The sequence below is a fragment of the Corynebacterium sp. KPL4015 genome (assembly GCF_040225725.1).
Classification (GTDB): domain Bacteria; phylum Actinomycetota; class Actinomycetes; order Mycobacteriales; family Mycobacteriaceae; genus Corynebacterium; species Corynebacterium rhinophilum.
Window position 1 is genome coordinate 1 of record NZ_JBEHGF010000001.1, and the last position, 56,156, is coordinate 56,156.

A 56,156-nucleotide genomic window follows, 5' to 3' on the forward strand; every position below is an offset into this window, starting at 1 on the left:
CAACACCGAACGCATCCAACAACGACTCAAGGGCCTGACCCCGATGCAATATCGGAATCAGACCCTTGAACCCCTCATCACCTAGAATTAAACCAGTCCAACTTTCGGGGGCCAGTTCAAAATCCAGGGGAGGGAAATTTATTGCTCTAAGGCGAGATTACTTCTGGGAGCTTTCCGCTTCGGAAGACTCATCGTCTTCCTCTGGGTCACCGATAGCACCGGTTTCTTCGATCCACTTTTCAATCTCTTCCGGCGAGCGGTCGTGCTCTACGCCCTCGCGTTCGATGTAGTAGGTGTGATCGTCCTGGTTTTGCTTCTCAAATTCTTCCTTATCAAAGTCCACATCGTCATCACCGTCGAGCTTTTCCGTCACCTCGGTCACGAGCTCTTCATAGAGGGACTCGCTATCCATATTGGAATCCTCGAGGTGCTGGCCAATCTCGTCGTCGTAGCGATCTGCGTCGTATTCTTTGTTCGGATTCAGCTTAAGGTGCATCAGCGAACGCACGCGCTCGCGGCGCAGCGCCTCGTCCTGAATCTTGGACTGGCTGCGGAACCACGCAAAGACCAAGACGGCCACCATCGCGATACCCATATAACCGATGACCGGGTAGACGTACTGCATCAAGGTCTTGAAACCGAAGAAGGAGACGCCGAAGCCTGCGAAACAGCCGGCGATGAAGATAACGCGGAACTTTGCCTCGTTGCCCGCGGAAAGGCGCTTACCCAATGCGTAGAACATACCAATGGCGGTATTGAAAATCATCAGGTAAATAACGATGGCCATGATCCCACCCAAGACTGGGTTGACGCTATCGACCAAGGACAGCATCGGAATATCGGAGCCCTCGATCTCCTCGGCGTTCATCAACAGCGCAAAACCTGCCAGGCCCATCATGACGGAGTAGACGATGCCACCGAAGATGCCGCCCCAGCCGGCCTCGCGCGGGCTAATATTATCGCCGCCGATGACCAGCGACATGGATACCGCCAGCATCAAAGCCAGACCGTTGTAGTTCAGCGCGGAGACCAGCCAGTTGCCAATCGGGGTATCGATTTGGCTGGAAGCTTCCATCGCCGCTCCAATATCGTCTGGCATATGGAACATGGTGTAGATGGCCACGCCAATGACGGCGATGATGATGGACGGGGTGAGCATACCGATGACCTTGGACACCTTATTGACGTCCATCATGCCGACGGCAATCACGAGCCCCAGCATCAGCGTCGAGCCGATCCAAGCCGACCAACCAAATTGCTGCTCCATATTGGAACCTGCACCGGCCAGCATCACGAAGCCGATGGCAAAGAGCGTGATGATAACGGCCACGTCCAATAGCTTGGACACGATGGGATGGGTGACTTTGCGGAAGACCGTGTTGTGCTCAGTGGCGTGGAAATAGCTGCCCAATTGCAAGAACACGGTGCCCGCCAGCGTCATAATGGCCGCTGCGACAATAATGCCGGCAATACCCCAGGAGCCGAAGGCGGTGAAATATTGCACGACCTCTTGGCCCGTAGCAAAGCCTGCGCCTACCAGCAGGCCCACGAAGGACATGGCCATGGCGAGAATATTTTTATAAGACACAGTTGCCTAACTTTTGTAGCGGATAATTTTCACACACCAGTGCGCGCGTTCCAGGCCCCCTCCTTATCCCCCGACGCATGCAGGGAGGCGCGGCGCAGGAGTGTGCTCCTGTGCACATGGTACGTAAGCTAATAACGAAATCCTACTTGCACGTGCGTGAAATACAATACAACATCTTTTGTCGATGAAGTAGCTTACATACTTAATCCGCGAAAGTTTCTGTATCAATGACGAAGCGGAACTTTACATCACCGGCGACAACCCGCTCATAGGCTGCGTCAACGTCATCAACGCCCACCTTTTCGATGACCGCGCCAATACCGTGTTCTGCACAGAAGTCCAGCATCTCTTGGGTTTCGGCAATGCCGCCAATATTGTTTCCGGTCAATACCTTGCCGCCACCGACGAGGTTGCCCATGGTGATTCCCAATTCCTCTGGGGGCAGGCCGACCACAGACATGATCCCCCGGGGCTTCAACAGCTGCAGGTAGTCATTGAGGGAATAGGAGGCGGAAATGGTGGACAAAATCAGATCGAACTCGCCCTTGTGGTTAGCAAAGAAATCGGGGTCCTCACCCGATGCCAGTACCCGCGTCGCGCCGAGCCCATAGGCTTCTTGTTCCTTGCGCAGGGACCGGGAAATGACGGTGACCTCAGCCCCCTTGGCGGCGGCGATCTGCACACCCATGTGGCCCAGTCCGCCAAGGCCAACGATGGCTACCTTATCGCCTTCCTTGACCTGCCACCGGGCCAAGGGCGAGTAGGTGGTAATACCGGCGCACAAGAGCGGGGCGGCAACATCAAAGTCGAGGCCTTCTGGAATCGTCAACACGAAATTCTCATTGACCACGACCTTTTGCGCATAGCCGCCCTGGGTAATGGTTCCATCAACGTCTTCAGAATTATAGGTTCCCACCGAGCCGTTCAGGCAGTTTTGCTCTTGCCCATTGCGGCACTGCTCGCAGACCCCGCAGGAATTGACCAAGCAGCCCACACCCACGCGGTCGCCCGCCTTAAACTTGGTGACCTTGTCCCCCACTGCTTCCACCACGCCGGCGATCTCGTGACCCACCGTCAGCGGGAAGTGGGCCTCGCCCCACTCATTGCGAATGGTGTGAATATCCGAGTGGCAAATTCCGGCCGCCTTGATATCGATGACGACGTCATCCTCGCGCGGATCGCGCCGTTCGATTTCTACGGTGCGAAATGGTGCATCTGGGCTCGTTTTTGCAGAACTTTAGATTTAATTGGCATGTCACATAGTCTACGCTTTACCGCCCTGACCTGCCCAAATGAAAACTATGGTCAATTTAAAACCACGAAAGCCAGCCTCCGACCCCCTGTGGAAGCAGGGACGAAGACTGGCTCGGTCAGTGGCGTATTAGCTCAGCTTCTCCGCGATCAGCTTATTAACCTGGCCCGGATCCGCCTTGCCCTGCGTCGCCTTCATCACGGCACCGACAATCGCGCCGGTCACCTTCTTATTGCCGGCGCGGTACTTCTCCACGATGTCCGGGTTGGCGGCCAAGGCATCATCCACAGCCTTTTCGATGGCACCGTCATCGCGCACGACCTCGAGGCCGCGCTTGGCGACGACCTCGTCAACGTCGCCCTCGCCCGCCAGCACGCCATCGACGGCTTGGCGCGCTAGCTTGGTGGTCAGTTTGCCTTCCGTGACCAAGGCGATGACGCGGGCAATGTGGGCTGGGGTGATATCCAGTTCGGCCAGGGTCTTGTCCTGCTCATTGGCCTTACCTGCAAGATAAGACACCCACCAGGAACGAGCCTCATCCGGCTTCGCGCCGGCTTCAACCGTTTCCACGATGAGATCCAGCGCGCCCGCGTTGACCAGGTCGCGCATCTCCTCGTCCTTAATGCCCCACTCCTCCTGGATGCGCGCGCGGCGGATCCACGGCAGCTCCGGAAGGGTTGCGCGCAGCTCTTCAACCCACTCGCGCGGGGCGATAACCGGCGGCAAATCCGGGTCATTGAAGTAGCGGTAGTCCTCCGCGGTCTCCTTCGGCCGGCCCTTAGAGGTAGAACCATCAGTCTCTTGGTAGTGGCGGGTCTCCTGCTCGATGCTGCCGCCATCGTCCAAGACCTGCGCCTGGCGCTGCATCTCAAAGCGCACCGCCTGTTCGACCGAGCGCATGGAGTTGATGTTTTTCGTCTCGGTACGGGTACCGAATTCTTCTTGGCCGATAGGGCGCAAGGAAAGGTTGGAGTCCACGCGCATGGAACCTTGATCCATGCGGGCATCGGACACACCCAAGGCGGCGACGAGCTCGCGCAGCGCCGAGACATAGGCCTTAGCCACTTCGGGGGCGCGCTCGCCAGCACCGATGATGGGCTTGGTGACGATCTCAATGAGCGGAATGCCCGCGCGGTTGCAGTCCACCAGGGATGCGGTGGCGCCATGAATGCGACCATCGGCGCCACCCAGGTGGGTCAGCTTGCCGGTGTCTTCTTCCATGTGGGCGCGCTCAATCTCTACGCGCCATTCCGTGCCGTCTTCCAGCACAACGTCGAGGTAGCCGTCATAGGCAATCGGCTCATCGTACTGGGAAATCTGGTAGTTCTTTGGCTGGTCCGGGTAGAAGTAATTCTTGCGGGCAAAGCGCGAGGATTCCGCGATGGAGCAATTAAGCGCCAGGCCAATCTTGATTGCACCCTCCACGCCCTTGGAGTTAACCACGGGGAGTGCCCCGGGAAGGCCCAGCGATACCGGATCGGTATTGGAGTTAGGGGCTGCGCTGAAGTTCGTGGCAGAAGTGGAAAACATCTTGGTTTCCGTATCCAGCTCCACGTGGACTTCCATGCCCATTACCGGTTCATACTTATCGAGGACCTCGTCAAAGTCCATCAGGTCATACATCGCAGCAGTCATGCGTGCCATCTTAATACGTCCGTGCACTCTCGCGCGCTAGCCCCTAGGGTGACTGTCATGACGACTCCACATACCGTAGACAATTCGCTTGTCGATGCCCCACTCATCAACATCGCCGTCTTTTCCACCGCCCCCACTACCGATGAGATCAAAGACGCCGTCAGCAGCACCTTTTCGGGGCGCGTCGGCGAGATTACTCCTGGCAAGAACCCGGGTAGCCTCGTGGTGCCTATCGATGGCGCGTTTCTCCTGCACTACCAGACCATTGATTCTGCACCCACCCCAGATAGTTACGGCCTCCACCCCATTTTGAGCGCCGATGCCGGCGACCTCAACACTGCGGGATCCCAGGTGCTCGTCTCGGTCCTTCCTGATAGCAAGGAACACGACCTCTCCCATCAATTTCGCGAGCCGCGTCGCGAGCACCTCGAGCTGCTGTCCCAGGCGACGTCCACAGTGGCCGAGCATCCCAATTGCCTCATCATCCACAACCCGCGCGGAAACGTCTCCATCTCCCCTGCGATGTTTAATGACGCCGTGCGCAATAACCTCGCGCCCATGCACATTGCGCCGGTGTGGATTACCCAATCTGGCGGCGAGCTCCGCGGCTACTCCATGGGCCTGGTCCAAGCAGGCCACCCGGAAATCCAGGCGCGCACCAGCTCGATGGATCCGACGGACCTCTATTACAAGCTGGCAAATATCGCCGACCACATCCTGCAAGGCGCCACCGTCAAAGGCGGCGATACCTTAGCCTTCGAGGAAGGCCAACCTCCGCTCACCATTACGGAAGAGCCCTGGTTCGTAGACCAAGACTTCCCTGCTGTCACCATTAATTTTTAGCTGACTGTGCCCTGCGGGCATCGCTAAAGCGGCACAGCGCTGCCAAAATCGCGCCGGACAAGTTGTGCCACACGGAAAAGACGGCGCCGGGCAAGGCGGCCAGTGGGCTCATGTAGGAAGAGGCAAGGCTGGTAGCTAGCCCGGAATTTTGCATTCCCACCTCCACGGCCATGGTGCGGCGCACCGGAACCGGCTGGCGGGTAAAGCGACCCGCGAGATAGCCCAGCCCGTAGCCGCACGCATTGTGAATGACCACGGCGGCAAAGACCAGCGCACCGGCGGTGGCAATATTGTCATGCGCGCCGCCGACCACGATGCACACGATCAAGGCAATCGCGGTAACGGAGATCCACGGCAAAGCCGCCTGAATCTTTGCCACGAGTCGGGGAAGCAGCATGCCGATGACGATGCCCGCGATGACTGGGACGAGCACCACCTTAACGATGGACCACGCCATCGATGCCGCGGAGACCGGCATGTGTTCGCCGGCCAACCACAAGGTCAATAGCGGGGTGAGGATGGGCGCCAAGAGAGTGGAGATGGAGGTCATGGTCACCGAAAGCGCGACATCGCCGCGCGCTAAGTAGGACACCACGTTAGAGCTCGTGCCACCTGGGGCGCAGCCAACCAAAATCACTCCGGCCGCGACCGCCTCTGGCAGATCCATGACTGCCACCACGGCGAGCGCGATGAGCGGCATGATGACGAACTGCGCCACCACGCCGAGCACCACCGGCAGCGGCCTGCGCACCACGAGCGCAAAATCTACGGGCTTGAGGGTAAGCCCCATGCCGAACATGACGATGCCTAACAGCGGCGTTACCTGCGGGGCAAAGGATGCCGCGGTGTCAGGGGCGATATAGCCAATAATGCCGCCGATGATTACGAGTATGGGAAAACCCAGCGTCGCGATGAGCGCTTGCCGTTCTTCCTGTTTTTCTGTAGCGCTATCGGTACTCATATACAAAAGAGTACCCTCCCACCATGTGAGAGGGCGATCTTAATATTCGAGACGGCGGGGAACTGAAAAGGGTTTAGCCGAAGAGCGCCTGCGCATTGCGGTAGCGGGCATCTGGCACCGTCTTCAACGTGCCCACGGCCTCTTCCAATGGCACAAGCTCGATGTCTTCGCCGTGCAGGGCCACACACATTCCTGAATCCCCGTTGTGCGCTGCGCGGGTAGCGTGCACGCCGTAGCGGGTCGCCAGGACTCGGTCATATGCGGTGGGTGTGCCGCCGCGCTGAATGTGGCCCAACACGGTGGTGCGGACGTCATAGCCGGTGCGTTTATTGATTTCATCGCCAATGACCTGGCCAATTCCGTTGAAGGTTTGGTGGCCAAATTGGTCGACGCCGCCGGCTTCAAATTCCATGGTGCCCTCCTTCGGCAGGGCTCCTTCAGCCACGCAAATGATGCCGTACTTCTCGCCCATCTGGAAGCGGCGTTCCATCGCCTTGGTAATTTCCGCGATATCGAAGGGCTCTTCTGGGATCACGGTGTAGTGTGCGCCGCCGGCCATACCTGCGTGCAAAGCAATCCAGCCCACGTGGCGGCCCATGACCTCCACGATGAGGATGCGATTGTGGGACTCCGCCGTCGTGTGCAGGCGGTCGATCGCATCCGTTGCCACCGATACCGCGGTATCAAAGCCGAAGGTATAGTCCGTGGCGTTGACGTCATTGTCAATGGTCTTCGGCACGCCCACGACGGGGATGCCATTATCGTTAAGCCACTTAGCGCCCTTGAGCGTGCCTTCGCCGCCGATGGCAACGAGGGCATCGACTTCGGCCTCGCGCATATTAGTCTTGATCTGTTCCAAGCCGGCCTTGAATTTATCGGGGTGCAGACGGCCGGTGCCCAAGATGGTGCCGCCGCGCAGAAGAATCCGGTCGATGCTGGCATCGTCGTAGAGATCGCGCCGGCGGTCTTCTAAAAGGCCAACCCACCCGTCTTCGTAGCCCACGACGGTATCGCCAAATTCGTTGGATGCGGTTCGCACAACCGCACGGATTACAGCATTCAGGCCGGGGCAATCGCCACCGGAAGTCAGTACAGCTAGACGCATGATCCCCAATTTAGCGCAGGATTTTTATCCATGCAGCGTGTCCACGTAGCGCAGCGAGGAGATAAGCCCCACCACCAGCGCGATAACAATCACGAGAATCGAATTGATGATCGCCGTGGTCGGATTACCCGTTTGCATGACGGCGGAGACTAAAGCCACGCCTACCACAGATCCCACCTGGCGGGAGGTGTTATACGCCCCCGACGCTGCGCCCATGTGATGAGGTGAAATATCGCGCAGCGTCGTTGCCGCGTTGGAGCCCCAGATAAAGGACTGGCCAATTCCTAGGGCGGCGATGGGCAATGCCAGCCACCACGGATTGGCATCGGCATGCATGACCCACCAGGCCAAACACAGCGAGGCGATCATGAGGCTAAATCCCACCAGCCCCATCAAGCGCGGATTCACCGCGTCCGTAAGGATGCCCGCGATGGGTGACATCAGCATCGAGACCAGCGCCATGGGAGCCACGATGATGCCGGCTTCCCCGGCGGATAGCCCCTTGACCGATTGCAGCCACAACATCACCGGCAACATGACCGAAGCCGCCATAAAGCCCATGGTCAAAATACCTACGGAGCCGGCCGCATAGTTGCGGTTGTGGAAGAGCTCCACCGGAAAGAGCGGCGTGGAGCCGCGATCCTGCGCACTAGCCTGCAGGCGCACGAACGCGATGCTTGCAACTATGCCGATGGCAAGCACCACCAGCACCCGCCAATCCCAGTCCAGCTCTGGGCCTTGTTGGATGCCAAAGACAATCGAGCCAAGCGCAATGAGCGAGACTATGGCCGAAGGTTTATCGATGTCCTGGGCCGTCGTCGGCAGCTTCGGTATCCACAGCAGGGCCAGCACAATGGCGGCGATAACAAATGGAATATGCACCCAAAAGGCCGCCTGCCAGCCAAAAGAAGCCACGAGGAACCCGCCGACTAGCGGCCCGGCCAATGACGCCACCGAGCCGATAATCCCCCACACCCCGAGCGCACGCCCGCGCCGCTCGCGGGCGAATACCCGGTTAATAACGGACATCGTCTGTGGCATCTCCAAGGATGCGCCCAGGCCCTGCACGATGCGTGCCACGATGAGCACTTCTATCGACGGCGCCAGCGCACACGCTGCTGCGCCGATCCCAAATAGCGCCACCCCGATACAAAACAGGGCGCGCTGGCCGAGGACATCACCAAGCCGCCCCGTAAAAAGTAGCGGCACCACCACGGCAAGCAAAAAGGCGGCCGAGACCCACATGATTTCATTGACCGTGGCGCCCAAATCCGTCTGAATATCCGGCAGGGCGATGGCCACCATCGACTGGTCCAACAGGGATACAAAGAAACCGAGGGATAGGGCGAACATGGCGAGCCATGCCTGGCGCTCCGATGGCAGGTTAGTCTCCACAGTCATGGCAGGAATTCTAGCGGGGCACACAAATCAGGCCTAGACTGGCCACCATGTCCATGATTGATATCAAAAAGCCACAAGACGTATCCACCGCCACCACCGTTACCCTCGGCCTTATCGGTGGTTGGGTCACCGCCCGCGAGACCGGCATTCGCCCTCTCGGCGGCGTCATCCTCGGCGCAGCGGGCCTGTGGGCCGGCCGTTCCTGGGCCAAGGAAACCAATCCAGCCACGACCGCGGGCCTATCCGCCCTGTATGTCGGCGCGTTCGGTGCCTCCCACCCATTGGCCAAGAAGATTGGCTCCTGGCCAGCAGTCCTCGCCGTAACGGCCGCCTCTGCCGGAGCCGCCTACGCGCTTTCCGATGCCAAGTAGTCCACCCCGCCACATAAACAACAGCACCATGGTCCCCCACTAAGGAGGATCATGGTGCTGAGTGGTTTTGTGAGTATTTACTCAACAACGTTGAAGACAACGGCGTTGTCCTCAGTGCCCAGTGCAGCCTGGCCGTCAGGCAGAGCATAGAAGGAAGGCTCGGACTCGAGAACGTCACGCAGGGAATCAGAAAGTGCCTGGGTGTGGTCATCGCACGCCGCCAAGGTGGAGGCGAAGTCACCTACGTGGATGGTGCCATCCTTATCCACATCGTAGGAGGTGGTGTAGGTATTGCAGCCATCATTGAGGACCAAGGACTGATCCTTGTCGAACTGCACGGTGAACTTGCCGTCTTCCTTAACCGAGTGCAGCTCACCGGTGATGGTCTGGCCCTCGATGTTGGGCACCAGCTTGTCAGCGTCTGCCGGCAGGGATTCCACCAAGTCGCTCTTGGCGGTGGTGTCTGCCACCTCGGTACCGGGCTCAGCCGGTGCGGGGTTTGCTGCGGGTTCCTCAGCGTTTGCGACGCCCATGGTCATGAGCGCAGCTGCGGAGACGGACATGGTCGCGGTTGCAATCTTTTTCAAAGTCATACCCAATAATTTACCCCTGCCGGATAGACATCCAACAGGGGTGTAAACGAATCGTTATCTAATCCGCAGCCATTTCACAGTGACAACGATTTTAGAAAGCGTGGCTATTTTTGGCGCTTGGCTTCATAGGCTGCGCCCACCTTGTACAGGCGGTCATCCTGGAAAGCCGGTGCCATGATCTGCAAACCGGTAGGCAGGTTAGTATCTGCAGCCAGGCCGGAAGGCACGGACATGCCGCACAGGCCGGCGAGGTTTAGCGGCAAGGTGCACAGGTCGAAGTTGTACATGGCCATGGGGTCTTCGGCCTTCTCCCCCAGCTTAAACGCAGTGGTCGGGGTGGTTGGCGAAACCAGCACGTCAGCCTGCTCAAAGGCGCGGGCAAAGTCCTGGGCGACCAGGGTGCGCACGCGCTGCGCCTGCAGGTAGTAGGCATCGTAATAGCCCACGGACAGCGCATACGTGCCCAGCATGATGCGGCGCTTGACCTCGGGTCCGAATCCCTCTGCGCGGGACTGGGACATGACCTGCTCCGCAGAGTGAGAGCCGTCATCGCCAGCGCGCAGGCCATAGCGCATGCCATCAAAGCGGGCCAGGTTGGAAGAGACCTCACACGGCATGATCAGGTAGTAGGCGGCCAATGCCTCATCGAAGTGCGGGCAGTCCACCTCGACGATTTCCGCGCCCTGCTCGCGCAGCTGTTCCACGGCGGCGTGGTAGTTCTCCATCACGCCGTCCTGCCAACCATCGCGCTCGAATTGCTTGATAAGGCCTACCTTAACGCCACTCAGATCGCCATTTGCGCCTTCGCGGGCGGCCTCCACCACGGGGGCAACAGGCTTGTCCACAGACGTGGCGTCGAAGGCATCGTGGCCAGCAATAACCTTGTGCAGGAGTGCGGTATCCAGGACGGTACGACCACAGGGACCCGCCTGGTCCAGCGAGGAGGCGGCCGCGATCAGGCCGTAGCGAGACACCGTGCCGTAGGTAGGCTTCACGCCAACGGTATTGGTCAGTGCCGCAGGCTGGCGGATGGAACCGCCGGTATCGGTACCAATGCCCAGTGGAGCCTGCCCCGAAGCAAGTGCTGCTGCCGTGCCGCCGCCGGAGCCACCCGGGGTGCGCTCGGTGTCATACGGGTTGTGTACTGGGCCAAAGGCGGAATTCTCATTGGACGAACCCATGGCAAACTCGTCCAGGTTCGTCTTACCCAAGATCGGGATACCGGCCTCGCGCAGACGCTTGGTCACCGTGGCGTCGTAGGGAGACATGTAGCCTTCGAGCATCTTGGATGCGGCGGTGGTGGGGGCATCGGTAGTAACCAGCAGGTCTTTCAAGGCCAGCGGCACACCGGCCAATGCCGATGCAGGCTTTTCGCCGGCGTCGAGGGCCTTATCCACGGCATCGGCAGCCGCCAGTGCTTCCTCCTGCCCCACGTGCAGGAAGGAGTTAAGTTCGGGATTGGTTTCCGCGATGCGATCCAAAAAGGCCTGGGTAACCTCGCGGGAGGTCACCTCGCGCGAGTGAATCTTTTCCGCCAGCTCGGCGGCGGTCAAAGAGGTCAGTCCCTCCGCAGGTACGACAACGTTGGTCATTTACTCTCCTCCCAAAATCTGTGGCACGACGAATCGCTCATCTTCCACGGCCGGCGCCTGATCCAAGGCCTGCTCGGCGGTAAGGGTGCGCACGATGACGTCTTCGCGCATCGGTGCATCCACGGAGTGCGGGTGGCTCATCGGTTCCACGCCTTCAGTGTCCACATTCCTTACTGCGGAAACGGAATCAACAATTTCATCAATCTGGCTTGCGAATTGGGCTAGATCTTCATCGCTTAATGCCAGGCGGGAAAGCTTGGCAAGGTGGGCTACCTCATCACGCGAAATCTCAGACACGCGAACTCCATCCTTTTTCCATAATCGACGCGCAGGTAAAAATTATTTTCCCGCGCGTACTATGTAAATTGCTAAGGCTCCATAATACTGCACCAACCCGCGCAGTTGCCGAGTCACCCCGAATTATTGCCCCTTGAACGCCGCACTGTGACCCAGGTATCGTAAATGGGACTACAAGCTACTGAAAGCGTGCGACTTAATGTCTTACCTAATCCGTGTCCTGCTTCCCGATACCCCTGGTAGTTTGGGCCAGCTTTCGGAGGCCTTCGGGCTGGTTGACGGAAATATCCAATCGGTTGACATCGTAGAAACCTTCCCGGATGGCACCGTCATGGATGACATTGTCATTGAGCTTCCCGCAGACGCGATGGCTGATGCACTCATCACCGCCGCCTCCTCCGTCCATGGCGTGGAAATAGATTCGATTCGGCCCTTCAGCGGCCGCGTGGACCGGCGCGGGCAGATCGAGTTATTAGCGCGCGTGGCCGCCAATGCCTCAAACGTCACGGCAGCAATGGAGGAAGTCGTCGCGGCCATTCCAAAGGCAGCGACCTCCACGTGGGCCATCGTCATTGACAATAATGAGCCGATTCACCGCGTCGCTTCCTCAAACGCAGCCCCTGCCGATGACGATACGATTCCGGTCGACCTCAACATCGACAGCGCACGCACCTTGCACCCCGATAAGGACGAGTGGGTGCCAGAAAGCTGGGCACTGCTCGATTCCGCCCTGGCGGCCGCTCCCCTGGGAGATACCGGGATGGTCATCGCCATGGGCCGCACCGGCGGTCCAGAATACTTAGCCTCTGAGGTCGAGCACCTCGGCCACATCGGCACGATTTTGGGTGCCTTCCTCAAATAAGCCCGGCGCGGAGAGTCTACACTTCCCCGGTGTTTAAGAGCGTGTGGAACTGCTCTTCGTTCAAGATAGGCACCCCGAGATCGCGGGCCTTATCCTCCTTGGAGCCGGCATTGGCCCCGGCGACGAGGTAGGAGGTTTTCTTCGATACGGACCCCGTTGCCTTTCCGCCGCGGCTGATGATGGCTTCCTTGGCGGAATCGCGTGTGAAGTCTTCGAGGCTGCCGGTGACAACGATGGTTAGCCCCTCTAGGGTCTGTTCCTTCCTGTCCTCGGCGGCTACCTCCATGGCTAGGCCGGCTTCTGCCCATTTCTCGACGATGGTGCGGTGCCAGTCCACCTCGAACCAGGCGTGGAAGGACTCAGCGATGACTGCGCCCACGCCGTCTACCTCTGCAAGGTCCTCGGTCTTAGCGGCACGCAGCTTCTCCATGGAGCCGTAGCGCGCTGCCAAGGCGCGGGCGGCAATAGGGCCGACGTGGCGAATAGAAAGTGAGACCAGCACCCGCCAGAAGTCGCGGTCTTTAACCTCTTCTAAGTTCTGGAGCAGGTTCTTGCCCGCGGTATTGACCTTGGCGTTGCCCTCTTTTTTGCTGCGCTTATCCTTCGTATCGCGCTTGGCCGTATAGACATCGGAAGCAAGCAGCTTTTCTTCCGTTAGCTCAAAGAGCTCGGATTCATCGGTGAGGATACCGTTTTCGATGAGGTCCATGGCCCCCTTCTCTCCCAGTGCCTCGATATCGAGGCCCTTGCGGGAGGCGAGGTATTCCAGTCGCGCGGAGAGCTGGGCTGGACAAGATTGAGTATTGGGGCATCGCCAATCAGCATCGCCATCCTTTTGCGGGGCGAGCGTCGTGCCGCAGGCTGGGCACTGCGTGGGGAAGCTCCATTCATATTCGCTGCCATCGCGCTGTTCGCGCACGGGGCCTAGTACCTCTGGAATGATTTCGCCGGCCTTGCGAATAATAATGGTATCTCCGATGAGCACGCCCTTGCGCTTGACCTCGGACTGGTTGTGCAGGGTGGCCATGGATACCGTGGAGCCGGAGACAAAGACCGGTTCCATGATGGCAAAGGGGGTAACGCGCCCCGTACGCCCGACGCCGACCTCGATGTTTTTCAGCTTCGTCGTGACCTCTTCCGGCGGGTACTTATAGGCAATGGCCCAGCGCGGTGCGCGGGAGGTCGCCCCGAGCTGGCGCTGTGAGCCCAAATCGTCGACCTTGACCACGAGCCCATCCATTTCAAAAATCGCATCGTGGCGGTGTTCGGCCCAGTAAGATACTTCCTCTTGTACTTCGGCGGCGGAGTGCACCTGCTTGGTATAGGGAGATACGGGCAGCCCCCATGCGGCGATCGCCTTATAGGCATCGTGCTGGGAGGAGGGGGAAAATCCCTCGCGCGCGCCTAGGCCATGGCAAACCATGCGCAGGCGGCGCTTTTTCACCTCGGCGGGATCCTTCATGCGCAGTCCGCCGGCCGCAGCGTTGCGGGGATTGGCAAACCGAGCCTTGCCGTCCGCCGCGCGCTCCTCATTGATTTCTTCGAAATCTTCGGGGCGCATATAGACCTCACCGCGGATTTCAATGAGTTCCGGGACTGGGTACTCTTCGGTGCCCGTAAGCTCGTGCGGGATATCAGAAATGACCCGCGCATTGGCGGTAATCTCCTCGCCCACTGTGCCATCACCACGGGTGGCAGCGGTATCCAAACGCCCATTGCGGTAGACCAAGTCGATGGAGAGGCCATCGATCTTCAGCTCCGTTAGGTAGGTCTTGGCGGGCGTCCTATCCAACCAGTCCTGCATCTCACCGGCGCTAAAGACATTGTCTAGGCTCATCATGCGCTCGAGGTGCTCAATATCCTCCCCGGCGTTTGGCGCAGCACCTACTTGCTGGGTGGGCGAATCCGGAACCGCCAGCTCCGGGTGCTGCTTTTCTAGGTCCACCAGGCGCTGGAAAAGCGCATCAAAGTCGGCATCGGGAATCGCGGGTTCACCGTTGTAATACAGGTTGCGGTGGCGGCGCACTTCTTGCGCCAAGTCGTTCCATTCACGTTGCACATCAGCTGGATTAGTCACGGTATCCAAGTCTAGCGATCCCCCATGTCTGGGCTAGCTACTAAGGTATGGACCATGAACTTCGACGCCTCCCGCATGCTCGCCTTCGACCTTGAGACCACCTCCGCCAACCCCAAAGACGCTCGTATCGTTACCTCTGCCCTGGTCCGCATTGACGGCCGCGATGTCCAGAAGGTGGAGCACCTTGCAGATCCCGGCATCGAGATCCCCCAAGCCGCAACCGACGTGCATGGGATTACAACGGAAAAGGCCCAGGCTGAAGGCCGCCCGCACGAGGAGGTCCTCAAAGACACGGTTAATGCCATCAAGTCCGCGTGGGACGACGGCCTGACGCTCATCGTCTATAACGCGGCCTTCGACCTTACCGTCCTGCGCAGCCTTACCGGCGATTTCACGGTCACCGGCCCGGTCTTTGACCCGTACGTCATTGATCGCGTGAGCGATAAGTGGCGCAAGGGCAAGCGCACCCTTGGCGCGGTGTGTGAGCACTACGGCGTGGAATTGAGCAATGCGCACGAGGCCACTGCCGATGCCCTCGCTGCCGCCCGCGTGGCCTGGAAGCAGGTTCGCCAGCATTACCCCAACCTCGCGCAGATGGACGAAAACGAGCTCATGGAGTTCCAGGCGGTCAAGTGGTACGAGGACCGCGTCGCCTTCAAGAAGTACTTAGAAGGCAAGGGCCGCGATGCCTCCGATGTCTCGACGGCGTGGCCGCTAATTTCCTAATTCCCTTGCCATATTTCTAGAGTTTTGGAATTCTAGAAATATGGATTCTTTAGAATCGCGCATTGCCCACCTTGAGGCTCGCGTCACCAAACTCGAAAACCCCGCCCCTGACCCCATCGAATCATCCGCAAGCGAGTCCACCATGTGGCTTGCGGATGCGCTTGAACCTTCTGACCAGCTTCCTGAGGGGTCCGTCATTTTTGGCGGTAACATCACCACCGGCCTAGGCTCCTATGTCTACCAATGGCAACGCCCAACAGACACAGTGACCGCTGGAGACTGGTCCGATAATCTCGAGCGCCTCGCCGCATTGGCACACCCCGTGCGCGGTGAAATCCTGCGCCGCCTCCTTAGCTCACCAGCCACCGCCACAGAACTGGTGGAAGAGGAAATCGTCACCTCCACCGGCACCGCCTACCACCACCTCAGTGCGCTTACTAATGGTGGCTGGACCACCAAGACAAACGGGGAATACTCAATCCGAGCGGCCCGCGTCATCCCCCTGCTCACAATCATTACCGCAAGCGAGGATCACTAATGCGAAAGCGAAAAATGGCGCTAGCCATCACCGCCACCATCATGACAGCGGCCCTCTTACTCTTGATTGGGCCGCGGCGGATCGCTGTGGCCACCACTGAAACAGGCGACGCCACTCTATCCGCCACACTGCGCAATCACACCGAACCGGGTTTCAATAATCTCATCGCCTTCACGCTGCACGAAGGGAAAGCCACCTTCGCGGGACTTGGCGCGGATGAACACACCGAGGTAGAAATCGGTTCGGTGACCAAGATGTTCACCGCAGAATTAGCTCATCAGCTTGTGGAAGAAGGAAAGATAAGCCTTGACACCACCGTGGGCGAAGTCCTGGATGTTGGCCAAGCACCCATTTCCGAGGTCACGGTACAAGAGTTGCTCAACCACACCTCAGGATTGCCCCGGCTAGCACAAGGGAATATTTTCGCTGATGCAATCACGGCGGTCACTGGTGCTAATCCCTACGCAGGTGAGACCACCCAAGATATCCTCGACGCTGCCACCGAAGCGGATCTTAAAGATCGTGGAACAGAGACTTATTCCAATATGGGATATGGACTACTCGGCCACCTCCTGGAAACGGCTGCCGATTCAGCCTATGAAGACCTGCTTCAGGAGAGAATCTTTCAACCTGCCGGAATGACGGAGACCTACCTCATGACCCCAGGATCTGTCCCCGATGATGCCCCACGGGGCCTTACTGCCACCGGCCGGGAGGCCGATCCATGGGAGATGGAAGGCAGCAATGCCGCAGCGGGCGCAATACGATCGACTGCACATGACATGGCAGCTTTCGCTGAGTGGATTATGGATAACGGCGATATGGCCTATGGCTGGCAAAAGCGAAGACAACCAAAGCTTCTGGCACGACGGCGGAACGGGTGGCTACTCCACAATGCTCATCATAGATCCGGAAAATAAGCGCGCAGCCTTCGCCAATAATGACACTCCGATGTGGACTAGTGACCTCGCCCAAGCGCTATTCGATGAGATTTAAGGAATTCCAATGATTACCACCCTAATCCTTGCCGCCATCACCGCATCCGAAGTCTGGGACGCGTGGAAAGCGCTCAAAAAACCATCTTCCCCGGGGATGCTTATCGCGTCAGCGATTATCAGCATCGTCATAATCGCCTTCATTGGTAACGCAGTTCCGTGGTACAGGGAAGTCAACTACGGATGGTGGTACGCTCTCGTAACCGCTTGTTCCCTACACATGGGCGCCGTCGCCTGGCGTATTTACACAGATCACAGTGAAAAGTCTCCGAAGACAGATAGCCTCGTGCGCGCCGCTTAAAGGTCGCCCGCATCGCGGGTGAGGATCGCGGCAGTCTCGGTTACAGAGCGCAATGAGCTTGCCGATGCCCCAGCCGGAAACACATCAAAGTGATCCACGAGCAACTCACGCGGCATGCCAATGCGGTCCAGGTGGCGGGCAAGTGAAATCGCCTCGGCCCGCGCGTCTTTGCCGGAAAGTGCGACACCGACCCGGCGGCCTTCGGACAGGTGCTCGCCCATCCCATCGAAATGCTCCGGGGTAGAAAGGCGGTCGCGGTAGCGCGCATCAACGAGGAATGCTGTCGCGGCCCCAGCCACCGACCACAGCGGCGGACAATAAAGATAATCCGCCTCAAAGCGCAGGAGGGTCTCGAGTGCCACCTCGTCAGGGACGGCGGGTATCGAATCAAAGTCGGTGGTTCCTGGAATGCGGCCAGCGATGACATCGGCAAGCAGCGGTTCATCCAGTTGCACCACGACCTCGCCGTGGAAGCGGCGTGCGACGTCAGTAGCGTGGGCGCGGATGCCGTGCAACAGGGCATCGGAAAGCTCTGCAAAGGCACCGGAATCGGTGAGGACGCGGTGGCCATCGGCAAGCTCAATGCTGGCCGCCAGCGACCAGGGGCCGAGAGCCTGAATTTTGATGCGAGGCACGGTCTCTCCCCACACCTGCTGCACCTCATCGAGGTCGCGCTCGAGGCGGTCCCACGCGCGGCGAGTAAGCAGCTGGGGACGGGCCGTCATGCGCCACGAACGGGGGCCGCGATCGATAGTGATGGCCTCGAGCATGCTTGCGGTACGCCCCACCGAATCGGAGCCCAGCCCGCGTTCCGGTAGCTGCGGGATGGCGGGAAGCTCAGTCTCGCCCATAATGATGTCCGCTGCCTCCGCCATAGAGGTGCCGGGCATGGGCCCGAGTGCGAATCCGGTCATTTATACGGTCTCGCAGATGGTGCCGGAACCGATGACGATATCGCCCAAGTCATCTGGGGAAGGCAAGTACAGCACCGCAGCCTGTCCACGGGCAACGCCAGACAGTGGCTCCTTGAGCTCCAATCGCATCGAATCAGCGGCGCGGTCCACGTGGGCAATGCACGGCACTACGGAACCGTGCGCACGAACCTGCACCTCGCACTCAAAGTCGCCGTCCATGCCAGGGTGCAGGTACTTGAGGCGGTCGGCCCGGATGGCGGTAACCGCCAAGTCCTCGCGCGCGCCGACGGTTACCGTGCCCGTTGCGGCGTCGATATCGGTGACGTAGCGCGGGCGGCCATCGGCAGCCGGGGCCTTGATGTCCAGGCCCTTGCGCTGGCCGATGGTGTAGTTCCACGCACCATCATGTTCCTTAAGCTCCGTTCCCTCTTGGTCCACGATCATGCCGGGGCGAAGGCCGATCCGCGATCCAAGGAACTGCTGGGTATTTCCGTCTGGAATGAAGCAGATGTCATAAGAATCCGGCTTCTTCGCTGTGGAAAAACCGTGTGCCGCAGCCTCTTCGCGGATTTGCGGCTTGGGGGTATCACCGATGGGGAAAAAGCAGTGCTCCAGCTCCTCAGCGGAAATAACGCCGAGCACATAAGACTGGTCTTTATTCTCATCCTTGGAGCGGCGCATGTAGCCATCATCATCAAGGGTGGCGTAGTGGCCGGTCGCAACGGCATCAAAGCCTAGGGCCATGCCCTTTTGCAGCAGCGCGCGGAACTTAATCTTCTCATTGCAGCGCAGGCAGGGATTCGGGGTTTCACCGCGGGCATAGGAATCCACGAAGTCCGTGATGACCTCTTCCTTGAATTCCTCCGAAAAGTCCCATACATAGAACGGAATGCCCAACTTATCGCAAATGCGGCGGGCATCGGCGGAATCCTCCAACGAACAGCAGCCGCGGGCCTTTTCGCGCGTTTGCTGCGCGTCCTTATGCAGGGCCAGGTGCACGCCGACGACATCGTGGCCAGCCTCCACCGCACGGGCGGCGGCGACAGATGAGTCCACGCCGCCAGACATTGCTACCAATACTCGCATTGCATTCCCCTTTAAATACCTCGACTACAGGCCCGAAAGTGTACTCCCTTGCCCCAACGCAGCTTAAATCGATTCCATTCCCTAAGCTTGAATCCCATGGGTAGAAAGCGAGCTGCGAACAGGTCAGGCATCACCGGGACCTACGAGATATCCACCGGCACCGCCGAGGTTGTGCCGGATGAATTCCGCGACGGAGCCTATATCCTTAACGTCAATGGCGTTCCTAGCAGCCATATCGTGCTGGGCGAGCCGCAGGAACTCGACTTTGAGTACATGCGCTGGATCGCAGCGGCGGTGGAATACCTTAATACGGTCTCGCCCAATAAACTGCGTGTTACCCACCTCGGCGGGGCGGGTTGCTCACTCCCGCGCTACTTCGCCGACCTGTGGCCGAACAGCCGCCATACGGTGGTCGAGCTCGATGCCAAACTGGGAGAATTGGTCCGCGAGCTTTTCGATGTCCCCCGTTCCCCCACCGTCAAGATCCGCCCCGGCGATGCCCGAAAAGAAACCGAAGGTTTTCTTCCCGCCAGCCGCGATATCATTATTCGCGATGTCTTCGCTGGGGATAAAACCCCGAAAGACCTAACCACTGTGGAGTTTTTCCAAGCGGCTAAATCATCCCTGTCTGCCGGCGGCCTTTATGTGGCCAACTGCGGCGATCACTCGGACCTCCAGTTGGCGAAGAAAGAATTGGCCGGGCTTTCTGAGGTTTTCGATCACCTCGCCGTCATCGCCGACCCGCCCATGCTCAAAGGGCGCCGGTATGGAAACATCATCTTGCTGGCCTCAGATACAGAACTGCCAGCTGAGGGTTCGGTACAAGCCGCTCAGCTGGCAAAGGCACTCTTAGGTGGGGCCGTCCCAGCTCACTTCAAGGATGAAAGCTGGACCCGTAAATTCTTTGCGGGAGCTACTTCAGCACACGATTGAGCAGCTCGGCCACCTGATTAGCATCGAAGTCGGGGACATCGGCACCGGCCTTCTTCGCGGCATCCTTAGCTTCTTCTACCTGAGCTCCAGAGACCTCACCTTTGTCGACGCCATTGACATGGCCAGCGTTTTCTAGCAGCGTCGCCAAGTCGCCCACGGTGAAGTCACCAACCGCCATCTTGCCAAGTTGCTTCAGAGGTAGAGCGTTTTCCTCTTCCAAGGCCTTCACAAAGGCCGCCAAGCCCTCAGCAGCCTGGGCATCGAGGCCGGCGTCTTTGGCGGCATCGGCAAGCTGGGGCATTGCAATGAGGCCAGCCGCAAGGGCGAAGATTGCACCAATCACCGGCGTGCTATCGGAGCTAAGGTCCACACCATCGTCGAGGACGAGGCTATCGAGCGCGCCGCCGATATCGACGTAATTGCCGCCGCTAAAAGACTCTAGCTGCTGCTTCGAGCCATTAAAGAGGTTCAAGTCCACATCGGTAGGAATACCAGCGACCTTGCCCGATCCAGAGCGCTGCCAGAAGGACAGGTTCTTCCACCCACCCACTGGATCCGGGGCTTCATCCTGGTATGCCGCCAACCACAGTGGCATATTGGAGAACTTCTGGGAGTTATTCATCTCGCCCATCCAGAAGTACTTGTAGGTATAAATCATTGGGGTGCGGTTGGTCAGGCGCTTGAGTTCGGAGGTAAATTCCTCGATCCAGCTCTCCAACTGGGAGGCCGACTTGCCCTCGGAGACCTCGATATCAAGCACCGGCGGCAACGTCTGATTCGGCGCCAACGCAATCTGCGCCGCAAAGTTGGCCGCCTGCGTCTTCGCATCGCCAGCTGGGCGCGCATAGTGGTATGCGCCACTCTTCAGGCCGTGCGCATTGGCCGCCTGAATATCTTTAACGTAGTGCGGGTTAATCCAGTCCCCACCCTCAGTGGCCTTAACAAAGGCGAAGGACTGGCCGTCAGATTTCACCTTATTCCAGTCAATAGGCATGCCACCGGGGTGCTGGTGGGCAGCAATATCGATGCCTTTCGGTGCGCTGTTTCCCAATGCTGCCTGCGCGGCAGCGGTCCCGCTCACCGTGACTGCAACTGCAGCGATAACCGCGATGATGCTCTTGCGGAGTGCCCTCATAGTTGTCATGCGCGAGAGTCTAACAATCATTCACACTAACCACATTTGCAACACGCGTACCTCGCGTGGGAATTTTTCACTCCCCTATCCAGTTTTGCGGAAATGTACCATTTAGAACACATATTCGCTTTTCGGCTTGCGGGAGTCAAACGGATAACTTATGGTAAACCTATGAACATTAGACACTTAGTGCGAAACTCGGGGGATAATCGCCATGGAACCCTACTACCTCATCACTGATCCACACGATGAAATAGCAGTTAGTGCCACGTGTAATAGAAAATCCGACTACCTACTCTGGAAGGAAATTCGACCAGGTTTAGAAACTGATTTCGATATTGCCTGTCATACGCTGGCAGGTCGCACCGGCTTAAGCGAACGGCGCACGAGGGATATCACCATGGCGCTATACCGCTTAGAGGAATTGCCACGCACAAAACTGCTGCAGGAAACCTACTACTTCCTCGACTTCTCTCGGCTTATCACCATTGATGCGGTCTTAAGCAAACTTGGCGAGGTAGACAGCGGCGTCCTTCAACGCATAGACGCCGAATTGGAAAAATACCTGACTCCCACAAAGCCGGGTCAAAACTTTCCATCAAATGCTGCCCTTCGCCGAAAGCTCAATGGGCTTATCACCATGGAATCCCCAGACACCACAGGTGATAAGGAATCCGAGGAAGAAGACGGGCGAAATGACTCCTATTTCATCTACCCCACCGCGGGCGGACGAGCAGGGTTAAACGTAGAGTTCGATGAAGATACACTCATCCTCATTGACGAGGTTGTTCAGCGTACTTCGGAAGGGCACAGACTCAGTAAGGCCGATGCACTGGCCCAGCTGATCCTCGGAACCATCGAAGATAAATCTCAGGTACACCTTTATATGTACCGCGCCAGCGACGTAAAAGCGGCTCCAGGATTTATCCATGGCTACGGGTGGGTTCACCCAGATACCGCTGACCGTCTAACACCGACCACTACCCGGGACATGGACCAGGCGGCAACAAGGGTAAGCCCGGCCTACTCCACTCCATCGCTCATCGGTGCCTATGTGGAGGGTCGCGATGGTGTGTGCCGCTGGCCTGGGTGCAACCGCCCGGCCTACAGGTGCCAAAAAGACCACCGGATCGATTTCTCAGAGGGAGGAAAGACGACGGCTGGAAATTTAGCCTCACTATGCCAGCACCACCACAACGTAAAGACGGATAAAAGCGCCTTTTACATCATGGATCCGCACAGCGGGGATATCATCTGGCTCTTCCAAGACGGACGGTGGGAATACGATGAGCCGCAGGGTCCGCTAGCGACGAAGAATAGGAACTGGGCACTGACCGTTGCCCAGGCAATCGCCGCCCGGAGGAATGCTGCCAAAGAAAGGGCTGATACTTAAACCGTGCGGGCTCGGGCGACGACCTCTGGTAAATGCGCGAGCACGTAATCCACATCGTCTTCGGAAGTAAGGCGTCCCAGAGTGAACCGGAGGGACCCAATTCCTTCTTCCTCGCTGACACCCATTGCAGAAAGCACATGGGACATGCGGTTGACGCCTGCGCTGCAGGCACTGCCAGTCGATGCCTCAATCTGCAGCGAGTCCAGCAACATGATGAGGCTATCGCCATCGGTGCCGGGGAAAGAAACGTGTAGGTGCGACGGCAAGCATGGCTCGGTGGAATTCACTACAACGTTGTCGATGGATGAGAGGATCCCATCCCGCAGCTTACTCCGAAGTGCAGCGATGCGCTCGCCCTCGGCAGCGCTTTCTGCGATCGACTCCTCCAACGCAGCGGCGAGCGCGGAGGCGCTAGCTACGTCTACCGTGCCAGGGCGAAGTCCGCGTTCTTGCCCGCCGCCGAAGGAAATCGGCTGCGGCGCAGGGGTGCGCTTGGCCAAAAGCACGCCAATACCGCGCGGGCCGCCAAACTTGTGGGCGCTGGCGGCAAGCGTTGTGATGCCCAATTCCGCAAAATTGATGGGCAGCTTGCCCGCTACCTGCACCGCATCCACGTGCATGGGAATACCGGATTGTTGCGCGAGGGATGCGAGATGCTCGATGGGCTGAATCGCACCGGTTTCGTTATTGGCCCACATGCAGGTGGCAAGATCGGCAGGTTCCGCGAAGGCGCCCCCATCGCTGATATGCCCGCTGCGGTCCACAGGGAGCAGGTCCACGGTTGCGCCGCCTTGGGCAAGCTTGCTCACGGTATCGCGTACCGCTGGGTGCTCAATATCCGTCGAGATGACGCGGTTGGTATTTCCCGCCGCATAAAGCCCCTGGATAGCGATATTATCCGCTTCGGTGCCAGAGGAGGTAAAAATGACCTCGATGGCTTCGCACCCAAGGAGGGAGGCGACTTTCTCGCGGGCATCGTCAAGCACGGAACGGGCCCTACGGCCAGAGGCGTACTGCGCGCTGGAGTTGAGCGATCCGGAGGCGGCAACCCATGCGTCGATGGCGGATTGGCGCATCGGCTGGGTTGCTGCGTAGTCGAAATAGTGCGGCATTACTGGCGCGCCTTCAATTCCTCGGTCAAAGCTGGGGCGATTTCGTGCAGGTCTCCGACGACGCCGAGATCGGCGATTTGGAAGAACGGTTCATCTTGGTCCTGGTTAATCACCACGATGGTGCCGGAGGTCTGCATGCCCGAGGTGTGCTGAATGGCACCGGAAATGCCCAAACCAATGTAGAGATCTGGCGACACGGTCACGCCTGTCTGGCCCACCTGGTGGGTAGCGTCGTAGAAGCCTTCATCGACGGCGTCGCGGGTGGCACCGACGGCGCCACCGAGGGCATCGGCAAGCGGCTCTACGATCTCGCCGAACTTATCGCCGACGCCGCGGCCGCCAGAAACCACAACCTTGGCTGCGGTGAGCTCGGGACGGGCGGACTTCTCGGCCGAAGTAAAGGAATTAACCTTGACATCCTTCTCGGTTGCCGCAGGCAGTGGCATTGGGGCCGCCTGAGTTTCCACCTGCTGGGGCTCCGCCGCAACGGAACCCGGCTGCAGGGTATAAATCGGGCAGCTGCCAATGGCCTGCGAAGTGGTCTCGTAGGTGCCGCCGAAAATGGTCATCGTTGCAGACCCATCCGCCTCAATGGAATCCACATTGACGAGCGCACCGGAGGCCAAGCGGGCGGACAAGCGGCCCGCAATCTCGTTATTCGTCGGGCTGGCGGCCAGAACGATGGGCGCCGGATTGGCTGCGCCCAAGGCGTGCAAAGCATCAACCTCAGGGGTCACCAGGCGCTGGTCATAATCCTCCGCCGTTGCCTGCACTACCTGGGCGGCACCGAGGGCGGCTAGCTCGGCATCGAAGGAATCTGCCTGCTTTCCGATGACCACCGCAGACACCGTCCCCAATTCGCGTGCGGCGGTAATGAGCTCACCGGTAACGGGGAGAATGCTGTCTGCATCGTGTTCAACAAGTACGTAAACGTGAGACATTTCTACTCCTAAATCAAGTTCTTTGCGGCAAGGAAGTCAGCAATCTTCTTCGCAGCATCCTGCGGCTGTGGCTCCGAGATAACCTCGCCGGCCGTGCGCGGTGGGCGCTTAGAAGAAGAAGTGACCGTCGTGGTTGGTGCAATGGCATCAATGCCTAGGTCGGCCACGCTCAATGTGGTGATTTGTGCCTTCTTAGCGGCCATAAGCCCCTTGAAGTTTGGGAAGCGCGGTTTATCAGCCTTATCGGTGACGGACACAATCGCAGGAAGGGCGGCCTCGAGCTCCCAGGTTCCGCGGGCGTCTTCGCGGCTGCCTTTTACCGCGCTGCCCGAAAGTTCTACCTGGTGCAGCTCGGTCAAGGCGGGCAGTTGGCGGTATTCAGCGAGCAATCCAGCCAGCGTTCCGGTCGAGGCATCGGAAGCCTCATTGCCCAAGGTGATCAGTTGGACATCCTCTAGCGTGTTAATCGCTGCGTTCAGGGTCCACGCGGTAGACAGTGCATCGGCGCCGGCCAGTGCGTCGTCAGATACGAGGACCGCGTCATCTGCACCCATCGCAAGGGCCTTGCGGAGGGCCTCGTCTGCTTGTGCGGGGCCCATCGTTAAAGCGACAACACGGTAGTTTTCATCCGGATTATCATCGCGCAGGCGTAGCGCCTGTTCCACGGAGTATTCATTAATCTCATCAATGATGTTGTCCACGGAGGTGCGATCCAGGGTGTGGTCATCCTCCAGAGATTTGGTGGACCACGTATCCGGTACATGCTTGACCAGAGCCACAATCGTTGGCATTGGGGGCACTCACCTTTCCGATAGATTTATGTTGCGTAATTCTCTTCGGACGATAATACTCGGGGTTGGCAAAGCAACGCGATACCCTGTGAGCCAATTCGCGTAATGATGACCGCGAATGGCCGCGATCCCTTCAACTTCATCTGCTTTCTTAGCTGATCAGGGTCCACGTCTACGCCGCGCACAAGGATTTCTAGGCTGCCTGCATCATAAGATTTTAGTACCGATTTTAGGCGCTTTAGGGGGACCTTTTCTATGAATGGAAATCCCGACATTCCCTGCGGGATGCGATCCCCTGTTAGGTACGCAATCCGCGGATCGATCTGCCACAATCCTTCGCGCGCCGCATAATGCTGCACGAGGCCCGCGCGCACCACTGCCCCATCGGGGTCAATGAGATACGTACCGATCTCGCCCGCCTCTGGCAGGTTGTGCTCTTCATCCGTGAGGACGTCAACTGACTCGCCCTGAATCATCACCGCGTGCCTGCCCGTGCCGAGGCCAGGTGTGTAGAGGCACGCCTCCTTAACTGCTCCATTGACGCTGCTTACGGTGACCAATCCGTCCCAGTCACTGAAATCGAGACCGGGTGCGCACTTGATGGCCAGGTGTGCGTCCCTGTGCGCAGCGATTAGGTCCGGCAGCGGTGGCAGCAAATCCTCCGGGCGGGAAATCCGCCGCCCTGCCTTCCTGCGGGCGGGATCGGCGATAATGACATCAGCCGTAGTGGTCGTAGTGAGCGCATCTGCTTGAAAGAACGAGTCAGAATCCAAATTATGCCGGGCCATGGCAATGCGCGAGGCGTCGATATCGGAGCCGAAATAGTCAAGGCTCGATCCGTAGCCTTCAGTGCCGATGGAACACGTGACATCGTGGACGGTGCGCATCCCTTTCTGCTGCAGGAATTCTGAGCGATAGCGCGCAACAGGCAGCGGGGTGGCTTGCTGGGCAGAATCGGCATCCATAAGCCAGGTCTCAGGCAGCTTTCCGCCCCGCCGGGCAGTAAGTAGCTCCATGGCGCAGCGCGCATAATCGCCGTAGGCCGCTTTCAGCTTTTCCAGATCCTTCAGCTGCGAAGCCTTGCTCAGCTCCAAGTCCCAGCTGGAAAGTTCGGCGTTATGCTCGCTTAAGAAACGGACTTCATCAATGTTAAAGCTCATATTCGCTCTGTAGGGGTGGTCGCGAAATATTCCGCGAGTTGCGGATCGTCGCGGAGGTCGCCGATAACGGGGCGAAGGTCGGACGAAGAGGCATCATCAAGCACCTCTTGGACGGTGGAGTACTTGCATAACCGTTGCATTTGCGCCCACGTGGGAACTACGAGGCGGACGAGTCCGGCCCGCCAGCCCTCCAAGATAAGTTGCGGCGAAAACCACCCAGCATCATCGGCCTCATGCGTGTCCCCGTCCGGTTCTTGCCCGCTCGGTAGCAGACCGACGAAGAAAAAAGTATCGAACCAATGGTTTTTGCTTTGCCCCACCCACCGGGCCCATGGAAGAAGCATATCGGCATCGACGCGCATCCCGTTATTGCTAAGAAACTCGGTAAAGGAAATGGTGTGGTCTTCTAAGAGCCTACGTTCGCGGTGATAGCGGCGCGCATTAGAAATCGTGCCGTCATCCCGGATCGCAAACAGCGTACCGGATTCCTCAAAGAGCTCGCGGGCCGCGGCAAAGACCAAGGCGTGGGCCTTGTACTTGGTCACGCCCATCCGCCGCGCCATAGACACGACAGATTTTCCGGCCCACAACTCACCGGAATCCCACGAACGCGGCGGGAAATCGCGCGGGTCTACCCCACCGCCAGGAAATACGGCATGGCCCGGGTAGTTCCGCATGGTGCTTACGCGTTCTTGCACCCAGACCTCGAGCCCTCCGGGGCCATCGCGAAGCAAGAGCACAGTCGCCGCCATGCGCCCACCGTTAAACCCGGTGGTATCGCTGGCGTCGATCGCATCGAGCTGGTCATGAATCTCGTTGGTCATTAAGATGTCCGGCGGGCAAAGTATCGCTGCCCAATGCGATCCACTTGGATGGGTTGGTGGAAGGCCTGGGACAGGTTCTCCGAGGTCAGCACGGAGTTAATGAGACCCTTTGCTACCACTTTGCCTTCATCCAGAAGCATCGCGTGGGTAAAGCCATACGGGATTTCTTCCACGTGGTGGGTAATCATGACGATGGCTGGGGCATCCGGATCCATCGCGAGATCGCCCAAGTACCCCACGAGGTCCTCGCGCCCGCCGAGGTCCATGCCGGCAGAAGGCTCATCCAGGATCAGCAGCTCCGGATTGGACATCAAAGCGCGGGCGAGGATGACGCGCTTCTTCTCGCCTTCCGAAAGCGTGGCCCACGTGCGATCCTTCAAGTGGCTGGCACCGACCTGGGCCAAGATGTCATCGGCGCGGGAAAAGTCCATGTCTTGGTACTCTTCGCGCCACCGACCCAAAACCGCATAACCGGCGGAAATAACGAGGTCGTAGACCCGCTCATCCGCGGGAATGCGCGATTGCACGGCGGCAGAGGATAGACCAATCAGTGCGCGCAGGTCACGCATATCGGTCCTGCCAATTTGCTCGCCCATCAAAAAGGCCGTGCCTTTGGAAGGAAATTCCTCCGCGGCCGCCATGCGTACCAGGGAGGTCTTTCCGGCACCATTCGGCCCGATGATGACCCAGCGTTCATCGAGCTCGACCTGCCAGTCCACGGGCCCTACCAAGTTCTTGCCACCGCGGCGAAGCTCCACGCCGCGGAAGTCGATGAGCCAGTCTTGATCAGTTGGGGTTACGTCGTTCACGCCTTCCATTGTGACTGATCTATTCACCGCCCGTAGTAATTGACACAGCTCCGCCGACTTTAATACAGCGCGCTTGCCAGCTTCGTACGCGCTTCAAGAACGCGCGGATCATTGCCGGCAAAAAGTCCGAAGAGCTCGAGCAGGCGTTCCCTGAGCTGCGCCTTCTCATCGCCTGCGGTGACCTTCATGGTCTCAATGAGGCGGTCGAAGGCCTTTTCTGGGGCACCTGCCACCACTTCTGCGTCAGCGGCGCGCATTTGCTTATCGATGTCCCCCTTATCCCCATCTGCAGCAGCAATCGGGTCCTCGGTTTGGTTTGCTGGATCCAACCGCTTGAGAAGCTTGGTGGTGTCTCGGGCCTGCTTAATCTGCGTATTATCCGGTTCCGCTTCCAAGATGGACTCATAAACCTTAATCGCACCATCGAAATCGCCGGAGTTCAGGAAGGATTCTGCCTCCTGCAAGCGAGGGTCGTCCTCTTCTTCCTCTTCCGCTGCGGCCGGTGCAGACTCAAGTCCCTTGAGCTGCGGTCCGACGTTTTCTACCAAGCTATCCAGCCACTGCTTGAGAGCATCCTTTGGCTGGGCTCCCTCGAAATTGGTCAGCGGTTGACCGGCGCCAATGGCAACCACGGTAGGTAGGTTCTTCACGCCGAAAGCCTGCGCCACCTGTGGAGTAGCATCCGCATCCACATAGCCTACGAGGAAGCTAAGGTTGCCAGCCGTAGCTAGTTCCTGCAGGTCCTGCTTCAGCTGGTCGGACTGCGTAGAGCGCGAGGTGCCGATGAGGACGACGACCGGTACCTCAGTGGAGCGGCGCACCACCTCGGTCTCAAAATTCGCCTCGGTGACGGTAAAAAATGGCTGGACTCCACTAGACTGCCCAGCCGCCGGCTGCTCTTGTGCCTGCTGGCGAGCTTCCGCACGCGCCTTGACCTGGCTGAGATCGAGGGCACCGCCTACATAAGCATTATTCGCAGAAGTCATTAATCCTCCTTAGCTAAACGCCGATTCACGGCGTCTACTTTATCTGTCAGTTGATTCTTCACGCCTTCGCGGATATCAGCCTTAATAACCAATGAGGTACGCGGCGATACCGCACGCACCGCTTCGGTGGCCTTTTTAATCGTGCCGAAAACCTCGTCCCACTCGCCTTCTAAAAGGGTGAACATGGCGTTGGTTTCATTAGGCAGACCTGATTCCCGCACCACGCGGACTGCCTCCGCCACGGCATCGGCCATCTCGCCGGAATCATTATCCACCACTGCGGGTGCTACTGAAAATGCAACAATCATGCCCGCAAGTCTACCTTCGCTCCCAGCAGTGCCGGTGCCAATGACGGCGGTCATCGCCCTGCCTGCCGGTATCGCGCGGCCAGGCGACGATGTGGGCAACCCCAGGCGGAATATTTTGATTACACCCCGGGCAAATATAGAATTTTTGCGCCCGCGCGGAGCCAATATGCCGCATCATATAAGGCTCCCCGTGGGTCCAGCTCGGCCCCTCGACCGTCTGCGAACCAAAGAAGGTGGAGCCATCCTTGGGCAGTGGCCGGAATTCCTGTGGTTTTCGCCTATTTCGCCGTGGCATTAAAACAACCGCAATTCTTTCGACTCGAGTCCGCGCAGCTCCTGATAGTCCAGAACCACGCACCGGATCCCGCGGTCTTCAGCCAGCGTTCGGGCCTGCGACTTAATTTCTTGCGCCGCAAAGATACCAGATACCGGGGCGATTAACTCATCGCGGTTGAGCAGTTCCAGATAGCGGGTTAATTGCTCGACCCCGTCAATCCCACCGCGGCGCTTGACCTCCACGGCGACATTCCGGTTATCGGCATCTTTAGCCATGATGTCTACTGGGCCAATGGCCGTGGGATACTCGCGGCGCACGAGGGTGAAATTGGAGCCCAAGGTGTCGATCTTTTCGGCCAATAGCTCCTGCAGGTGCGCCTCCACACCGTCTTTTACTAGGCCTGGATCTTCGCCCATGTCATAGGAGATGTCCTCGTGGATTTCCGCAATCGTAATGCGCAATTGTTCACCCTTAGGGTTTTCCACTAGCCACAAGACCTCACCCGTGTCATTGCCATCCACGTCCTCAATGACGGATTCCTGCACCGTACACGGCGGCGTCATCCAATTCAGGGGCTTGTACGCGCGGTCATCGGCATGCACCGATACCGAGCCGTCTGCCTTGACAATGAGCAGGCGGTCCGCCAAGGGCAGGTGGGCGTCGAGCCGTCCCACGTAATCAACTGAACAACGGGCGATTACTAAGCGCATGGCTACTACCCTAGCCTGTCGCTATTGGCGCTTGGACTGCCGGGTGGCTCGCTCTCGCAACTGCTGGTAATCAAAGCGCTGTTGCCGCTTGGACGGCGCCGCCTCGACCCAAGCTTCGAAAGCCATAATCCCGCGGGCATCGGAAGCCAGCTCGTATTCCGCATCCCCAGTGCTAAAGTGCACTACCTCAGTGGCATCAGACATGAAAGAAGCTTCGTCATCATCCAAAGAACGGGAGTTCAAAATGGTGATGTCGAGGCGGTTAAACCACAGGTTATAGCGCGGAAATACAGAGCGCAGTTTGAAGTATTCAACAACTTCTCCGGTATAGCGCAGCACGCCATGGCGCCAAGAAAAGCTATCCTTCGCCGGCATTGAGCGCAGCAACACCGCGGTGCCGCGCGAGCGCAGGGTAAAAAATCGCAGGGCCGCCAGCAAGACCACCAGCAGTACCACCAACGCTAAGGCCCACAGGACCACCGAGATAACCGTTGAATTCATGGGCTCCACACGCCATCCTTGGTTAGTGAAAGAACAATTATTTGGATTGTAGCGCCTGATTCCTCCTCCGCGCCAATAAGAAAAGGCAAAGAAAACGTGAAAAAGCGCACCGGATAAATTCCAGTGCGCTTTTCTGAGAGCAGGAAGGGCGGCTATTGCTGCCCTCTCCTACCAATCCAAGGTTTATTCAGCCTTTGCTGCGCGGCGAAGTGCACGCAATGCAGCCTCACCGCGGGACTTGGTGAGCTCATGAGCCGAAGAGGAATCCTCTTCCGCCTTGGCCTCATCCACCTCATCGGACCAGATGGCCCAATCAGCGAGGACGGTAATCTTGTCCTGGGTAACGGAGAGGAAGCCACCCTGGACGGCGGCAACGCGCCGCGCGCCATCAACTGGGTGGATGGTCACTACGCCATTGTCGATCAACTGACCGATCACAGGCTCGTGACCGGGAAGCACGCCGATCTCACCCTCGGTGGTCTCAGCCGTCACTATGGAGGCCTGACCAGACCACAATGAGCGCTCGACGGAAACCAATTCGGCGGTGATGTCAGCCATGTGCCTCTCCCTACTTCTCGTTCAACTTCTTGTATGCAGCTTCGACGTCGTCCAAGCCACCCAAGCCGTTGAAGGCCTGCTCTGGGTAGTGGTCAAACTCACCGTTGCAGATGCGCTCGAAGGCATCGATGGTGTCCTGCAGCGGCACGTAAGAACCCTCCAGGCCAGTGAACTTCTGCGCAACGAAGAAGTTCTGGCCCAAGAAACGCTCGATACGGCGGGCACGCTGCACGGTCACCTTGTCTTCTTCAGACAGCTCGTCCATACCAAGGATGGCGATGATGTCCTGCAGTTCCTTGTTCTTCTGCAGAATACCGATGACGCGCTGTGCTACCTCATAGTGCTTCTCGCCCACAATGCCTGGCTCGAGGATACGAGAGGTAGAGGTCAGCGGGTTCACTGCTGGGTAAATACCCTTGGAAGCAATGGCACGGTCCAGCTCGGTCGTCGCATCCAAGTGGGCGAAGGTCGTAGCTGGGGCCGGGTCAGTGTAGTCATCGGCAGGCACGTAAACGGCCTGCAGAGAGGTAATGGAACGACCCTTGGTGGAGGTAATGCGCTCCTGCAACACACCCATCTCATCAGCCAAAGTTGGCTGGTAGCCCACGGCGGAAGGCATACGACCCAGCAGGGTGGATACCTCGGAGCCGGCCTGGGTGAAACGGAAGATGTTGTCAATGAACAGCAGCACGTCCTGGTTCTGCACATCGCGGAAGTACTCCGCCATGGTCAGGCCGGACAGAGCCACGCGCATACGGACTCCTGGTGGCTCGTCCATCTGGCCGAAGACAAGTGCAGTATCTTGCAGAACGCCCATCTCTTCCATTTCTAGGAAGAGGTCGGTGCCCTCACGGGTGCGCTCGCCGACGCCAGCGAAAACCGACGTACCGGAAAACTCGCGGGCAATACGGGTAATCATTTCCTGGATCAGGACGGTCTTACCCACACCTGCACCACCGAAGAGGCCAATCTTGCCACCCTTAACGTAAGGGGTCAGCAGGTCAATGACCTTAATACCGGTTTCGAGGATCTCGGTCTTGCCCTCGAGCTGGTCGAACGCTGGTGGCTCGCGGTGGATGCCCCACTGCTCGCCATCGCGGCCGAGGCCCGGCTCATCGAGGCAGTCACCGAGGGCGTTGAAGACGTGGCCCTTGACGACGTCGCCGACGGGAACGGAGATAGGCTCTCCGGAGTCGACTACCTCGGCGCCACGGACAAGGCCGTCGGTAGGTGCCATGGACACGGTACGAACGAGGTTGTCACCGAGGTGCTGAGCGACCTCGAGGGTGACGGTCTTTGCCACAGCTTCGAGCTTAATCTCGACGTGGAGTGCGTTGTACAGGGCCGGAAGTGCCTCGCGTGGGAATTCCACGTCCACCACCGGACCGATGACGCGCACGACACGACCGGCGACTGCCGAAGACTGTGCATTCTGCTCTTGCAGAGCTGTAGTCATAATCTAGTCACTTTCTGCGCTGTCAGATAGCGCGCCAGCGCCACCGACGATCTCTGAAATTTCCTGGGTAATCTGCGCCTGACGGGCCTGGTTGGCCACACGAGACAGGTCATTGACCATCTCGGTTGCGTTGTCAGTAGCAGATTTCATAGCTGTACGGCGTGCAGCGGACTCGGAAGCCGAGGCCTCCAAGAACATAGCAAACAGGATACGCGAGACGTACTGCGGAAGCAGCGCTTCCATCAGGGTATCCGCGTCCGGCTCGAACTCGAAGTCCGCGGAAATGTTATCCACTGGCTCCGGATCCTCCAGTGCGGAGTCACCCATCTCGTACTCCTCGCCCTGCACTACCGGCTCAACGGGCAAAAGCTGCTGTGCACGCGCGGTTTGGGTCAGCATGGACTCAAACTCGGTGTAGACCACATGCACCTGGTCAAAGCCGGTAACACCTGCGCCTTCACCTTCCGCATGCAGGCCCTCGCGGCCCTTGGTAGTGCCCTTAGAACCAGCAACGAAGCCATCGATCATGTGGCGACGCACATCGTGGGTGCCCTCCCAGGTTGGATCCTGAGAGAAACCATCCCAGCTGCCCGCTACCTCTTCCTCGCGGAAGTTGTAGTGGCCGATGCCCTTGCTGCCGGTGACGTAGCGAACTACCTCGTAGCCCTTGCTTTCGAGGAGGGCCTTGAGCTGGGCTGCCTTCTTGAAGACGTTGTTGTTGTAGCCACCGCACATGCCTCGGTCAGAGGTGATTACGAGAATCGCGGCGACATTGCCGTCTTCACGCTCACGCAGCATAGGGTGCTCTAGCGTCGACGCTGCAGCCAACCTGTTCATGACGTTGGTCAGCTCAATCGCGTACGGCTGAGAGGCTTCCACCCGAGCCTGCGCTTTGGTAATGCGCGAGGTAGCAATGAGCTCCTGGGCTTTAGTGATCTTCTTAGTCGAGTTCACGGACCGGATGCGGTCGCGTAATTCGCGAAGATTAGCCATCGTTTCTCCTCCCTTCTTTCATATAGACGGTTAATTACGAGAGCTGAACTCTACTTAGCCGTCTTCCGGGAGACGTTGAGCTCGGTGCTTTTCACGTCATTTTCGTCCAAAGGATCTACAGGCTCTTCGGTGCCCAAGTTGTTGCCCTCGGAGGTGCGGAACGTAGGAGCGAACTCCTTGGCTGCGGCCTCGAGTGCTTCCTTGGACTCATCGCTAAGCGCCTTGCCGCCGGCGATCTGCTCAAAGACCTCTGGAGTATTGGCGTTGAGGTACTCGTGCACCTCGGCCTCGAAGCGGCGAACGTCTTCGACGGGAACGACGTCGAAGATGCCTGCCTCGGCGAGGTAAATGGATACCATCTGGTATTCCACCGGCTGTGGCGAGGACTCGGACTGCTTCAGCAGCTCAACCAAGCGGGAACCGCGCTCCAGCTGCGCCTTGGACGCAGAGTCAAGGTCAGATGCGAAAGCAGCGAATGCCTGCAGGTCACGGTATGCAGCCAGGTCAAGACGGAGGTTACCGGCAACCTTCTTCATACCCTTGGTCTGTGCCGCACCACCAACACGGGAAACGGATACACCGACGTTAATAGCCGGGCGCACACCCTGGTTGAAGAGGTCGGACTCCAAGAAGACCTGACCGTCAGTAATGGAAATGACGTTGGTCGGAATGAAGGCACTAACGTCGTTAGCCTTCGTCTCGATGATGGGTAGTGCGGTCATAGAACCGGCACCCATGTCATCGGAAAGCTTGGCAGCGCGCTCCAGCAAGCGGGAGTGCAGGTAGAAGACGTCACCTGGGTAGGCCTCGCGTCCCGGCGGGCGGCGCAGCAACAGCGAAATTGCACGGTATGCCTCAGCCTGCTTAGTCAAGTCATCGTAAATGACCAAGACGTGGTTGCCCTGGTACATCCACTGCTGACCCAACGCAGCACCGGAGAATGGTGCCAGCCACTTGTAGCCGGCGGAATCAGAAGCTGGGGCCGCCACGATGGTGGTGTAATCCAGCGCGCCGTGCTCCTCAAGGGTGCGGCGCACGCTGGCGATGGTCGAGCCCTTCTGGCCGATGGCGACGTAAATACAACGAACCTGCTTGTCCTTGTCGCCGGACTCCCAGTTCGCCTTCTGGTTCAAAATGGTATCGATGGTCACCGCGGTCTTACCGGTCTTACGGTCACCAATGATCAGCTGACGCTGACCACGGCCGATCGGGGTCATCGCATCGATAGCCTTGATGCCGGTCTGCATTGGCTCTTCAACCGGCTGGCGCTGCAGCACGGAAGGTGCCTGCAACTCGAGGACGCGCTCCTCTTCGCTTTCGATTGGGCCCAAGCCGTCGATGGGCTGGCCCAGTGGGTTAATAACGCGGCCGAGGAAGTCCTCGCCCACGGGAATGGAAAGGACCTCGCCGGTCCTCTTAACCTCGTCGCCCTCCTTGAGGGACTCGTAGTTACCCAAGACCACAACACCAATGGAGTTAGTGTCAAGGTTCTGTGCGACGCCAATAACGCCGCCGGGGAACTCGAGCAGCTCATTCGCCATAACGGATGGCAGGCCAGAAACCTGCGCAATACCGTCAGCTGCCGAAATGACCACGCCGACCTCCTCACGGGAGGCCTCCGCGGAGTAGCTCGAGGTGTAGTTCGCAATCGCACTACGGATCTCGTCGGAGGAGATCGTCAGCTCCGCCATGTTCTTCCTGCTCTCGGTAGTATCTTCCAGCACTTACTTAAATCGTTTCTGTCGTTTCGGCTACACCATCTGGGCACGGAAGCGGGCAATCTTGCCTGCCGTCGAGCCGTCAATGATTTCATCGCCGACGCGGATGCGCATGCCACCGAGGAGGCTGGTGTCAACCTCAGAGTGAATGGACATCGCACGACCATAAATTTTGCCCAGCTTCTCAGCGAGTACTGCCTGCTGGCCTTCATTCAATTCACCCGCAGCGACTACGCGCGCGATGGTGCGACCCTGCAGCGCTGCTGCAGAATCGGCCAATCCGGCAACGTCATCAATGGGGTTCTGCTCTGGGCGGCTGATGGCCTGCAGCGCGAGCGCTTCAGTAAACATCGTTACCTTGCCATAGAGCACATTTGCCAGCAATCCGCGCTTGCGTGCGGATTCAGCAGTTCGATCGGAAAGCAGCTGGGTAAGCTCGCCCTCGCGGTCCAGAATCTGCGCCAAGCGGAAAAGCTCGTCTTCGACCTGGCCCAGCTGGCCCTGCGCCTCGGCGGCGCGCAGCAATGCGCGGCGTCCCAAGGATACAAGCCCGTTGACGAAGTCCTTTGGCGAAGACCACTGGTTCGCCGCAGCTTCCTGCAGGATGCTCAGGGCACCTGCAGAAACCTTGGAGCCAAAGAGATTCTCGGCCAAGGATTTGCGCGCTTCAGCCGGGGCGGCGACGTCAATGAAGGACACGCGCAATTCGCGGTCACCATCCAAAACGTCGACGACCTCGAAAATGTCTAGGCCCGCTTGGACTGCACTAGCGACGTTCTTATCGCCAGCGAGGATTTCATCCACACGGGACTGTGAGTTCGCGAGTGCTTCGCGGCTAGCTGCCTTCATAGTTGCCTACTTTCCGGCCGGTGCCACAGAGTCGGGCTCGGACAAAAAGCCATCGATGGTAGAGGACTTCTTGGAGGCGTCAGAAAGCTCGCCGCCCAGAATCTTTTCTGCCAAGTTGATGGAGTTCTGTCCCATTTCAGAACGCAGCTCAGTAACAACCTGCGCACGAGAAGCTTCCAACTGCTTTTCGCCATTGGCGACGATGCGGCGGGATTCCTCTTCCGCTTGGCTCTTCGCGTCAGCCTCGATCTGCTTGCCGCGCTCGCGCGCCTGCTCGCGGATCTCGGCTGCCTCTGCGCGGGCATCAGCCAGCTGAGCATTGTACTTTTCTAGAGCAGCTTTAGCCTCGGCCTGTTGAGCCTCAGCGCGCTTCATGCCGCCCTCAATCCGGTCTTCACGCTCTTCGAGCAACTTGGTGTAACGAGGAAGTACGAACTTCCAGAACAACCAGAGAATTACGATGAAGCACAGCAAAGACCAGAAAATGTCATAGTTCTTGGGCAGAAGAACGGAGAAGCTACCCGAACCTGGGTTCTCCTCGCCCTCTGCTGCAAGCAAATAAACGACGTTATTCATAGGTCTCCCGTCTTAAAAGTTTCGGTTTGGAAAACTCGTACTTTTAGAACAGGAAGCCGGCAACGAGGCCGATAAGGGCCAGGGCCTCGGTGAAGGCGATACCCAGGAACATGGTGGTACGCAGCTGGCCGGCCATCTCCGGCTGGCGAGCCATAGCCTCAACGGTCTTGCCGGCGACGATGCCGATACCGATACCAGGGCCGATAGCAGCCAGGCCGTAGCCGATGGTGCCGAAGCCTTCGAACGTCGTAGCAGCATCCTGTGCCAGAATGATTTCGTTCATGGTGAAAGTCGTTCCCTTTCGTAAAAAATCTTCAGTCCGTATCGGACCGAATGTCAGTGTTGTGTAATTAGGTGGATTACTCGGTCGCGCTCGTCGACCTCGTCCTTAGTGCGAATCAGCGTGCAAGGACAACTCAATGTACACCGCCGTCAACAAGGCGAAGATGTACGCCTGCAAGAAGATAACCAGAATCTCGAACAGGCTCATAGCCAAGCCCAAGACCACGGTCAGTCCAGACAGGACGGTCCAACCATTTAGCTGCCAGAAGAAGAAGTTCGTAGCAGAGAAGAGAAGAACCAGGATGATGTGTCCAGCAAGGAAGTTCGCCATGAGACGAATTGCAAGGGTAACCGGTCGCAGAATGAACGTAGAGAAGAACTCAATCGGTACCACCAAAAGGTGCAATGCCGGTGGCAAGTTCGGAATCACTACGGAGGAGCGAATGAACTTGCCCAAGCCGTAGCGCTTGGCGCCGGCGTAAATCATGACGATGTACGAAACGGCTGCCAACACAATTGGCATACCAATACGACCGTTGGGCGAGACGTTAAGTCCCGGAATAACGGTCGCGACGTTCATAAACAGAACCGCGAAGAAGATGCTAGCGATAATTGGCAGGAATCGCTTTCCCTCCTTCTTACCCAAAATGTCCTCGGCGATATGTACGCGGACGAAGTCGACCGCATTCTCGCCTACATTCTGAATGCCAGAAGGAACCAACTTAGGGTTCTTAAAGGCAGCCCAGAAAAGGATCACCACAATTAGCGTCATCAAAATGCGAATCAGCATCAGGCGATCAAGCGCGAACCATCCATCGGCGAAGTCGCCGAAAAACAGATGGTCGGCATCAATTTGCCCCGGGAAGAATTCTTCACCTAGATCGGGCGTATGGAAGTGCCCTTTCATAGCCAATGTTGTAACGCTCAGCGTTCTCTCCCGTGTTCGGGCCACACAGCCAATAGCTGGCCTCTGTGGTGCGATGGACGTCTCAAACTCTCTGCCTTGAACACGGACTCCGTCGCACATCAGCGTGAACAAGACAGGGATTTACCGTGCAGGATTCAAGCGCAACACTTAACCCCGCGGTAACCCGTTGCAAATCGTATCAGCTGGATCAACAGTTTTCGCACGTGGGGGCCCCATAAGCCACACCCGATAGCGCCATTTCCACCTTTTGCCATACAAAACCGCGCTATTCCTGCCCAATTCACAAACGTGCATTTGATCACACCCTTAGGTCAACACACCTCCTCGGGGGTGACCAGCATCCATTAATGCCAGCATGCAGGCATAAAAAGGCCGCCGCGCAAGCCTGGTGCGCGACGGCTTAACTCTTTTTGCCCTACTCAGGACACGTAGGTGATCCTGGAGGTGACCACGGCCCAGACCTCAGAGCCTAAGGTAACGATGAGTGCTACGACGACGGTGAGAAACAGCGCCCACGTGTCATAGAAATCCATGTCCCGGATAATGGCCAGAACTCCGATGAGGACGATCAACTTGATAAGCCAACCGCCCAATACCACCGCGATGGTGGTGGAGGGCGTCGAGTGGGCGGTAAAGAGCACCGACAGCGCGGTAAACAGGACAAAGCCGCCGCCGAGGGCAGCGCCGACGAGAACGCCCCAAAGCCCGGCGACACCTTGTGCCCCGCCCCAGACGGCGAGAGAAATGATGGTAAAGATGCCGAGGGCCGTAGCCCCCTTCTTTACGGCGCGCTGCAGCGGCAGGCGCGGGTCATCGAAATTAGGATTTTCCGTTGTGTCACTCACGGACATTCACCCTACCTCACGCACTCGGCGAGTCACGCAATACGCAATCATCCGACGACCTGAGCCCAATCTTTCCCTGCCGCAGTGGAATCAGCGTCGCGCCAAAGGCAATCAACAACGCCATGATGGACAGGGCGATTGCAACTGGCGCTGGCACGATGGAAAACGAGACTGCACCAAAGGCCACCGCGGACACCCAGAGGTACAACACGAGCACGGTGCGTCGGTGCGTATGCCCCAGAGACAAAAGGCGGTGGTGGATGTGTGCTTTATCCGCAGAAAACGGCGAGCGCCCCTGGGATAGGCGGCGGATTACCGCCCAGACAAGGTCTAAGACTGGAATAAACACCGCAGCGATCACCACGAGGATGGGTGACATAAGCGCCACCATGTCCACGGTGCCGTAGAGGGACATGTTGATCTTGCCGGAGGCGGAGGTGGAGGCCGCAGCGAGCAAGAGGCCGATAAGCATGGAGCCGGAATCACCCATAAAAATTCGGGAGGGCTCAAAGTTATGGGGCAAAAAGCCCGCACACATCCCCACCAAAGCGGCGCTAATAATTGCGGGTGGATACGCCGATACCGCCCCGCCCTGGTCATGCAGGACGGTCAGCGAGAAGACCAAGATGGCGCCGCCCGCGATGAGCCCAAGGCCCGCGGCTAAGCCATCGAGGCCGTCAACGAAGTTGATGGCGTTGATGAGCAGGACCGTGAAAAAAGCGGTAAGGAGGGTGCTTTGAATCTGGTCGAGTACTACCGTGGTGCCGCCGCCGAAGGGAATGAAAAGCAGCGTCCAGGTTAGGCCCAGACCACTCATCAGGGCGGCGGCAAAGAGCTGCCCAAAAAGTTTAATGAGGGCCCCGAGTTCCAGGTAGTCATCGGCAATCCCCAAAAGGACAATGGCCAGCGCCGCCCACAACACCGCACTCATCTCTGGGGTCACGGGCATAAACCCGCGAGTCAAGGCTGGGAGCTGGGCTGCGAGGAATATCGCCGCCCCAAAGCCGGTAAACATGGCGAGCCCGCCCATGCGGGGCGTCGGCTGGGAGTGGGAATCGCGCAGGCGAATTTCTGCCACCCGGCCCGTGCGGACCAAAAAGGACCGCACCACTCCGGTGGTCAGGTAGGTAAATGTCGCTGCTACGAGGATGACCAAGGCCAACTCGCGCAGCGGTACGCCAGTGCCGCTCACGCGAAATGCTCCTTCTATCCTTGGGGCCGGGTACGCAACGAGTCAGCGGAGACGCCCAAGACCTCACCGATTTCCTCCGCGGATAATGCACCCTCGCGCAGTAGGAATGGATGGTCACCGGAGAGGTCGATGATGGTCGAGGGCTTGCCGATGTCCGTTTCTCCCCCGTCCAAATACACAGTGACGGCCTTGCCCAATTGAGCCTTGGCCATTTGCGCGGTCGTCGGCGGTTGGTGGCCAGAAATATTGGCAGAAGAAACCGCCATCGGCCCCACCTCGCGCAAAAGCTCGATGGCAATCGGGTGAAGGGGCATCCGCAGCATGACGGTACCGCGGGTATCACCTAAGTTCCACGGCAGGGACGGGGCCTGAGGCACGACGATGGATAGTCCGCCTGGCCAAAAGGCTTCGACGAGGTCGCGGGTGGAATCGGGGTACGAGGCGACGAGGCCGCGAACGGTGTTCCAGGAGCCGACGAGCACGGGAACCGGCATATCCGGCCCACGCTGCTTGGTGGCAAGCAGATTGGCTACCGCGTCATTATCGAAGGCATCGCAGCCCAAACCGTAAAGCGTATCGGTGGGCATGACCACAAGCCGCCCAGACTTGGCGGCCTTGGTGGCGATACTCACGCCTTCCTCACGCTCGGTGTCATCGGCGCAATTATAAATTTTTCCTTGCATCAATAATCCCCTTCTTGCCCGACGGTGATGCCTTAGTTTACCGCGCGCTGCGCGGTAATAAAGCGCGGCGTGCCTGTTAAGTCCCTAAGCGGCGCGATATGGGAAAAGCCACCGTGGTCACGCACCGCATCGCGCACGACATCGCCAGTCGTATCGTCGTGTTCAATCGCCATGACCCCACCAGGCCGCAAAAGCCTGGCGATGGTGGGAGTCAACCCGCGGATTACTCCCATGCCGTCATCGCCACCGAAGACAGCCACGTGCGGATCGTGATACACCTCCGGTTGCAGGTTCGGATCTTCCGGTACATAAGGCGGGTTGGTCACTACGAGATCGACCGTGCCATTCCAATCCGCCAGAGTCTGGCTGTCGATCGCGTCCGCCTGCACCACCTCTACCCCGGTGCCGTTGGTATTGGCGCGGGTGAACTCGAGGGCGGCATCGGAAAGCTCGACCGCCCTCACCTCCGCCTGCGGTACGTAATGCTGCAGGTAGAGCGCCAGCGCGCCCGAACCCGAGCACAAATCCACCATGCGCGGGCCGGGTGCGTGGTGGACCGCCCAATCCGCCATCACCTCCGTTTCCGGGCGCGGAATGAACACGCCTGGCCCCACCTTTAGGTCTAGGGGCCCAAACCACGCCGTGCCCAGCACGTATTGCAGCGGCTCGCGCTGTTCCCGTCTACGCAAAAGCGCCTCAAAGGCCACGTCAAAGCCGGGCATGGGTGGTTCATGCAGCGGAATATCCAAATGCCCGCAGTGAATGAGGTGGGACATAAGAATTCGCGCATCCCATTCGGGGCTTCCTACTCCAGCAACGCGAAGGCGCTGCACCCCTTGGCGCAGCGCCTCACCGTACGAATCCATCGACCGCTATTATCCCTCGGCCTCAAGGCGCTCGGCGCGCTCCTGGTCCTGCAGAGCCTTGATGAGATCCTGCATATCGCCGTTCAATACGGAATCCAGGTTATTGGCCTTGTAGCCAATGCGGTGATCCGTAATGCGGTTTTCCGGCCAGTTATAGGTGCGCACGCGCTCGGAGCGGTCCATGGTGCGCACCTGGGAGGCGCGCTGCTCGCCAGCCTCGGCCTCGCGAGCATCGCGTTCCATCTGGTCCAGGCGAGCCTGCAGCACCTGCAGGGCACGGGCCTTGTTCTGGATCTGCGAGCGTTCCTTCTGGCAGGTAACAATCAATCCCGTGGGCAGGTGGGTAATGCGCACCGCCGAGTCGGTGGTGTTCACGCCCTGACCGCCCTTACCGGAGGAACGGTACACGTCGACGCGGATATCCTTGTCATCGATATTGACCGATTCGACCTCTTCGGGCTCCGGGTACACCAGCACACCGGCGGCAGAAGTCTGAATGCGCCCCTGCGATTCCGTGACCGGCACGCGCTGCACGCGGTGCACGCCGCCTTCGAATTTGAAGACGGACCATGCGCCATCGCGCGTCGGAGACTTAGCGCGGAAGGAGATAGTCATGTCCTTCACGCCGCCCAAGTCGGATTCGTTAAGGCCCAAGACCTCCCACTTAAAGTCGATCTTATCGGCAAAACGCTCGTACATGCGGGCTAAGTCGCCGGCAAAGAGCGCGGCCTCTTCGCCGCCGGCACCGGCCTTGATCTCCATGATGATGTCTTCCGAGTCCTGCTCATCGCGCGGGGCGAGCAGGTCAGCCAGCTTTTCTTCCAGCTCTTCCACAGACTCGGCTAGGCGGTCCGCTTCTTCCTGGAAGTCGTGGTCTTCATAAGCCATCTCCTTGGCGTCCGCGAGATCCTCGCGCGCCTGGGTCAGCTCGTCGTTGACCATGATGATGGGGCGTAACTCCGCGTACCGCTTGGACAGCTTGCGAAAAGCCTGCTGATCGCCGGCGATTTCTGGGTCGCCCATCTGCATTTCGATGCCCTGGTATTCCGACACAATGTCATCAACCATGGAAACTTGATTAGACATAGTCTTCCTCGTCCTTATCCGCAGCCATCGGTGCAGAAGAAGCTACCTGCATGAGAAACTCGCCATTCGAGCGGGTCTTCTTAAGCTGCTTGATCAACAGGTCAATTGCCTGGTGGGAATCCAGAGCCGACAGGATGCGGCGCAGTTTGGTCATGATGCGCGCCTCTTCAGGCACTAGCAGGAGCTCGTCCTTGCGGGTACCGGAGGGATTGACGTCCACAGCCGGGAATACGCGGCGCTCCGAGATCCCGCGGTCCAGCTTCAGCTCTGCGTTACCCGTCCCCTTGAATTCTTCGAAGATGACGGTATCGCCGGTAGAACCGGTCTCCACCATCGCGGTGGCGATAATGGTGAGCGAACCGCCCTCTTCAATATTGCGGGCAGCGCCCAAGAAGCGCTTTGGTGGGTAGAGCGCATTGGAATCCACACCACCAGACAGGATGCGGCCCGATGCCGGGGAGGAGTTGTTGTACGCGCGGCCCAAGCGGGTGATGGAATCCAGCAGCACCACGACATCCTTGCCCTGCTCCACCAGGCGCTTTGCGCGCTCGATGGCCAGCTCGGAAACGGAGGTGTGCTCTGATGGCGGGCGATCAAAGGTAGAAGAAATGACCTCACCCTTCACGGAGCGCTGCATGTCCGTGACCTCTTCAGGGCGCTCATCCACTAGCACCACCATGAGGTAGCACTCGGGGTTATTGGTAGCAATCGCATTCGCGATGTTTTGCAAGATTGTGGTCTTACCGGCCTTCGGCGGCGAGACGATGAGCGCGCGTTGACCCTTACCAATCGGCATAATCAGGTCGATGACGCGGGTGGTCAGGATCTTCGGGTCCGTTTCCAAGCGCAGGCGCTGATTGGGATACAGCGGCGTGAGCTTATTAAAGTGCGGGCGCTGCTTTGCCTCTTCGGGATCGATCCCATTGACGGTATCGACCTGCACCAACTGGTTGTACTTGCGGCGGTTGCGGCCATTGCCGTGCGTGTGGGTAGGCCCAGCCACCTTGACCTGACCGGTAATGGCATCGCCAGAGCGCAGGCCCAAACGGCGCACGATGTTCTTATTAACAAAGACATCCGCATCGCCCGCGCGGTACCCAGTAGTGCGCAGGAACGAGACGTTATTGTCTACGACATCTAAGATGCCGCCGACAGCCTGCAGCTCATCGCCCTCGCGTACCTGCAGGTCATTGCCGCCGCCGTGGTTATCATTATTGCCCCGGCCGCCCCGGCGATTCCGGCGGTTGCGACGGCCACGGCGGTTACCGCGGTCAAAATTATTATCGTCATTGCGATTATTGCGGTGATTATTATCGCCGTTCTTCTCGCCCTGCTTGTCCCCCTGGTTATCGGAGCCATCCTGGGAGTCCTCGCGGCGGTCCTGGTGGCGATTCTGGTTCTGCTCCTGCGCATCACCCCGGTTATTCTCGCCCCGGTTATTGTCGCCCTGCTCTTGGCGCTCTTGACGGCGGGCGCGATTGCGGCGCGCGCGGCGGGCCTGCGACCGCGACTCATAGCGCTGGTCGTCGCCGTTGTCCTTGCGGTCTTTGCCGCGATTGTCCTGCTGTTCGCCGGACTTGCCGTTATCGCTCTCGCTGCGATCATCCTTCTTGGAGGGCTTTTCTTTCTGCTTGGCAGGCGCCGCATCCTTCGCGGGTTTCTCGGCCTTTTCTGCCTTTTCTGCCTGCTCTATTTTTGCCTTCGCCTTTGCGGGAACCTGACCGGTCTTAATGGCGGTAATGAGATCCCCTTTGCGCAGGGCTGAAACGCCGCGAAGACCGCGCTCGGCGGCCATTTTGCGCAATTCCGGCAGCTTCAGGGATGCGAGATCCTGTGCCGCGGTGTTGTCCGTATCGCTCACGGATATCCTTTCGTTGCTTGACCAGGTCCATAGTTGGGATCCGCCCTCCCCCACTTCAGGGAAGCTTGGGCGGGTGCACTGGAAGCCGATGTGTATTTTTCTTATCTTTTCGCCCTCGTGCCAAGGCGCTAGCGCGCCTTGCCGGGGCAATAAGCATGAGGCCTCTTCCGGTTACCTTAAGGGAAATCCCCCTTGTAGCCAGTACGCGGGGGCGGAAGAATTCAAGAAACGACTGTGGGCAATGTATAACGATGGGACCTGTCACTGGGCCCGATTGCATAGGATTGGGAAGATTTTCCCGCTTTCCTATCAGTCGAAGGCAATTATAGCGCATTCGCTTCGCGGTGAGTACTTGGACACCGCTACAGTGGAAGCATGCTTTCCACGATGATGGATATTCCCCTGTCTTTAACCCGTATTTTGGAATACGGCGCGTCAGTGCACGGCAATACCACTGTTACCACTTGGCACGGCGAGGGAACCGGGTCCGAGTTTGGCCCCGCAGAAAAGGTTACCTTCCGCGATATCGCTGCACGCGCAGCAGCCTTTGCCCATGTTTTACACGATGACCTTGGCATCACCGGCGATCAGCGCGTGGGTAGCTTCATGTGGAATTGCGCTGAGCACCTCGAGGTCATGTTTGGCTCTGCCTGCAAGGGCGCGGTTTTCACCCCGCTGAATAAGCAGCTAATGAATGACCAGATTCGCCACATCATCAGCCACGCCGAGGTCTCCGTCATCGTGTGCGATCCCCGGCTCGCCCCGCAGTTGGGCACGGTTTTAAACGGCGCGCCATCTGTGCATTCGGTGATTTTTACCGGTTCCCAATCGCCGCAGCGCTTTGCCCACCATTTCCCGCGCGGCATCGAGTTTTATTCCTACGAGGCGCTGCTGGATGGCCGCTCTACCATCTACGATTGGCCCGAGCTCGATGAGCGCACCGCCGCCGCATTGTGTTATTCCACCGGCACCACCGGCTCACCGAAGGGCGTTTTATACTCCCATCGCTCTCTCTATCTCGAGGCCATGCAGCTGCGTTCCTCGGATTCGCTGTGCATTACCCACGGCGAGACCTTCCTGTGCTGCATTCCCATCTACCACGTGCTGAGCTGGGGCGTTCCCTTTACGTGTTTCATGACGGGCACCCCGCTCGTGCTTCCCGATGCCGATGTCTCCGCCCCCACCCTCGCCAAGGTCATCGCGGCCACGTCGCCGCGCGTGGCCCACGGCGTGCCCACCATCTGGATCCAGCTCTTCGTGCACTACATGCACAATCCGCCAGAGCGCATGACGCTGACGGAAATTTTCGCCGGCGGCTCCCCTGTGCCGCCGCAGCTTATCAAGATGTGGGAGGAGCATTACGGCGTCGACGTCGTGCACGTCTGGGGCATGGTGGAAACTTCGACGGTCGGCAGCGTCGCCCGCCCGCCGCAGGGAGCGTCCGGCGATACCCGCTGGGCTTATCGCATCTCCCAGGGAAAGATCGCCGCCTCGCTGCAATACCGCGTGGTCAATGACGGCCAAGTGGTATCGAAGACCGACCGCAATGCCGGTGAGCTCCAGGTGCGTGGCAACCTCGTGACCGGTTCTTATTATCATTCCCCCACCGCTGAGCCGGGTGAAGTGGCTTCCGAGTTCCGCGGCAAGCCGGTCGAGGCCGCGGAGTCCAAGTTCACCGCAGATGGCTGGTTGCGCACAGGCGATGTTGGCTCCGTAACGAAGGACGGCTTCCTCACCGTGGAGGACCGCGCCCGCGATGTCATCCGCTCGGGTGGCGAGTGGATCTATTCGGTGCAGTTAGAAAACCTCATCATGGCCAATTCCGATGTGGTGGAAGCCGCGGTAATTGGCTACCCAGATAAGCAGTGGGTGGAACGCCCCCTCGCCGTGACCGTCTTGGATGAACAAGCCTCTCCCACCATCGAAACGGCCGAAAAATTGCGCCAGAGCCTGCGCAAGGAATTGCCTAGCTGGATGCTGCCGGAGTACTGGGCCTTCGTAAAGTCGATCGATAAGACCTCAGTGGGCAAGTTTGATAAGAAGGATCTGCGCACCCACTTGGCGGAAGGCGATTACAATATCATCCGCCTCAAGGGCCCAGGTGAAGCCCAGCGCCTTGACGAAATCAACGAAAGCGATTTTAACCGGGAAAACGAGGAATAATCATCGGCCAGGTTGCGTTGTGGCTTGGTGTACCTTGTTTCCCACTCTTAGACTGGCAGCAATGACTTCACCAACGCCTTCTTCTTCAGCGGTGTCCCTGCCCCTGCCCACCGTGGGCCGGACGCAGCCGCCGGAGGATTTACCTGCCGCGGCAAGCGACGGCACCCGCGCCTTGGTTGATCGCTACGGCCGCAGGGCACGCGACCTGCGTGTGTCCCTCACGGACCGCTGCAACCTGCGCTGCACGTACTGCATGCCAGCCGAAGGCTTAGAGTGGATGCCCACGCAGCAAACGCTGTCCGATGAAGAGACCATCCGGCTTATCCGCCTCGGCGTGGAAAAGCTCGGCATCCGCCAGGTGCGCTTTACCGGCGGCGAGCCGCTGCTGCGCAAATCCTTGGAAAAAATCATCGCCGCTACCAAGGAACTCACCACGGATGAAGGCATTGCGCCGTCGACGGCGCTGACTACTAATGGGTTGGGCTTGGAAAAGCGCGCCGCAAAGCTTGCCGCAGCAGGCCTCGACCGCATTAATATCTCGCTAGATACCATCGATCCACAGCGCTATGCCGCACTCACCCGGCGCGATCGGCTAGCCCACGTGCTCGAAGCCATCGCCGCCGCAGCCGATGCCGGATTGAATCCCGTCAAGATCAATGCCGTGGTCATGCCCGGCGTCAATGAAGCAGATATCGTCCCGCTGGCGGACTATGCGCTGCACCAGGGCGCCCAGCTGCGCTTTATTGAGCAGATGCCGCTCGGACCGCGGGAAAAGTGGCGCCGCGAAGACATGGTCACCGCAGATGACATCTTGCACCAGCTACAAAGCCACTTTTCCATGCGCCCGGCGCGCGAGCCGCGCGGATCAGCCCCGGCCGCTTTATGGGATGCTATTGCCCCCGATGGCACCGCCGGCAAGCTCGGCATCATCGCCTCCGTAACCCATCCCTTCTGCGGCGACTGCGACCGCACCCGGCTTACCACCGATGGTGCCGTGCGCAACTGCCTGTTTGGCAATTCCGAAACCCAGTTGCGGGATCTCATGCGCTCTGGCGCCAGCGACGAGGAATTAATGGAGGCGTGGGCCGGGGAAATGTGGACGAAGAAACCGGGCCATGGCATTGATGATGAGGGCTTTTTGCAGCCGGATCGTCCCATGTCTGCCATAGGCGGCTAATCTAATTATTTATGTCCGCATCGCGTTCCATTTCTGAGCACCTTTCCGCGGTTTTGGCACTGGCGCCGACACCGCGCGCAGAGTCCGTACCCGTTGGCCCCGCGCTGTGCGGACGGGTATTAGCGGAGGATGCGACCGCGCGCTTTCCCGTCCCACCGTTTGCCAATTCCGCCATGGATGGATTCCTCGTCCGCGCCGCTGATATTTCGGGCCCGGGACCGTGGACGCTGCCGGTCGCAGGCGATGTCCCCGCCGGTGCTACCGCTCAGGCAGTACCCGCCGGCCAGGCCGTTCGCATCATGACCGGGGCCCCGGTGGGCGATGCCACTGGCTTAATCGTCGTCCCAGTAGAAAACACCACCGTCCCGTCTGGTCCCACGGAGTTGCCGCGCGAGGTCACCATCACCGCCGCGCCTGCAAAAACCCATATCCGCCCCGCTGGAGAAGATATACAACCCGGCACCATAGTTGCCCCTGCCGGCGCCACCGCGAACGCGGCGGTTATCGCGGCGCTTATATCCACCGGCATCTATTCTGTAAAGGCTTACCGGCGCCCGCGCATCGCGGTGATTTCTTCCGGCAATGAGCTATCCGCCTATCCGGATGAACTCGCCCCAGGGCGCCTGCCGGATTCCAATGGGCCGATGCTCGCCTCCCTCGCCCACACGGAGTCCTACTCGCACGTGGGCGACGATCCTGCGGAGTTATCCAGATTGTTCGATGAGCTCAGCGCATCCCACGACCTCATCATTACCTCCGGCGGGGTATCGGCCGGCGCTTTCGATGTGGTGCACGGGGTGCTGGGCACGGGCGATAATTCGTGGTTCGGGCACGTTCACCAGCGGCCCGGTGCGCCGCAGGGCATCGGCAGGTGGCGGGATGTTCCGGTGCTTGCGCTGCCGGGCAATCCGGTGGCGGCTTTCGTCGGTTTCCAGCTCTATGCACGCCCGCTTATCGCCGCCTTATCGGGCCAGCCGCACCCGCGGGAGACCGTGCAGCTGAGTGCGAAGGTGGAGGTTTCGCTGCCATCGGCAAGCGCACGCCCCATCATCGTTCCTGTGACCGTAAGCTTTGCGGGAAAGCCCAGGATTACTGGCGCGTTAAGCCGTGGCAGCCACCGGGTGGTCTCGCTGGCCGGTACGAATGGGTATTGCATCATTGATGGACCTGCCCCCGCCGCGGGCGAAGAGACCACCGTTTATCTGTATTAAAGAGGAGAATGTTTCATGGAGTTTACCCACCTCAATTCCGCCGGCACCGCCTACATGGTCGATGTGACCGAGAAACAGCCGACCGTGCGCACCGCCACGGCCGAGGGTGAGGTCGCCTGTTCCCCGGAGGTCATGACCGCGCTGCGCGAGGGCACCGTGCCCAAGGGTGACGTGCTGGCGGTCGCGCGCATCGCCGGCATTTCTGCGGCGAAGAAGGTCCCGGAGCTCCTGCCGCTCGCGCACACCATTGGCGTGCATGGCTGCGCGGTGGATCTGGAGCTTGCCGATGCCCACGTGAAGATCACCGCCACCGTGCGCACCGCCGACCGCACCGGCGTGGAAATGGAGGCTCTGACCGCGGTCAACGTTGCCGCCTTGGCGCTCATTGACATGGTCAAGGGCGTCGACCGCTCTGCTTTTATTCGTCGCTGTGGCATCGTGGCGAAATCGGGCGGGCGCTCCGGCGATTGGTCTAGGACCCTCTCGGAGGCTTAATGGACGGCGCGATCATTCTGGCCGGCGGGCAATCGCGCCGCATGGGCGGGGCGGATAAGGCACAGGTGCGCGCCTTTGGCCTGCGCTTGGTGGACCGCCTGCTGCGCCAGCTTCCCTATGGCATGCCGTCTATCGTTATTTCCCCGCATTACCTCAGCCTGCCGCAGGTGTGCGAGTCGCCGCTTTTCGGCGGCCCTGTCGCCGGCATCGAAGCTGGTGCGCGCGCTTTGTCGCATTGCGACCGCCTGGCACTCTTCGCTGTGGATGCTCCCGATTCCCCGCAGCTCCTCCCGCACCTTAACTACGCGTTGCAGGCCGCGCCCAGCGCCGATGCCGCGATTACCCGCGCCGCGGATGGGTACTTACAGCCCCTGTGTTCGCTGTGGCATACCGATGCGATCTTCGAACGCTTGGGCGCGCTGGAGTCGACCCGCGATGTCTCCGTAAAAAGGCTTATCCGCGGCGCCGATTTCGTCGAGGTGGCCGGCACCGGTGCCGAGCGCGATTACGATACCCCTGCCGAATTGCAGGACATTCCACCGCACCCCGCCCTTCGCGCTCACCGGCGCGGCTAAGGCAAGTACACGCCGCCCTCCCCGTGAGCGCGAAGGGATGGTGAGGGAGGCATTATTCGCCGCGGGAGCGAAAGACATCGGCAAGCAGCGGCGCAATAACCCCAAGGGCATCTGCCACGGCGCCGGTGGATGAGGCGCAATTGATAATGAGGCTGCCGCCGCCGTGGTCGGTCATGCCGATGATCCCGCGGGACAGACCCGCCTTGGGCGAGGACTCGAGCCCGCGCAGGAGCACCTGGGTCTCCAGGCCGTAGAGGCGGGCCTTGATATAGCGCTCGGTGACCTCTGGGGTCAGGTTCGTCGCCCCGATGCCGGTGCCGCCGATTACCACGACTATATCGGTGCCGGTATCCACGGCGGTCCGCAGCGCGTCGTCGACTGGCTTAAGGCCCTCCGGCACGATGCTCGGTGGCGCGACATCGATGTCGTGGGTGCGCAGGATTTCTGCCGCTTTCTCCCCGGCGCGGTTCGGTTTTTCCCCGGCCAAAATGCGGTCCGAGCTGACGATTATCTGTGCCTTTCTTTGGGACATAAGTCTCATTCCTTTCCCACTGTGGAGTGTGGTTAATATCACATCATTCAGTTTTCGACACCAACACATTTGGGGCACGGGGCTAACCTGCGGCATCGGAATCGATCAAGAATTACGCAACATTTGTATGCCGTAATTAGATACGGATTTTACCGTTTTTATTTACCTTTTCGAGCATAGTCGCCGGTAGATTAAGGAGTTGAACGACCTACTACCTGTGAGGAAATCATGACCGCTCTTGATACCTCAGGCAAAGTCATCCAAGGTTGGGATCCAGAAGATTCCGACCACTGGGATTCCAAAATTGCCTGGCGCACGCTGTGGATCTCCACATTTGTTCTTATCATTGGCTTTGCCACTTGGTACCTCGTATCGGCAATTGCCCCGCAGTTGAACCAGATTGGTTTCGACTTAACCCGCAGCCAGCTCTACTGGCTAACAGCCATCCCCGGATTGGCGTGCGGTATCTTCCGTCTCGTCTTCATGTTCCTGCCGCCCATCCTCGGCACGCGCAAGCTCGTCTTCAGCTCCTCGCTGCTGTTTATCATCCCCATGCTGGGCTGGTTCTTCGCGGTACAGGACTCCTCCACCCCGTACTGGTGGCTGATGACCCTCGCCTTCCTCTCCGGCATCGGCGGCGGCGTGTTCTCCGGCTTCATGCCCTCGACCGGCTACTTCTTCCCCAAGCGCCTGTCCGGTACCGCGCTGGGTATCCAGGCCGGCATCGGTAACTTCGGTATCTCCTTTATCCAGCTGGTTGCCCCATGGCTCATGGGCTTTACCCTGTTGGGTGTAGGTTTTGTTGCCCCGCAGCGCACCGATGACGGCGAAATCTTTGTCCACAACCCCGCCATCTTCTTGGTGCCGTGGGCCATCGTCGGCGCATTCCTGGCATGGACCCTGCTCAAGGATGTTCCCGTGAAGGCGAATTTCCGCCAGCAGATGGACATCTTTGGCAATAAGAACACCTGGATTCTTACCGTCGTCTACTTCATGACCTTCGGCGCATTTTCAGGCTTCGCCGCGCAAACCGCGCTGCTTATTAACCAGATCTTCGGCGAAGGCTCCGAATTTGCCGGCACCTACGAGAACCTGCCCGCCGGCGCGAGCTACGCCTTCCTCGGACCACTTATCGGTGCGCTCGTCCGCGCCCTGTGGGGCCCGCTGTGCGATAAGTTCGGCGGCGCCATCTGGACCTTCATTGGCTGCCTGGGCATGACCATCTTTACCGTCGTGGCTACCTTCTTCCTCACCCCGGACGAGCCGGATGAGGTCTGGTGGTTCCTGGGCACCATGCTCATTTTCTTCTTCTTCACGGGCTTGGGCAACGCCGGCACGTTTAAGCAAATGCCCATGATTTTGCCCAAGCGCCAAGCAGGCGGCGTTATCGGTTGGACCGGTGCCATCGGCGCCTTCGGCCCGTTTGTCGCAGGTGTCTTGCTTTCCATGATGTCTGCACCGACGTTCTTCTGGGGCTGCGCCGTGTACTTTGCCATTACCACCGTGTTGGTGTGGATCTACTACGCCCGCCCCAACGCCCCATTTCCCGGATAATTAGGAGCTTTCAACCCCATGACTGCATACTTCGCGCCCGAAAAGGGCTCTTCAAATCCGCTCTTTAAGTTCGGTGCCTACCTGCGCAAAGGCGAAGCTACCGATTCTGGTCAGCAGCTTTTCTTAAAGGGCGGCCGCCAGGCGGACGTCTTTTACCGCAACCGCTGGGCCTTCGACAAGATGGTGCGCTCCACCCACGGCGTGAACTGCACCGGTTCGTGCTCGTGGAAGGTCTACGTCAAAGACGGCGTCATCACCTGGGAATCCCAGGCGGTGGATTACCCCACCACTGGCAATGACATGCCGGAATACGAGCCCCGCGGCTGCCCGCGTGGAGCCTCCTTTTCCTGGTACACCTACTCTCCTACCCGCGTGCGCTACCCGTATGCCCGCGGCGTGCTGGTAGATATGTTCCGCGAGGAAAAGGCTAAGCACGGCGATTCCGTCCTGGCTTGGCGCGCCATCCAAGAGGACCCCGAAAAGCGCAAGGCGTATATCTCCCAGCGCGGCAAGGGCGGGCTCATCCGCATCTCTTATGAAGAGGCCATCGACATCGCCTCGGCCGCGCACGTCTACACCATCCGCAAGTACGGTCCTGACCGCATCAACGGCTTTACCGTGATCCCGGCCATGTCGCAGATTTCCTATGGCGCGGGCATGCGCTTCTTGCAGACCATCGGCGGCGTCGCGCTCTCCTTCTATGACTGGTACGCCGACCTGCCGCCGGCATCCCCGCAGACCTTCGGCGACCAGACCGACGTCCCGGAATCCGGCGACTGGTACAACTCTTCCTACCTCAGGATGTGGGGCTCGAATATCCCGGTCACCCGCACCCCGGACGCCCACTTCATGGTGGAATCGCGCTACAAGGGCACCAAGGTCGTCGTGGTCTCGCCCGACTTTGCGGATAATACCAAGTTCGCCGATGAGTGGGCCCGCATCGAGCCAGGAACGGATGCCGCGCTCGCCTTTGCCATGGGCCACGTCATCTTGAAGACCTTCCACGTGGACCGCCAGGAACCGTACTTCCTGAACTACATGCGCAAATACACCGACTCGCCCTTCCTGGTATCCCTGGAAGACCACGGCGACGGCACCTACACCCCAGGCAAATTCCTCACCGCCTCGCAGCTTGCCGATGCCACCTTGAACTCCTCCCCCAACGCCACCCACCGTGGCCTTGTGATGGAAGAAGACGGACGCATCGTTGACCCAGGCGGCACCGTGGCAGACCGCTGGGATAACGAGAGCGCCAAGTGGAACCTGGCGCTGGATAACGCCGATCCGGTCATGTCCATCGCAGAAACCGATCGCTTTGACACCGCCGAGGTGCTCTTCCCCCGCTTTGACCTGGATACCAACCCAGAGGACGTGGGGACCGACAAGCCCATTGGCGCGGGCATCGTCCACCGCGGCGTCCCCGTCCGCGAGGTCGACGGCAAGCTGGTTACCACCGTCTTCGACATCATGCTCGCCCACTACGGCGTCAACCGCGAGGATCTCCACCTGCCGGGTAGCTGGCCGAAGGACTTCCACGATGCCAGCGAGGTCGGCACCCCCGCCTGGCAGGAAGAGCTCACGGGCGTGGCTGCCGATACCGCCATCCGCATCGGCCGCGAATTTGCACAAAACGCCGCGGATTCCAAGGGCCGCTCGCAGATCATCATGGGCGCGGGAGTCAACCACTACTTCCACGCCGATAATATCTACCGCACCTTCTTGGCGCTGACCTCCATGTGCGGCACCCAGGGCGTCAATGGCGGCGGTTGGGCACACTACGTGGGTCAGGAAAAGCTGCGCCCCATCAACGGCTGGACCCAGTGGGCCATGGCCGCCGACTGGCAGCGCCCGCCGCGCCACATGATTTCTACCGGCTTCTACTACTTCGCCACCGAGCAGTACCGCTACGATAATTCGCGCGCGTCCCACTTGGGCTCGCCGCTGGCTAGCCACGGTTCCATCGGGGACAAGATGGTCTCCGATACCATGGCGGAATCCATGCGCCGCGGCTGGATGCCGGCCTACCCGCAGTTCAACCGCAACTCCCTCTTCCTTGCCGATGAAGCCGATGAGGCCGGCATGGACATCAATGACTACGTGGTCCAAGAGCTAGAAAGCGGCCGCCTAGAGTTCTCCTATGACAACCCGTCTGCCGAGGAGAACTGGCCGCGCATCCTGCTCAACTGGCGCACCAACCTGCTCGGCTCGTCCGCCAAGGGCACCGAGTTCTTCCTGCGCCACCTGCTGGGCATCGACTCGGACGCTACCGCGGAAGAACTCGCCCCCGAAGACCGCCCGCGCAGCATCAAGTGGGTGGATAAGGCACCGGAGGGCAAGCTGGATCTGATGATGACCACGGACTTCCGCAATACCTCCACCACGCTGGTTTCGGACCTCATTTTCCCGGCCGCAACCTGGTACGAAAAGCACGACATGTCCTCTACCGACATGCACCCGTACCTGCACTCATTTAACGCGGCGATTAACCCGCCGTGGGAGGCCCGCTCGGACTACGAGGTCTTCCGGGACTTGGCCGCAGCGCTCTCTGATAAAGCCACCAAGTGGCTGGGCGTGCAGCGCGATGTCATTACCCAGCCGAGCCACCACGACAGCCCGGACGAGCTTGGCATGCCCAACGGCATCGTCCCCGACCCCGAAGAACAGGGCCTTATCCCTGGGGTCACGATGCCAAAGCTGCACGTTGTCGAGCGCGATTACACCAAGGTCTACGAAAAGTGGGCGCACTTGGGCCCGCTTCCCGCCAAGGCCGGCACCGGCGTGCACGGCACCAAGTTCAACGTAGAAAAGCAGGTCAAAGAACTCGAGCTCATCTGCGGCACCACGGAGACCTCCATGGGCGAGCTGGTGGATCTGTCCAAGGACACCAAGGTCATCGACGCCATCTTGCACCTGTCTGGTGTCTCCAACGGTGAGCTAGCCAAGCAAGGTTTTGAGTTCCTATCCTCACGCACCGGCAAGGATCTGACGCCACTGGGCACTCCCGATGAAGACGTACGCATCACCTGGGATGACATCAAGGAACGCCCGAAGGAGGTCATCACCTCTCCCGAGTGGACCGCCGATAAGCGTAATAAGCGCCGCTACACCGCCTTTTCCATCAACGTCGAGTTTGATAAGCCGTGGCACACGCTGACCGGCCGCATGCAGTACTACATCGACCACGACTGGTTTATGGACTACGGCGAATCGCTGCCGATCTTCCGCCCACCGCTAGATCACGTCCACATGCACGGCGAATTCGCGCCGGGCACGGAATTGACCAATGACCGCGGCGAGGCCGAAGTCACGCTGCGTTACTTGACCACGCACAATAAGTGGTCCATCCACTCGCAGTACTTCGACAACCTGCACGTGCTCTCCATCTCGCGCGGTGGCCAGGTGGTCTGGATGTCCAATAAGGACGCCGAGAAAATCGGTGTGACAGACAATGACTGGGTTGAGGTATATAACCGCAACGGCGTTGTTTCCGCCCGCGCCATTGTTTCCCACCGCATCCCGGAGGGAACTATGCTGTGCAA

The 56,156-nt window shown here is 59.2% G+C and carries 55 protein-coding genes and 1 pseudogene (1 of these 56 running past the window's edge); 17 read left to right on the forward strand and 39 right to left on the reverse strand.

Features of this window, described 5'->3' with window-relative positions; genetic code table 11:
- Window positions 1-85: IS3 family transposase (locus tag ABRP64_RS00005; protein ID WP_284769969.1), on the forward strand; the 85-nt coding region annotated here is incomplete at its 5' end.
- A gap of 72 nt (window positions 86-157) precedes the next feature.
- Here the strand turns inward: ABRP64_RS00005 and ABRP64_RS00010 are convergent.
- From ABRP64_RS00010 to gatB, 3 genes and pseudogenes are all read right to left on the reverse strand, one after another.
- Complete coding sequence (locus ABRP64_RS00010; RefSeq protein ID WP_005282500.1) at window positions 158-1,588, reverse strand: YkvI family membrane protein; 1,431 nt, start codon at window positions 1,586-1,588, stop codon at window positions 158-160.
- A gap of 202 nt (window positions 1,589-1,790) precedes the next feature.
- Window positions 1,791-2,842, reverse strand: a pseudogene (locus ABRP64_RS00015) (NAD(P)-dependent alcohol dehydrogenase).
- A gap of 127 nt (window positions 2,843-2,969) precedes the next feature.
- Entirely contained in the window at window positions 2,970-4,475 is a 1,506-nt protein-coding gene (gene gatB, locus ABRP64_RS00020) for an Asp-tRNA(Asn)/Glu-tRNA(Gln) amidotransferase subunit GatB (protein ID WP_296089598.1), read from the reverse strand.
- Between the two features lie 57 nt (window positions 4,476-4,532).
- On the opposite strand from gatB, the gene ABRP64_RS00025 reads away from it, so the two are divergent.
- Window positions 4,533-5,318, forward strand: a complete 786-nt coding sequence (locus ABRP64_RS00025; RefSeq protein WP_349864964.1) for a DUF4261 domain-containing protein — start codon at window positions 4,533-4,535, stop codon at window positions 5,316-5,318.
- Here the strand turns inward: ABRP64_RS00025 and ABRP64_RS00030 are convergent.
- From ABRP64_RS00030 to ABRP64_RS00040, 3 genes are all read right to left on the reverse strand, one after another.
- Entirely contained in the window at window positions 5,308-6,279 is a 972-nt protein-coding gene (locus ABRP64_RS00030) for a bile acid:sodium symporter family protein (RefSeq protein ID WP_349864966.1), read from the reverse strand. The two genes, ABRP64_RS00025 and ABRP64_RS00030, sit on opposite strands and share 11 nt — an antisense overlap.
- Window positions 6,280-6,352: 73 nt before the next feature.
- Window positions 6,353-7,384: an ATP-dependent 6-phosphofructokinase gene (locus ABRP64_RS00035; protein WP_349864968.1), complete on the reverse strand. Its 1,032-nt coding sequence runs from the start codon at window positions 7,382-7,384 to the stop codon at window positions 6,353-6,355.
- Between the two features lie 24 nt (window positions 7,385-7,408).
- Window positions 7,409-8,785 carry a DHA2 family efflux MFS transporter permease subunit gene (locus tag ABRP64_RS00040; protein WP_284796342.1) on the reverse strand — a complete coding sequence of 459 codons (1,377 nt, stop codon included), beginning with the start codon at window positions 8,783-8,785 and terminating at the stop codon, window positions 7,409-7,411.
- 47 nt (window positions 8,786-8,832) lie between these two features.
- On the opposite strand from ABRP64_RS00040, the gene ABRP64_RS00045 reads away from it, so the two are divergent.
- Window positions 8,833-9,156 carry a hypothetical protein gene (locus ABRP64_RS00045; RefSeq protein WP_349864970.1) on the forward strand — a complete coding sequence of 108 codons (324 nt, stop codon included), beginning with the start codon at window positions 8,833-8,835 and terminating at the stop codon, window positions 9,154-9,156.
- Window positions 9,157-9,233: 77 nt separating this feature from the next.
- Here the strand turns inward: ABRP64_RS00045 and ABRP64_RS00050 are convergent, their stop codons facing one another.
- The 3 genes from ABRP64_RS00050 to gatC form a co-directional block, all read right to left on the reverse strand.
- Window positions 9,234-9,749, reverse strand: a complete 516-nt coding sequence (locus ABRP64_RS00050) for an META domain-containing protein (RefSeq protein ID WP_349864972.1) — start codon at window positions 9,747-9,749, stop codon at window positions 9,234-9,236.
- A 104-nt stretch (window positions 9,750-9,853) separates the two neighbouring features.
- Window positions 9,854-11,341, reverse strand: coding sequence for an Asp-tRNA(Asn)/Glu-tRNA(Gln) amidotransferase subunit GatA (gene gatA, locus ABRP64_RS00055; RefSeq protein ID WP_349838658.1), 1,488 nt, complete (start codon window positions 11,339-11,341; stop codon window positions 9,854-9,856).
- On the reverse strand, window positions 11,342-11,638 hold the full coding sequence (gene gatC, locus ABRP64_RS00060) for an Asp-tRNA(Asn)/Glu-tRNA(Gln) amidotransferase subunit GatC (protein WP_349864974.1): 297 nt from the start codon (window positions 11,636-11,638) through the stop codon (window positions 11,342-11,344). It lies immediately after the preceding gene.
- Between the two features lie 199 nt (window positions 11,639-11,837).
- Between gatC and ABRP64_RS00065 the strand changes: the two genes are divergently transcribed.
- Complete coding sequence (locus ABRP64_RS00065; RefSeq protein ID WP_284796341.1) at window positions 11,838-12,500, forward strand: ACT domain-containing protein; 663 nt, start codon at window positions 11,838-11,840, stop codon at window positions 12,498-12,500.
- A 16-nt stretch (window positions 12,501-12,516) separates the two neighbouring features.
- Here the strand turns inward: ABRP64_RS00065 and ligA are convergent, their stop codons facing one another.
- Window positions 12,517-14,586: an NAD-dependent DNA ligase LigA gene (gene ligA / locus ABRP64_RS00070; protein WP_410764332.1), complete on the reverse strand. Its 2,070-nt coding sequence runs from the start codon at window positions 14,584-14,586 to the stop codon at window positions 12,517-12,519.
- Between the two features lie 45 nt (window positions 14,587-14,631).
- Here ligA and ABRP64_RS00075 point away from each other — a divergent pair, with 45 nt between their 5' ends.
- The 4 genes from ABRP64_RS00075 (at window position 14,632) to ABRP64_RS00090 (ending at window position 17,137) form a co-directional block, all read left to right on the forward strand.
- Window positions 14,632-15,303 (forward strand): 3'-5' exonuclease, encoded by a 672-nt coding sequence (locus ABRP64_RS00075; protein ID WP_284852210.1) that lies wholly within the window; start codon window positions 14,632-14,634, stop codon window positions 15,301-15,303.
- Between the two features lie 40 nt (window positions 15,304-15,343).
- Window positions 15,344-15,841 carry an ArsR/SmtB family transcription factor gene (locus tag ABRP64_RS00080; RefSeq protein ID WP_284852139.1) on the forward strand — a complete coding sequence of 166 codons (498 nt, stop codon included), beginning with the start codon at window positions 15,344-15,346 and terminating at the stop codon, window positions 15,839-15,841.
- Window positions 15,841-16,761, forward strand: a complete 921-nt coding sequence (locus ABRP64_RS00085) for a serine hydrolase domain-containing protein (RefSeq protein ID WP_349864976.1) — start codon at window positions 15,841-15,843, stop codon at window positions 16,759-16,761. The genes ABRP64_RS00080 and ABRP64_RS00085 overlap by 1 nt, the downstream gene beginning before the upstream one ends.
- An 85-nt stretch (window positions 16,762-16,846) precedes the next feature.
- Window positions 16,847-17,137 carry a hypothetical protein gene (locus ABRP64_RS00090; protein ID WP_349864978.1) on the forward strand — a complete coding sequence of 97 codons (291 nt, stop codon included), beginning with the start codon at window positions 16,847-16,849 and terminating at the stop codon, window positions 17,135-17,137.
- Here ABRP64_RS00090 and ABRP64_RS00095 read toward each other — a convergent pair.
- The gene (locus ABRP64_RS00095; RefSeq protein ID WP_349864980.1) at window positions 17,134-18,051 is read right to left on the reverse strand and encodes a uroporphyrinogen decarboxylase/cobalamine-independent methonine synthase family protein; all 918 of its coding nucleotides are present in this window, start codon (window positions 18,049-18,051) and stop codon (window positions 17,134-17,136) included. The genes ABRP64_RS00090 and ABRP64_RS00095 overlap by 4 nt on opposite strands.
- Window positions 18,052-19,137 (reverse strand): tRNA 2-thiouridine(34) synthase MnmA, encoded by a 1,086-nt coding sequence (gene mnmA / locus ABRP64_RS00100; RefSeq protein ID WP_284643707.1) that lies wholly within the window; start codon window positions 19,135-19,137, stop codon window positions 18,052-18,054.
- Between the two features lie 96 nt (window positions 19,138-19,233).
- Between mnmA and ABRP64_RS00105 the strand changes: the two genes are divergently transcribed.
- Window positions 19,234-20,070: a spermidine synthase gene (locus ABRP64_RS00105; protein ID WP_349864982.1), complete on the forward strand. Its 837-nt coding sequence runs from the start codon at window positions 19,234-19,236 to the stop codon at window positions 20,068-20,070.
- Here ABRP64_RS00105 and ABRP64_RS00110 read toward each other — a convergent pair.
- The gene (locus ABRP64_RS00110; RefSeq protein WP_349864984.1) at window positions 20,051-21,214 is read right to left on the reverse strand and encodes a glycoside hydrolase family 25 protein; all 1,164 of its coding nucleotides are present in this window, start codon (window positions 21,212-21,214) and stop codon (window positions 20,051-20,053) included. The genes ABRP64_RS00105 and ABRP64_RS00110 overlap by 20 nt on opposite strands.
- 205 nt (window positions 21,215-21,419) lie before the next feature.
- On the opposite strand from ABRP64_RS00110, the gene ABRP64_RS00115 reads away from it, so the two are divergent.
- Window positions 21,420-22,598 carry an HNH endonuclease signature motif containing protein gene (locus ABRP64_RS00115; RefSeq protein WP_349864986.1) on the forward strand — a complete coding sequence of 393 codons (1,179 nt, stop codon included), beginning with the start codon at window positions 21,420-21,422 and terminating at the stop codon, window positions 22,596-22,598.
- Here the strand turns inward: ABRP64_RS00115 and ABRP64_RS00120 are convergent.
- From ABRP64_RS00120 to rho, 25 genes are all read right to left on the reverse strand, one after another.
- Complete coding sequence (locus ABRP64_RS00120) at window positions 22,595-23,710, reverse strand: cysteine desulfurase family protein (RefSeq protein WP_349864988.1); 1,116 nt, start codon at window positions 23,708-23,710, stop codon at window positions 22,595-22,597. The two genes, ABRP64_RS00115 and ABRP64_RS00120, sit on opposite strands and share 4 nt — an antisense overlap.
- Window positions 23,710-24,651, reverse strand: a complete 942-nt coding sequence (locus ABRP64_RS00125; RefSeq protein ID WP_349864990.1) for an electron transfer flavoprotein subunit alpha/FixB family protein — start codon at window positions 24,649-24,651, stop codon at window positions 23,710-23,712. Before ABRP64_RS00125 ends, ABRP64_RS00120 begins: the two co-directional genes overlap by 1 nt.
- A gap of 8 nt (window positions 24,652-24,659) precedes the next feature.
- Window positions 24,660-25,442, reverse strand: a complete 783-nt coding sequence (locus ABRP64_RS00130; protein ID WP_349864992.1) for an electron transfer flavoprotein subunit beta/FixA family protein — start codon at window positions 25,440-25,442, stop codon at window positions 24,660-24,662.
- A 26-nt stretch (window positions 25,443-25,468) separates the two neighbouring features.
- The gene (locus tag ABRP64_RS00135; protein WP_349864994.1) at window positions 25,469-26,602 is read right to left on the reverse strand and encodes a THUMP-like domain-containing protein; all 1,134 of its coding nucleotides are present in this window, start codon (window positions 26,600-26,602) and stop codon (window positions 25,469-25,471) included.
- On the reverse strand, window positions 26,599-27,426 hold the full coding sequence (locus tag ABRP64_RS00140) for an NUDIX hydrolase (RefSeq protein WP_284852148.1): 828 nt from the start codon (window positions 27,424-27,426) through the stop codon (window positions 26,599-26,601). The genes ABRP64_RS00135 and ABRP64_RS00140 overlap by 4 nt, the downstream gene beginning before the upstream one ends.
- Window positions 27,426-28,244 (reverse strand): ABC transporter ATP-binding protein, encoded by an 819-nt coding sequence (locus ABRP64_RS00145; RefSeq protein WP_284852149.1) that lies wholly within the window; start codon window positions 28,242-28,244, stop codon window positions 27,426-27,428. The genes ABRP64_RS00140 and ABRP64_RS00145 overlap by 1 nt, the downstream gene beginning before the upstream one ends.
- 50 nt (window positions 28,245-28,294) lie before the next feature.
- Complete coding sequence (locus tag ABRP64_RS00150; RefSeq protein ID WP_349839257.1) at window positions 28,295-29,221, reverse strand: tetratricopeptide repeat protein; 927 nt, start codon at window positions 29,219-29,221, stop codon at window positions 28,295-28,297.
- Window positions 29,221-29,529 (reverse strand): thiamine-binding protein, encoded by a 309-nt coding sequence (locus ABRP64_RS00155; protein WP_284784719.1) that lies wholly within the window; start codon window positions 29,527-29,529, stop codon window positions 29,221-29,223. The genes ABRP64_RS00150 and ABRP64_RS00155 overlap by 1 nt, the downstream gene beginning before the upstream one ends.
- A 10-nt stretch (window positions 29,530-29,539) precedes the next feature.
- Window positions 29,540-29,824 carry an Rv1322 family protein gene (locus ABRP64_RS00160; protein WP_284784716.1) on the reverse strand — a complete coding sequence of 95 codons (285 nt, stop codon included), beginning with the start codon at window positions 29,822-29,824 and terminating at the stop codon, window positions 29,540-29,542.
- Window positions 29,824-30,516 carry an endonuclease NucS gene (gene nucS, locus ABRP64_RS00165; RefSeq protein WP_349864997.1) on the reverse strand — a complete coding sequence of 231 codons (693 nt, stop codon included), beginning with the start codon at window positions 30,514-30,516 and terminating at the stop codon, window positions 29,824-29,826. The genes ABRP64_RS00160 and nucS overlap by 1 nt, the downstream gene beginning before the upstream one ends.
- A gap of 21 nt (window positions 30,517-30,537) precedes the next feature.
- Complete coding sequence (locus ABRP64_RS00170) at window positions 30,538-31,017, reverse strand: DUF2550 domain-containing protein (protein WP_284852152.1); 480 nt, start codon at window positions 31,015-31,017, stop codon at window positions 30,538-30,540.
- 183 nt (window positions 31,018-31,200) lie between these two features.
- The gene (locus ABRP64_RS00175; RefSeq protein WP_023026361.1) at window positions 31,201-31,575 is read right to left on the reverse strand and encodes a F0F1 ATP synthase subunit epsilon; all 375 of its coding nucleotides are present in this window, start codon (window positions 31,573-31,575) and stop codon (window positions 31,201-31,203) included.
- A gap of 10 nt (window positions 31,576-31,585) precedes the next feature.
- Window positions 31,586-33,031, reverse strand: a complete 1,446-nt coding sequence (gene atpD / locus ABRP64_RS00180) for a F0F1 ATP synthase subunit beta (protein WP_005280201.1) — start codon at window positions 33,029-33,031, stop codon at window positions 31,586-31,588.
- A 3-nt stretch (window positions 33,032-33,034) separates the two neighbouring features.
- On the reverse strand, window positions 33,035-34,024 hold the full coding sequence (locus ABRP64_RS00185; protein ID WP_284852153.1) for a F0F1 ATP synthase subunit gamma: 990 nt from the start codon (window positions 34,022-34,024) through the stop codon (window positions 33,035-33,037).
- Window positions 34,025-34,074: 50 nt separating this feature from the next.
- A complete protein-coding gene (atpA, locus tag ABRP64_RS00190; RefSeq protein ID WP_284782613.1) occupies window positions 34,075-35,715 on the reverse strand; it encodes a F0F1 ATP synthase subunit alpha in 1,641 nt (546 codons plus the stop codon).
- Between the two features lie 60 nt (window positions 35,716-35,775).
- Window positions 35,776-36,591 carry a F0F1 ATP synthase subunit delta gene (locus ABRP64_RS00195; RefSeq protein ID WP_284864499.1) on the reverse strand — a complete coding sequence of 272 codons (816 nt, stop codon included), beginning with the start codon at window positions 36,589-36,591 and terminating at the stop codon, window positions 35,776-35,778.
- A 6-nt stretch (window positions 36,592-36,597) separates the two neighbouring features.
- The gene (locus ABRP64_RS00200; RefSeq protein ID WP_349865000.1) at window positions 36,598-37,167 is read right to left on the reverse strand and encodes a F0F1 ATP synthase subunit B; all 570 of its coding nucleotides are present in this window, start codon (window positions 37,165-37,167) and stop codon (window positions 36,598-36,600) included.
- Window positions 37,168-37,210: 43 nt separating this feature from the next.
- Entirely contained in the window at window positions 37,211-37,450 is a 240-nt protein-coding gene (locus ABRP64_RS00205; protein ID WP_005280196.1) for an ATP synthase F0 subunit C, read from the reverse strand.
- 105 nt (window positions 37,451-37,555) lie between these two features.
- Window positions 37,556-38,356, reverse strand: coding sequence for a F0F1 ATP synthase subunit A (gene atpB, locus ABRP64_RS00210; RefSeq protein WP_023026356.1), 801 nt, complete (start codon window positions 38,354-38,356; stop codon window positions 37,556-37,558).
- 440 nt (window positions 38,357-38,796) lie between these two features.
- Complete coding sequence (locus ABRP64_RS00215) at window positions 38,797-39,228, reverse strand: Cg1360 family ATP-synthase-associated protein (protein WP_284784710.1); 432 nt, start codon at window positions 39,226-39,228, stop codon at window positions 38,797-38,799.
- A gap of 10 nt (window positions 39,229-39,238) precedes the next feature.
- Window positions 39,239-40,414 carry an MraY family glycosyltransferase gene (locus ABRP64_RS00220; RefSeq protein ID WP_349865002.1) on the reverse strand — a complete coding sequence of 392 codons (1,176 nt, stop codon included), beginning with the start codon at window positions 40,412-40,414 and terminating at the stop codon, window positions 39,239-39,241.
- A 14-nt stretch (window positions 40,415-40,428) separates the two neighbouring features.
- On the reverse strand, window positions 40,429-41,097 hold the full coding sequence (locus ABRP64_RS00225) for an L-threonylcarbamoyladenylate synthase (RefSeq protein WP_023026353.1): 669 nt from the start codon (window positions 41,095-41,097) through the stop codon (window positions 40,429-40,431).
- A gap of 32 nt (window positions 41,098-41,129) precedes the next feature.
- Window positions 41,130-41,963, reverse strand: a complete 834-nt coding sequence (gene prmC / locus ABRP64_RS00230) for a peptide chain release factor N(5)-glutamine methyltransferase (protein ID WP_284864498.1) — start codon at window positions 41,961-41,963, stop codon at window positions 41,130-41,132.
- A 9-nt stretch (window positions 41,964-41,972) separates the two neighbouring features.
- Window positions 41,973-43,049: a peptide chain release factor 1 gene (gene prfA, locus ABRP64_RS00235; RefSeq protein ID WP_284769840.1), complete on the reverse strand. Its 1,077-nt coding sequence runs from the start codon at window positions 43,047-43,049 to the stop codon at window positions 41,973-41,975.
- On the reverse strand, window positions 43,042-44,910 hold the full coding sequence (gene rho / locus ABRP64_RS00240; RefSeq protein ID WP_349865004.1) for a transcription termination factor Rho: 1,869 nt from the start codon (window positions 44,908-44,910) through the stop codon (window positions 43,042-43,044). The genes prfA and rho overlap by 8 nt, the downstream gene beginning before the upstream one ends.
- A 375-nt stretch (window positions 44,911-45,285) precedes the next feature.
- On the opposite strand from rho, the gene ABRP64_RS00245 reads away from it, so the two are divergent.
- The 5 genes from ABRP64_RS00245 to mobA all read left to right on the forward strand — a co-directional run bounded on the left by ABRP64_RS00245 (window position 45,286) and on the right by mobA (window position 50,531).
- The gene (locus tag ABRP64_RS00245) at window positions 45,286-47,073 is read left to right on the forward strand and encodes a long-chain fatty-acid--CoA ligase (protein ID WP_349865006.1); all 1,788 of its coding nucleotides are present in this window, start codon (window positions 45,286-45,288) and stop codon (window positions 47,071-47,073) included.
- Between the two features lie 61 nt (window positions 47,074-47,134).
- On the forward strand, window positions 47,135-48,250 hold the full coding sequence (moaA, locus tag ABRP64_RS00250; protein ID WP_349865008.1) for a GTP 3',8-cyclase MoaA: 1,116 nt from the start codon (window positions 47,135-47,137) through the stop codon (window positions 48,248-48,250).
- Window positions 48,251-48,261: 11 nt separating this feature from the next.
- Window positions 48,262-49,461 carry a molybdopterin molybdotransferase MoeA gene (locus ABRP64_RS00255; RefSeq protein WP_349865010.1) on the forward strand — a complete coding sequence of 400 codons (1,200 nt, stop codon included), beginning with the start codon at window positions 48,262-48,264 and terminating at the stop codon, window positions 49,459-49,461.
- A gap of 15 nt (window positions 49,462-49,476) precedes the next feature.
- Entirely contained in the window at window positions 49,477-49,956 is a 480-nt protein-coding gene (gene moaC / locus ABRP64_RS00260; RefSeq protein ID WP_284850272.1) for a cyclic pyranopterin monophosphate synthase MoaC, read from the forward strand.
- Complete coding sequence (gene mobA / locus ABRP64_RS00265; RefSeq protein WP_349865012.1) at window positions 49,956-50,531, forward strand: molybdenum cofactor guanylyltransferase; 576 nt, start codon at window positions 49,956-49,958, stop codon at window positions 50,529-50,531. Before moaC ends, mobA begins: the two co-directional genes overlap by 1 nt.
- Window positions 50,532-50,583: 52 nt before the next feature.
- Here the strand turns inward: mobA and ABRP64_RS00270 are convergent, their stop codons facing one another.
- Window positions 50,584-51,063 carry a molybdopterin-binding protein gene (locus tag ABRP64_RS00270; protein WP_284782557.1) on the reverse strand — a complete coding sequence of 160 codons (480 nt, stop codon included), beginning with the start codon at window positions 51,061-51,063 and terminating at the stop codon, window positions 50,584-50,586.
- A gap of 228 nt (window positions 51,064-51,291) precedes the next feature.
- On the opposite strand from ABRP64_RS00270, the gene ABRP64_RS00275 reads away from it, so the two are divergent.
- Both ABRP64_RS00275 and ABRP64_RS00280 read left to right on the forward strand, forming a co-directional pair.
- Complete coding sequence (locus ABRP64_RS00275; RefSeq protein WP_284853516.1) at window positions 51,292-52,617, forward strand: nitrate/nitrite transporter; 1,326 nt, start codon at window positions 51,292-51,294, stop codon at window positions 52,615-52,617.
- 18 nt (window positions 52,618-52,635) lie between these two features.
- A protein-coding gene (locus tag ABRP64_RS00280) for a nitrate reductase subunit alpha (protein ID WP_349865014.1) crosses the window boundary here: on the forward strand, window positions 52,636-56,156 show its 5' portion. Its footprint extends 217 nt past the window's final position; the window shows 3,521 of its 3,738 coding nt (coding positions 1-3,521); the start codon lies at window positions 52,636-52,638; its stop codon lies off the right edge, out of view.

Bases quoted from the DNA above. Each gene is read 5' to 3' on its own strand.
- gatB (WP_296089598.1), bottom strand. From the start codon at position 4,475: ATGACTGCTGCGATGTATGACCTGATGGACTTTGACGAGGTCCTCGAT.
- ABRP64_RS00025 (WP_349864964.1), top strand. From the start codon at position 4,533: ATGACGACTCCACATACCGTAGACAATTCGCTTGTCGATGCCCCACTC.
- ABRP64_RS00030 (WP_349864966.1), bottom strand. From the start codon at position 6,279: ATGAGTACCGATAGCGCTACAGAAAAACAGGAAGAACGGCAAGCGCTC.
- ABRP64_RS00035 (WP_349864968.1), bottom strand. From the start codon at position 7,384: ATGCGTCTAGCTGTACTGACTTCCGGTGGCGATTGCCCCGGCCTGAAT.
- ABRP64_RS00040 (WP_284796342.1), bottom strand. From the start codon at position 8,785: ATGACTGTGGAGACTAACCTGCCATCGGAGCGCCAGGCATGGCTCGCC.
- ABRP64_RS00045 (WP_349864970.1), top strand. From the start codon at position 8,833: ATGTCCATGATTGATATCAAAAAGCCACAAGACGTATCCACCGCCACC.
- ABRP64_RS00050 (WP_349864972.1), bottom strand. From the start codon at position 9,749: ATGACTTTGAAAAAGATTGCAACCGCGACCATGTCCGTCTCCGCAGCT.
- gatA (WP_349838658.1), bottom strand. From the start codon at position 11,341: ATGACCAACGTTGTCGTACCTGCGGAGGGACTGACCTCTTTGACCGCC.
- ABRP64_RS00065 (WP_284796341.1), top strand. From the start codon at position 11,838: ATGTCTTACCTAATCCGTGTCCTGCTTCCCGATACCCCTGGTAGTTTG.
- ABRP64_RS00075 (WP_284852210.1), top strand. From the start codon at position 14,632: ATGAACTTCGACGCCTCCCGCATGCTCGCCTTCGACCTTGAGACCACC.
- ABRP64_RS00080 (WP_284852139.1), top strand. From the start codon at position 15,344: ATGGATTCTTTAGAATCGCGCATTGCCCACCTTGAGGCTCGCGTCACC.
- ABRP64_RS00085 (WP_349864976.1), top strand. From the start codon at position 15,841: ATGCGAAAGCGAAAAATGGCGCTAGCCATCACCGCCACCATCATGACA.
- ABRP64_RS00090 (WP_349864978.1), top strand. From the start codon at position 16,847: ATGATTACCACCCTAATCCTTGCCGCCATCACCGCATCCGAAGTCTGG.
- ABRP64_RS00095 (WP_349864980.1), bottom strand. From the start codon at position 18,051: ATGACCGGATTCGCACTCGGGCCCATGCCCGGCACCTCTATGGCGGAG.
- mnmA (WP_284643707.1), bottom strand. From the start codon at position 19,137: ATGCGAGTATTGGTAGCAATGTCTGGCGGCGTGGACTCATCTGTCGCC.
- ABRP64_RS00105 (WP_349864982.1), top strand. From the start codon at position 19,234: ATGGGTAGAAAGCGAGCTGCGAACAGGTCAGGCATCACCGGGACCTAC.
- ABRP64_RS00110 (WP_349864984.1), bottom strand. From the start codon at position 21,214: ATGACAACTATGAGGGCACTCCGCAAGAGCATCATCGCGGTTATCGCT.
- ABRP64_RS00115 (WP_349864986.1), top strand. From the start codon at position 21,420: ATGGAACCCTACTACCTCATCACTGATCCACACGATGAAATAGCAGTT.
- ABRP64_RS00120 (WP_349864988.1), bottom strand. From the start codon at position 23,710: ATGCCGCACTATTTCGACTACGCAGCAACCCAGCCGATGCGCCAATCC.
- ABRP64_RS00125 (WP_349864990.1), bottom strand. From the start codon at position 24,651: ATGTCTCACGTTTACGTACTTGTTGAACACGATGCAGACAGCATTCTC.
- ABRP64_RS00130 (WP_349864992.1), bottom strand. From the start codon at position 25,442: ATGCCAACGATTGTGGCTCTGGTCAAGCATGTACCGGATACGTGGTCC.
- ABRP64_RS00135 (WP_349864994.1), bottom strand. From the start codon at position 26,602: ATGAGCTTTAACATTGATGAAGTCCGTTTCTTAAGCGAGCATAACGCC.
- ABRP64_RS00140 (WP_284852148.1), bottom strand. From the start codon at position 27,426: ATGACCAACGAGATTCATGACCAGCTCGATGCGATCGACGCCAGCGAT.
- ABRP64_RS00145 (WP_284852149.1), bottom strand. From the start codon at position 28,244: ATGGAAGGCGTGAACGACGTAACCCCAACTGATCAAGACTGGCTCATC.
- ABRP64_RS00150 (WP_349839257.1), bottom strand. From the start codon at position 29,221: ATGACTTCTGCGAATAATGCTTATGTAGGCGGTGCCCTCGATCTCAGC.
- ABRP64_RS00155 (WP_284784719.1), bottom strand. From the start codon at position 29,529: ATGATTGTTGCATTTTCAGTAGCACCCGCAGTGGTGGATAATGATTCC.
- ABRP64_RS00160 (WP_284784716.1), bottom strand. From the start codon at position 29,824: ATGCCACGGCGAAATAGGCGAAAACCACAGGAATTCCGGCCACTGCCC.
- nucS (WP_349864997.1), bottom strand. From the start codon at position 30,516: ATGCGCTTAGTAATCGCCCGTTGTTCAGTTGATTACGTGGGACGGCTC.
- ABRP64_RS00170 (WP_284852152.1), bottom strand. From the start codon at position 31,017: ATGAATTCAACGGTTATCTCGGTGGTCCTGTGGGCCTTAGCGTTGGTG.
- ABRP64_RS00175 (WP_023026361.1), bottom strand. From the start codon at position 31,575: ATGGCTGACATCACCGCCGAATTGGTTTCCGTCGAGCGCTCATTGTGG.
- atpD (WP_005280201.1), bottom strand. From the start codon at position 33,031: ATGACTACAGCTCTGCAAGAGCAGAATGCACAGTCTTCGGCAGTCGCC.
- ABRP64_RS00185 (WP_284852153.1), bottom strand. From the start codon at position 34,024: ATGGCTAATCTTCGCGAATTACGCGACCGCATCCGGTCCGTGAACTCG.
- atpA (WP_284782613.1), bottom strand. From the start codon at position 35,715: ATGGCGGAGCTGACGATCTCCTCCGACGAGATCCGTAGTGCGATTGCG.
- ABRP64_RS00195 (WP_284864499.1), bottom strand. From the start codon at position 36,591: ATGAAGGCAGCTAGCCGCGAAGCACTCGCGAACTCACAGTCCCGTGTG.
- ABRP64_RS00200 (WP_349865000.1), bottom strand. From the start codon at position 37,167: ATGAATAACGTCGTTTATTTGCTTGCAGCAGAGGGCGAGGAGAACCCA.
- ABRP64_RS00205 (WP_005280196.1), bottom strand. From the start codon at position 37,450: ATGAACGAAATCATTCTGGCACAGGATGCTGCTACGACGTTCGAAGGC.
- atpB (WP_023026356.1), bottom strand. From the start codon at position 38,356: ATGAAAGGGCACTTCCATACGCCCGATCTAGGTGAAGAATTCTTCCCG.
- ABRP64_RS00215 (WP_284784710.1), bottom strand. From the start codon at position 39,228: ATGTCCGTGAGTGACACAACGGAAAATCCTAATTTCGATGACCCGCGC.
- ABRP64_RS00225 (WP_023026353.1), bottom strand. From the start codon at position 41,097: ATGCAAGGAAAAATTTATAATTGCGCCGATGACACCGAGCGTGAGGAA.
- prmC (WP_284864498.1), bottom strand. From the start codon at position 41,963: ATGGATTCGTACGGTGAGGCGCTGCGCCAAGGGGTGCAGCGCCTTCGC.
- prfA (WP_284769840.1), bottom strand. From the start codon at position 43,049: ATGTCTAATCAAGTTTCCATGGTTGATGACATTGTGTCGGAATACCAG.
- ABRP64_RS00245 (WP_349865006.1), top strand. From the start codon at position 45,286: ATGCTTTCCACGATGATGGATATTCCCCTGTCTTTAACCCGTATTTTG.
- moaA (WP_349865008.1), top strand. From the start codon at position 47,135: ATGACTTCACCAACGCCTTCTTCTTCAGCGGTGTCCCTGCCCCTGCCC.
- ABRP64_RS00255 (WP_349865010.1), top strand. From the start codon at position 48,262: ATGTCCGCATCGCGTTCCATTTCTGAGCACCTTTCCGCGGTTTTGGCA.
- moaC (WP_284850272.1), top strand. From the start codon at position 49,477: ATGGAGTTTACCCACCTCAATTCCGCCGGCACCGCCTACATGGTCGAT.
- mobA (WP_349865012.1), top strand. From the start codon at position 49,956: ATGGACGGCGCGATCATTCTGGCCGGCGGGCAATCGCGCCGCATGGGC.
- ABRP64_RS00270 (WP_284782557.1), bottom strand. From the start codon at position 51,063: ATGTCCCAAAGAAAGGCACAGATAATCGTCAGCTCGGACCGCATTTTG.
- ABRP64_RS00275 (WP_284853516.1), top strand. From the start codon at position 51,292: ATGACCGCTCTTGATACCTCAGGCAAAGTCATCCAAGGTTGGGATCCA.